Genomic DNA, 56,848 nt, shown 5'->3' on the forward strand with positions numbered 1-56,848 from the left:
CGGCGCATTTGCCAGAAACTCGCTTGTAGCTCCCATACAGAAACTCCCCTCAAACCAAAGAAGCCCCTGAACCGCAGATCAGGCGTCATGTCGTAAGTGTGGGGGCGGCGCACCGCTTACACTGTTTGCCTGCTTCACACTGCAAAACTCGCGCAACTGGTTTTGGATACCATGGATGAGTTCCCGTTTGATACCTGCCCAGCACGTGCCTGTTGTCTGGAGGGAGCGACATACTTGAATCTAAGTTTGGGCGACTTTCTCAAAATGGCTGGCCTCCCTAGAGAATGGGTTGTTGGAGGCAGTACACTATCGAAGGAAGAAGCCTTCTACGTTGTTTCGACTCAATTCGATGCGATTGACCGCCAATCAATAGAAAGAATTGCGGAATACTCAAATAGTCTAGCCGCTCTCGAAGGTCGCTCTCCGTGAGACTGTACTACATCCCACCTTACCGCAATACGACATTCCCCGCAATCAAGGCGCGCATGCGCGCCGCCGGGGATCGCCCGACCGACCCGGTCGCACCAAAGGTGCGCCCCCTATAGTTGGCACGCCTCTGGCGTGACGGACGGGCGATTTTGCAACCTAACCCTCCGCAAAACCGTCAGATGCATGTGGCACCATAAACTAACCAGCCCCGGCCGCTGCGATGCCCACCCTCGGTCGGGCGTCCCCGGCCACTCCACCAACAAAAAAGCCCCGCCAAACCGGCGGGGCCTTTTTCACGACAACCTGTCAGTGTCTCAGAACGCATTCCCGGGTTTGAACCCAATCGCCTTGAAGATCATCGCGGCGGGGCAAAAGCCGGTAAAGGCCGATTGCAGCATGTTAGCACCGATGAACACGGTGAACCACATCCACATCGGGTGCACGAACACGGTCAGCACCACGCTCAGCAGAACCATCACGCCGGCAAAGGCCAGTACGGCACGGTCAAGGGTCATCTCATTTCTCCTCATGGTCGGGCCACGCGGCCCGGGTCTGCAGGAGATATAGCATTGCCAATCATAACATTCAATATGTGGAATATAAAATCCACCGCACCGGATCACCCGTACCCGGCCCACCCCGCGATCACTTCCCGTCGCGGGCGGCTTTTTCTTCCTTGGTCAGCTTGGCGTTCCAGGCGTTTTTGCTCAGGCCCAGCTCGGGCTTGGGTGGTTTGGTTTCGCCTTTGGTGATTTCGCCGCCCTTGTCCAGATAGGCCTGGATCAGCGCGTCGTCGGTGGTTTCTTTGGGAACTTGTTTCATACCCTCCTGCCTAGCGGTCGGGGCGTCACTTGTCACGCGCCATTCCCCGGCGCATCGCTGCCTTTGCGTTTGGCCAACTTGGCCCGGTGCTTTTCCAGTTTTCGCTGGGCCTTGTCTTGTGCTGCTTTCTGATCCTCGGCCTCGCGTTCCGCCATCAGCCGCTCAAAGTCCTCCATGTTCAGCCGCCGCCGTTCGTTCAGCGCCTCGTCCAGTTCGACCTCTTGTGCGATCTTCATCTGCATCCACGTTCTGAGCAGATGATTGATCCGCGCCTGGTATCCCTGCCCCATGCCCTTGAACAACCGCGCCACCGAACGATCGAGGTATAGCGTGACCTTTTCCTTTTTCTCCCAGACCGGGTGATCGATCTCCAACAGGTGCCACTCCAGCGGCAGGTCCTCGCGCAGAAAGGTGCCGATCTGGCTGTGACGGTGCGAATACATCATGTCGTGATGCATGCGCTCATAGGCCTGTTCCTGCGTCTTGGGCACCTTCACGCGGCAGAACTTGCGGCGGCGGATCTCGGGTTCGGACATGCGTGGTCTCCTTTGGTGCCACCCTGCCTGAGCGCCGTTAACAGGGGCTGAGCCCACCGTACGGGCGCACCGACGTGATACCGACGTCCTACCGACGTGATGCAGATCGGGGTTTTGGACGGTTGCCGCCCCCCTTTGGACACGACTCGCCGACGGCGTTTTTCACCCGTTCCAACCGCATTTGAGGCGCGGTTTTCGCAAAACACCACCGCCTTGATCCAGAGCAATGCCCGCCCGTACGCAGCGCTATATGTCCGCAATACGACAATCCGTCAAAAAAACGCGACAAAATCCCTCTGGCGCCACTTCTCGCTTTACACCGGCACCGTTCCGGTGAAGCTGTGGGTATACCGTCGTACACGCAGGAATTTTCGCCGTTAAAAAGGAGGCGACATGAAACCCACGAATACGGCAGACCCCGAGTATTTCCATCGGGTCGTCGATTGCCAGTATGCCTGCCCCGCGCACACCCCCGTGCCGGAGTATATCCGCCTGATCGCCCAGGAGCGCTATACGGATGCTTATATGGTCAACTGGGAAAGCAACGTCTTTCCCGGCGTTCTGGGCCGCACCTGTGACCGCCCCTGCGAACCCGCCTGCCGTCGTGGCCGGGTCGAGGAAGAGCCGGTCGCGATCTGCCGCCTGAAGCGGGTGGCTGCGGATTTCAAGGATGACGTCAAACACCTGATCCCCACCGCCGGGCCGAGGAATGGCAAAAAGATCGCCCTGATCGGCGGCGGCCCCGCCTCGCTGACCGTGGCACGCGACCTCGCGCCTTTGGGCTACGAGCTGCATCTATACGATGAACACGCCAAGGCTGGCGGCTTCATGCGCAGCCAGATCCCCGCCTTCCGCCTGCCTGACGAAGTGCTGGATGAAGAGGTGGACTACGTGCTGAACATGGGCATCCACACCACCTTCAACACCTATGTGGACAGCCTGCAAAGCATCCTCGACAAGAGTTACGACGCCGTGTTCATCGGCTGTGGCGCACCGCGCGGACGTGACCTGCCCAACCTGCCGGGTCGCAAAGAAGCGGATGCCAATATCCATCTGGGGATCGACTGGCTCTCGAGCGTGGCTTTCGAACACACCAAAAAAATCGGCAAGCGCGTCATCGTATTGGGTGGCGGCAACACCGCCATGGACTGCTGCCGCACCTCGCGCCGTCTTGGCGGTGAGGACGTAAAAGTGATCGTGCGGTCGCCCTTCGAAGACATGAAAGCCTCGCCTTGGGAGAAAGAAGACACCATCCACGAAGGCATTCCGATCCTCGACAATCACGTGCCCAAGGAATTCGTGGTGAAAAAGGGCAAACTGGTCGGCATGACCTTCGAAAAGGTCGAGGCCGTCTATGACGACGAAGGCAAGCGCAGGCTGGTGCCAACCGGCGAAGATCTGGTTCATGTCGACTGCGACGACGTCCTGATCGCCATCGGCCAGGAAAACGCTTTCCCCTGGATTGAAAAGTCCACCGGCGTACGTTTCACCAGCTGGGGCACCCCGATCATCAACGATGACGAAACCTTCCAATCAACCCGCAAGGATGTGTTCTTTGGCGGCGACTCCGCCTTTGGCCCCGCCAACATCATCACGGCGGTGGCCCATGGACACAAGGCCGCCGTGTCCATCGACATGTACTGCAACGGCCTCAACCCCGAGGTCAACCGCCCCGATCCGCATCACACTCTGGTCAGTCAGAAAATGGGCATCCACGAGTGGAGCTATGACAGCATCCCGGTGACCGACAAACGCGAGGCCGTGCCACTGGTCGACCTCAAGGAAGCGCTTGCCAGCAAGACGCTCGAGGTTGAACTGGGCTTTGACGTCGAAACCGCCTTTGTTCAGGCTGAACGCTGCCTCAACTGTGACGCGCAGACAGTCTTTACTGAAAGCAACTGCATCGAATGTGACGCCTGTACCGACATCTGTCCCACGGCCTGCATCAGCTTTGTCGAGAACGGTGACGAACCCGACCTGCGCACCCGTCTGATGGTGCCTGCCGAGAACTTGGAACAGGATCTCTACGTCTCCGATACCCTTCCCACGGGCAAAGTCATGGTCAAAGACGAAGACGTTTGCCTGCACTGCGGTCTCTGTGCAGAACGCTGCCCGACAGCGGCCTGGGACATGCAGAAATTCTTTTATACGATGGCCAAGGCCACGCCTGACCTGCTGGTGGAGGCCGCAGAATGAAACAGATCAAAGGCATCAACGACTTTGTCGTGAAATTCGCCAACGTGAACGGCACCGGGTCGGCCTCGGCCAACCACCTCTTTGCCAAGGCGATCTTCCGCATGGGCATCCCGGTCTCTCCGCGCAATATCTTTCCGTCGAACATTCAGGGCCTGCCCACGTGGTACGAGGTGCGGGTCAGCAAGAACGGTTATCTGGGTCGTCGCGGTGGCGTGGACCTGATGGTCTGCGTCAACCCGCAGAGCATGGAAAAGGACATCGCCAGCGTCGAACCCGGCGGCTACTTCCTCTATGACTCGACCAAACCTTTGGCCAACCACATGAAGCGGGACGACATCACGATCATCGGCATTCCGCTGACCGAAATGTGCATGAAAGAGTTCCCCGTTCCACGTCTTCAACAGTTGTTAAAGAACGTGGTTTATGTTGGCGCCCTGGCCGCTTTGCTGGACATCGACTTTGGCGTTCTGAAAGGTCTCTTGAACGACCAGTTCAAAGGTAAAGAAAAACTTATCTCATCGAACGTTCACGCGCTCGAGATGGGATATCAATACGCAACCGAGAATTACCAATGTCCCCTGCCAATCCGGCTTGAGAAGGGCGGCAATGTTGCGCCGCATATTCTTGAAACACCGCATATCCTGATGAACGGCAACACCGCAGCGGCCCTTGGCGCGATCTACGGTGGCGCAACCGTGGCCGCGTGGTACCCGATCACGCCGTCCACAAGCGTCGTGGATGCCTTTGCCAAATACGCCAAGCGCCTGCGCATCGACGCGGGCAGCGGCAAGAAGAACTATGCCATAGTCCAGGCCGAGGATGAACTGGCCGCAATGGGCATGGTTGTAGGTGCCGGCTGGAACGGCGCGCGGGCCTTTACCGCCACCTCAGGTCCCGGTGTTTCGCTGATGAGCGAATTCCTGGGTCTTGCCTATTTTGCCGAAATTCCGGTTGTTCTGATTAACGTGCAGCGCTCGGGGCCCTCGACCGGCATGCCCACGCGCAGCCAGCAATCCGACGTTCTGGCCTGTGCCTATGCCAGCCACGGAGACACCAAGCAGGTGCTTCTGTTCCCGGCCACACCTCAGGAATGCTTTGAGATGACCGTGCAGGCCTTTGATCTGTCAGAACGCCTGCAAACCCCGGTCATCATGATGTCCGACCTTGATCTGGGCATGAACGACTGGATGTCGCCACCGCTGGAGTGGGACGACACCTACGAGATGGACCGCGGCAAGGTTCTGGACGCCGAAGGTTTGGACAATGCCGAGAAATGGGGCCGTTACCTCGACGTGGACGGCGACGGCATCTGCTATCGCACGCTGCCCGGCACACACCCCGACAAAGGCGCTTTCTTCACCCGTGGCTCATCCAAGAACGAGATGGCCGTCTATTCCGAAAGCGGCGACGACTACGTCCAGAACGTTGATCGCCTGTTGCGCAAGTTCGAGACGGCCAAGTCCTACGTGCCCGAACCCAAGACCCACCCACCGATCGAGGTCAAGAAGCCAAAGACCAAGCTCAGGCTTGGCGCGCTGTTCTTCGGCACCTCGGCCTCGCCCTCCTATGAGGCGGTCGAGATTCTTGCGGACGAAGGCTATCCCATCGACACGATGCGCATCCGCGCCTTCCCTTTCCACGAGAACATCGACCAGTTCATCCACGAACATGACATGGTCTTTGTGATCGAACAGAACCGCGATGGGCAGATGCGTCAGCTGATCATGAACGAATGCCAGATTGCCCCGACCAAGATGACCTCGGTCCTGAACTATTCCGGCACGCCGATCACCGCGCGTGACATTGCCAACCAGATCCGCCAGTCGCTCGACACCAAGAGCGCCAAGGTCGTGCCGCTGCACAAGGAGACCGCCTGATGTCTTATGTAAAGCCCAAGTTCCGCCACCCGCGCCTGCCCTCAAACCGGCTGGGGTTCACGGTTGCGGATTATGACGGCGCGATCTCGACCCTCTGTGCAGGCTGTGGTCACGACTCGATCTCGGCGGCCATCCGCACGGCGTGCTTTGAATCTTCCCTGCCACCGCATCGCATCGCCAAGGTTTCGGGCATCGGCTGCTCGTCGAAAATGCCGACCTATTTCCTTGGCAAAAGCCACGGGTTCAACTCGGTCCATGGCCGGATGCCCTCGGTCGCCACTGGCGCCAGCCTCGCCAACCGCGACCTGACCTATGTTGGTGTGTCCGGTGATGGCGATACGGCGTCCATCGGCATGGGCCAGTTCGTGCACCTCGTGCGCCGCAATGTGAACATGACCTACATCGTCGCCAACAATGGCTGTTACGGCCTGACCAAAGGCCAGGACAGCGCCACGGCTGACCTCGGGTCGGTCAGCAAATATGGCGACGTGAACGGCTTTGAGGGCATCGACCTCGCCAGCCTTGCGATCCTGCAGGGCGCAAGCTTTGTCGCCCGCAGCTTCTCGGGTGACAAGGAACAGCTGGTGCCCCTGATCCGGGCTGCCATGGCGCACAACGGATTTGCCTTTATAGATGTTGTGTCCCCCTGTGTGACCTTCAACAACCACAACGGGTCGACCAAAAGCTACGAGGAAACCCGCGCGCACCTGGATGCCATGCCACTGGATTTTGTGCCCATGCGCGAAGAGATCAAGGCGCAGTATGACGAGGGAACGTCCAAGTCCGTGACCCTGCATGATGGCTCGGTCATTCACCTGAAAAAGGCCGTGTCTGGGCACGAGACCGACGACCGCCAGGCCGCGCTCAACACCATTCAGGACGCCAACAAGCAAAACCGCGTTCTGACCGGCCTGTTGTTCCTCGATCCCAATTCGCAGAACCTGAACACGAACCTCGAGCTGGCGACACGGCCGCTGAACGAACTTGGCAAAGACGAGCTCTGTCCGGGGTCGAAAGTGCTGAAAAGCATCAACGAAGGTCTGCGATAAGCATCTGATCAATTGAAAAGGGCCGGTCCCGCCTTGGGCTGGCCCTTTCCTTAGGCCTCCGCAGGCACCGGCCGTGGTTTGCCGTCTTCGTCAATGGCGACATAGGTAAACACCGCTTCGGTCACTTTTTCTTTGTGACGACCCTGCTGGCGAATGGCCCAGGCTTCGATACGAATGCCCATCGAAGACCGCCCCACACGATCAACCCATGCCCAGACACCCAGTATGTCACCCACCGCCACGGGACGTATGAATTTCATTGCGTCCACGGCAACGGTGGTGACCCGACCCTGCGCCCTTTGGGCGGCAATGATGCCGCTGGCAATATCCATCTGGGCCAGCACCCAGCCGCCAAAAATGTCGCCGTTGACGTTCACATCCGATGGCATCGCGACTGTGCGCAGCGTGGCTTCGCCGGTTGGGGGCACTTCGGTGTTGGGTTTTTCGGCCATGGGTTTTCCTTTTCTCGTCCTATCCCACACTAGCCCTCTGGATCGTCAGACGAAAGTTGGTAGAAGCACGTGAACGGACAGGAAGCACAATGCCCTCATTCGACCTCATCGTGATTGGCGCCGGACCTGCAGGCAGCGCTGCGGCCTGTTGGGCTGCACGGCATGGGCTGTCCGTGGCCGTGGTCGACAAGGCGCGCTTTCCCCGCAGCAAACTGTGCGGCGGTTTGTTCACGGAACGCAGCCGGGCCTACTACCAAGAGATTTTTGAACGCGACTTTGACCTGTCCAGGGCCGTGACCCGGGATGCGATCGAGTTTTGGCACGACGGTGGCCAGCTGGCGCGGCTGGAAGATATTCCGCCGCTCCACCTGACCATGCGGCTGGACCTTGACTCGCAACTGTTCAGCCATGCGCTTGACGCGGGTGCGGTTGATTTCTCTGGTCACATGATTTCCGAAATCACCGGCGCAACAGTCTCTCTAAAGGATGGTACGCAGATCACCGGGCGTGTGCTGATTGGCGCGGATGGGGTGAAATCCATTGTCGCCCGCCACCTCTTTGGCGCGCCATTTGACACGGCCACCATCGGCTTTGGGCTGGAAATCGAAGCCACGCCCCAAGAGCAGGCCCCAGCGGAACATCCCTTGCGGATCGATTTTGCCGCGGCGACCTGGGGCTATGGCTGGTCCTTCCCCAAACAGGGCTCCACCACGGTTGGTGTCGGCGGCCTTCTGGCGCCGAACCCGAACCTGAAAGGGCACTTCGCGTCCTATCTCACGTCCCTGGGTCTTGATGCCGAGTCCAAACGGTTCAAGGGCCACCACCTGCCTTTTGGCGATTTCCGAAAAGTGCCGGGACGCGCACAAGTGCTGCTTGCCGGGGACGCCGCAGGCCTCGTGGATCCGATCACCGGAGAGGGTATTGCCTTTGCCATGAAGAGTGGCCAACTGGCCGCGCAGGCCACACTCGATGCGCTGGCCACGGATGACCCGGCGCGGGCGCTTCCGCTCTATCAGGCCAATCTGAAAGACATGCACCGCAACCTTCGGATCGCGCGCAACCTGCGTCGCATCATCTTTGCGCCGCGGTGGCAAAAGGCCTTTGTCAGCACATTCAGACGCTCAGGCACAGTCCGGATGCAGTACATGCGTCTGCTGGCAGGAGAGGTTGAATACCCCGAACTGGCCCGCAGTGTTCTGCGCCGCCTGCCCCGGTACCTGTTGAATGCGGTCCGTCGTTGACCCGTAGGTCGGACAAATTTGTCCGACCTACCTGACGTTGGTGTTCTGACGCACCCAGTCCGAAATCATTTTCGCGGGCATGGCCCCGGACTGGCGTGCCTTTTCACGACCTCCAACAAAAGCGGCCATGGTCGGAATGCCCCGAATGCGATACTTGGCCCCTGCTTGCGGGTGCGCCTCTGTGTTCAGCTTGACCAGCCGGACCTGCCCACTCAAGTCCCCCGCAGCCTGAGCATACTGCGGCGCCATCTGGCGGCACGGCCCGCACCAGGGCGCCCAGAAGTCCACGACCAGCGGTACATCGTCATTGCGGGCAGCTTTTTGCAATGTGGCGAGATCCACCTCAGCCACTTTTCCCGACATCAATCGCGCGCCGCAGGTGCCGCATTTGGCCCCGGCGCCCAGCTTGTCGGCTGGCACCCGGTTCACCTGTGCGCACTCCAGACATGTCAGTTTCTTGCCACTCATAGCCTTGCCTCCGCATCACATTCGAAGCGCGTGATATGTATTGCCGGGGAGAATGTGAAGCCCCAATCGAAAAGGGTCGGAGCATGCTCCGACCCTTCCCCTCTTAACCGGTACAAGCGTTGAGTGCTTAGTTCAGCGCCTTGTCCGTGATCGCATGGGTCCATGCGCCCTCGGGCTTGGCAGTAATAACCGGATCCGAGCCACCCGACATCAGGCTGTCCACGGTCCGCTCATAGTCAGCCGGGTCCAACGCGCCGTTCGAACCAGCTGTCAGCTTGGCAATCTCACGCATCATGCGGGTTTGGTGCTCTTCGGTCTGCGCACCCGACGCATCGTTGTCGAGAACAATCATTGCCGCGTCATCCGGGTTTTCTTCGGCCCATTTCCAGCCCTTCATTGATGCACGTACGAAACGCACCATCTTATCCTCAAAGGCCGGATCGCTCAGGTTGTCTTCCAGCACATACATGCCATCCTCGAGCGTGGCGACGCCCTGATCTTCATACTTGAACACCACCAGGTCATCCGGGGTCAGGCCCGCGTCAATGATCTGCCAGTATTCGTTATAGGTCATGGTCGACACACAGGCCGCCTGCCCTTGCAGGATCGGATCGACGTTAAAGCCCTGCTTCAGCACGGTCACACCACTGTCACCTCCGTCGGTCGACAGGCCCAGTTTGCTCATCCAGCTGAGGAACGGATACTCGTTGCCAAAGAACCAGACGCCCAGGGTCTTGCCAGCAAAGTCATCCGGCGAGGAAACACCGGCATCCTTGCGGCAGGTCAGCATCATGCCCGAAGATTTGAAAGGCTGCGCGATATTCACCAGCGCGAGGCCCTTTTCACGGCTGGCAAGTGCCGAAGGCATCCAGTCCAGAACCACATCCGCGCCACCACCGGCAATCACCTGTGCAGGGGCAATATCCGGGCCGCCCGGCTTGATGGTCACATTCAGACCCTCATCCGCATAGAACCCTTTGTCCAGCGCAACGTAATAGCCCGCGAACTGGGCTTGGGTGACCCATTTCAATTGCAGTGTCACATCGTCTGCCGCATTGGCAACCGAGGCCGCCAGCCCCAACGCCGCTGCGCCCAATGTCTTGATAAACGTCTTCATGTTTTTACTCTCCTTGTTGAACTTTTGTTTGTTGTACTCGTTATACTCAGCCTCTTTGTGACGGGTGCCAGAACGTCACTGCTTTTTCCAACAGCGCGACCCCGCCATAAAATGCAGAGCCGACAATCGCCGCCACGACGATCTCGGCCCAGACCATATCAAGCGCCAGGCGCCCGACCTCGGTCGAAATGCGGAACCCCATGCCCTTGATCGGAGATCCAAAGAACTCTGCAACGATAGCACCGATCAGCGCCAGCGTTGTTGAAATTTTCAGCCCGTTGAAAATGAACGGCATGGCAGCCGGCAGGCGCAGCTTGAGCAGCGTCTGCGGATAACTCGCCGCGTAGGTGCGCATCAGATCACGCTGCATGTGGTCCGTGGCCTGCAGGCCCTGCACCGTGTTGACCAGCATCGGAAAGAACACCATGACCACCACGACAGCCGCCTTGGATTGCCAGTCAAAACCGAACCACATCACCAGGATCGGCGCCATGCCGATGATCGGCAGAGCCGCCACGAAGTTACCGACCGGCAAAAGACCCCGTTGCAGGAACGGAAAACGGTCGATCACAACCGCGGTCAAAAAGGCTGCACCGCAGCCGATGATGTACCCGCTCAGCGCGCCCTTGATCACGGTCTGGACAAAGTCCTCCCACAGGATCGCGGTCGAACTGGCAAAGCGCGCACCGATCATCGAGGGCGGCGGCAAAAGCACGGGATTGATGTTGAACCCTTGCACCACACATTCCCAAATGGCGATCAGGGTAAGACCGAATAGGATCGGCACCGCAAGGCGCGTGAACCGCGTTTTGGGCTGATTGGACAACCAGACATTCAGCCCCCAACCCAGCAGCCACACGGTAATTCCTGCAATCAACCACATCATCGCACCATCCCCATCCGTTTCAGCACGATCTTTTGGGTGATCCCGATGATCCCCACCAGCGTTGCGGCCAGCGCTGCAGCCGTAATCAGCGCGCTCCAGATCTGGATCGTCTGACCGTAATAGCTTCCGCCCAAGAGGCGCGCGCCCAGACCGGCAACCGCCCCGGTTGGCAATTCACCCACGATGGCCCCCACCAGCGAGGCCGCCATGGCGATCTTCAGCGAGGTAAAGAAATACGGCATCGACGACGGCAGGCGCAGCTTCCAGAACTGTTGATTGCCGGTGGCGTTCCAGGTCTTCATCTGGTCGAGCTGCATGTGATCGGGACTGCGCAGCCCCTTCACCATACCGACCACGACCGGGAAGAACGACAGGTACATCGAGATCACCGCCTTGGGCAGTAGCCCGGAAATCCCGATGGCATTCAGCACAACGATAATCATCGGCGCAATCGCAAGGATCGGGATGGTCTGGCTGGCAATCACCCATGGCATGATGCTCATGTCCATGGTGCGGTTGTAGACAATGCCCACCGCCAGCGCGACACCCAGCGCAGTGCCGAGCACAAAGCCCAGCAAGGTCGAACTCAGCGTGATCCAACTGTGATAAATCAGCGAGCGTTTGGAAAACGCCTTGCCTTTTGCCACCATATCACCGGTGGTTTTCCAGATCTCAGCCACCACCTGATGCGGCGCGGGCAGCTTGGGTTTCTTCTGGCTCATGGTGTCGGCGATCAGCTCTGACGTGGTCAGCTCGACCCCGGCGCGCTTGGCCTTGTCATAGGCCCACGGCGTATTCAGCGCCACCGCGCCCGCATACCAGAGCACGAAAATGGCAATCACCACCGTGATGATGGGGCCTATGCGATACCAGACGACGCCCATTATGCGTCATCCTCGTGACCGGCCCGCAAGCCATCCCGCACCCGGTGCGCGATCTTGATGAACTCTTCACTGTCCCGGATGTCCAGCGGGCGTTCCTTGGGCAGCGTGCTCTCAATCACATCCGTGATGCGGCCTGGGCGGGGCGACATCACAACAATCTTGGTGGACAGATACACCGCCTCGGGAATCGAGTGTGTCACAAACCCGATGGTCTTGTTGGTCCGTGCCCAAAGCTCCAGCAGCTGTTCGTTGAGGTGATCCCGCACGATCTCATCCAACGCGCCGAAGGGTTCGTCCATCAACAGAATATCCGCATGGAACGCCAGCGCCCGCGCGATCGAGGCACGCTGCTGCATGCCGCCCGACAACTGCCAGGGGAACTTCTTTTCAAACCCATCAAGGTGCACCAGCTCCAGCACTTCCTGCACGGCAGCGTCCTGTTCCGCCTTACTGGCCCCCATGATCTCAAGCGGCAGGCGGATGTTGCCGCCAATCGTGCGCCACGGGTACAGACCAGCATGTTGGAACACATAGCCATAAGCGCGCGCCTTGCGCGCCTCTTCGGGGCTGACGCCGTTGACGGTGATCTCACCCGCTGTCGGCTTTTCCAAATCCGCCATCACCCGCAGGAACGTCGTCTTGCCGCAGCCCGAAGGACCAATGAAGCTGACGAAATCGCCCTTGTTGATGTCAAGCGTCACGTCGCGCAGCGCATGCACCGGGCCGTCGTTTGTCTGGAAAGTCAGCGACAGATTCTTAGCCGAGATGACTGTATTATTGTCCACGAGCCTTACTTTCTTTGTTATCTTTGACACTCTCTCGAGAAGCAACCCAAACCCATGATGCAACGAACACACAAAGAGACGCCGCAATGCCCCCCAATTCGACGGCTCGCACACGACCCGCAACCCAATGAACCGAAACGGGATCAATGCTGAATTCGGTATGCACCGCCACATAGCAACTGGCAAAAGCCGAAACCGAACATGAAACTACAAAGGCAAGCCACCCAAACCAATCCGGCGTCACATAGTCGATTGCTGATGAAACCGCCGCAAACACAGGGATTGCGACGAGTAGGGACTCAATCAGCATGGTTACCCCCGCGAAAACGGAAAAGCCATAAGCGATAACCACAAACAAGCCACTCCCAGACTCACCGACCACATCACGTATTACTAGCAGCGGGTATAGGAACATCGTTGCGGCATAAGTCGGCACGAAGACCCACACGAAATGTTTACCGTAACGTCGGTCCCACTGCCGATAATAAGACGCAAGTCTTCGCATCAGACCCCCGTCGCCGGAATACCGGTGCGTTTCACAGGCTGCGGCGAGGTCAATTCCTTCCACGTGCTCAGCGCCTTGTTCACCGTCGTGTTGGCCTCGCGGCTCACGAACTTGCCGTGACCCTCCTGCGTCTGGATTGCACCATCGTTTACAGCCACCTGCCCACGGGTCAGCGTATAGCGGGGCAGACCTTTGACGTGATGCCCCTCGAAGACATTGTAGTCGATGGCCGATTGCTGCGACGCCGCCGAGATGGTCTTTTCCTTCTCCGGGTCCCACACCACCAGGTCGGCATCCGCCCCCACCAGAACCGCGCCCTTCTTGGGGTAACAGTTCAGGATCTTGGCGATATTGGTCGAGGTCACGGCTACAAACTCGTTCGGCGTCAGGCGACCTGTGGCCACCCCTTGGGTCCAGAGCATCGGCATGCGGTCTTCCAACCCACCGGTCCCGTTGGGGATCTTCGAGAAGTCACCGACACCGTAACGCTTTTGGTCCGTGGTAAAGGCGCAGTGGTCCGTCGCCACAACCGATAGCGTGCCCCCTTGCAGACCGGACCACAGGCTCTCCTGATGGCGTGCATCGCGGAACGGCGGGCTCATCACCCGGCGTGCGGCGTGATCCCAGTCGTCCACGAAATACTCGCGCTCATCCAGCGTCAGATGCTGGATCAACGGCTCACCCCAGACGCGTTTTCCCTGCATGCGCGCCCGGCGAATGGCCTCATGCGCCTCTTCGCAAGAGGTGTGCACGACATAAAGCGGCACACCCGCCATATCGGCAATCATGATCGCACGGTTGGTGGCTTCGCCCTCAACCTGTGAGGGGCGCGAATAGGCGTGCGCCTCGGGGCCGGTATTGCCCTCGGCCAACAGTTTCGCAGTCATCTCTGCTACCACATCACCGTTTTCGGCATGCACCATGGCGATGCCGCCCAGTTCCGCCAGTCGGTTGAACGAGGCGAACAACTCGTCATCATTCACCATCAGAGCGCCCTTGTAAGCCAGGAAATGCTTGAACGTGTTGATCCCGCGCTCTTCGATCACGGTTTTCATGTCGTTAAAGACCTGCTCGCCCCACCATGTCACCGCCATGTGGAAGGAATAGTCACAGTTCGCCCGGGTCGATTTGTTGTCCCAACGCTTGATGGCATCCAGAAGGCTCTCGCCCTGGTTGGGCAGGCAGAAGTCCACCACCATCGTTGTGCCCCCGGCGAGCCCTGCGCGGGTGCCGCTTTCAAAGTCATCTGTGGAGTAAGTGCCCATAAACGGCATTTCGAGGTGCACGTGCGGATCAATCCCGCCCGGCATCACGTAACAACCGGTCGCGTCCAGCACTTCGTCACCCTTAAGGTCCTTGCCGATCTCAATGATCACACCGCCTTCAACCAGCACATCCGCTTCATACGTCAGGTCTGCCGTAACAACGGTCCCGCCCTTGATAACCTTGCTTCCCATCACTTTTCTCCCTATCGGCAAGGGAACATCGCCCCTGCTTCTTTTGGCCAAAAATATCCCGGGGTCCGGGGCAGCGCCCCGGTCCGACCCCTCCAGTTACTCCACGATCTCGGCGGTCTCCAAAACCGCATGCATCAGCACGTCAGCGCCCGCTGCGGCCCATTCACGCGAAATCTCTTCGGCTTCATTGTGGCTCAGCCCGTCGACACAAGGACACATCACCATGGCCGTTGGCGCAACCTGGTTGATCCAGCAAGCATCGTGTCCCGCGCCCGAGATCAGGTCACGGTGGGAATAGCCCAGCCGTTCAGCCGCATTGCGCACAGCAGTCACGCAGCCTTCGTCAAAGGCCACCGGATCAAACCCGCCCACCTTTTCAAAGGCAATCATCAGCCCCATGTCGTCGGCAATCTTCTGACCCTCGGTGCGCAGGCGCGCCTCCATGTCTTCGATCACGCTCAAATCCGGCGAGCGGAAATCGACGGTGAACACCACCTTGCCGGGGATCACATTGCGCGAGTTGGGGTAGACATCGATATGCCCCGCCGCGCCCACCGCATGTGGCGCATGGCTCCAGGCGATCTCATCCACCTTGTCCAGAATGCGCGCCATGCCCAGACCGGCGTTTTTGCGCATCGGCATGGGGGTTGATCCGGTGTGCGAGTCCTTGCCTTCGATGGTGACTTGCGTCCAGCTCAGCCCCTGCCCATGCGTGACAACGCCGATATCCTTGCCCTCGGCTTCGAGGATGGGGCCCTGCTCAATGTGCAACTCGAACATCGCGTGCATCTTGCGCTGACCAACCGGTTCGTCACCGCGCCAGCCAATCCGCTTTAGTTCATCGCCAAACTTCAGCCCCTCTGCGTCTTCGCGATCATAGGCCCACTCCTCGGTGTGAATGCCCGCAAATACACCAGACGACAGCATGGCAGGCGCATACCGCGTGCCCTCTTCGTTGGTCCAGTTGGTCACCACAATCGGATGTTTGGTCTTGATCCCTAAGTCCTTCATTGTGCGAAGAATTTCGAGACCACCCAGCACACCCAACACGCCATCGTACTTGCCGCCTGTCGGTTGCGTATCAAGGTGCGAGCCGACGTAGACCGGCAGGGCGTCAGGATCGGTGCCGGGGTACTCGGCGAACATGTTGCCCATGGTGTCGAGACCCATGGTGCAGCCAACCGCCTCGCACCAGGATTGGAACAATGCGCGGCCTTCGCCGTCTTCATCCGTTACGGTCTGGCGGTTGTTGCCGCCCGCCACGCCGGGGCCGATCTTGGCCATTTCCATGAGGCTGTCCCACAGACGATCACTGTTGATCTTGAGGTTTTCACCCGGTGCCGCCATGGCATGTCTCCCTTGCTATTTGCGTCTCGGACCTTGTTGGCCTCTTGCTTTGGCGTGGTTCCTGACCGTATGGTCAAGTTCAGGGCACCACAGTCTGACCATCTGGTCAAGAAAATTCTGGGATCACAGCGAACATGGCGCAATCGTCAAAACCCAACAGCAAGAAAGAACGCCGTCAGGAGAGCGAAAAGCTTATTTTGTCAGCAGCGGAAAAAGTCTTTGCAGAAGCGGGGTTTGGCGGCGCGACGATGCAGCTGATCGCGGATGTGGCGGGGCTGCCGAAAGCCAACCTGCACTACTATTTCCCCACAAAGGAATCGCTCTATCGTCAGGTGGTTCAGAATATCTTTCAGATTTGGTTACAGGCGGCGGACGTGTTTGATGCCGCAGATGGGCCAGAAGAGGGAATCGGTGCCTATATCGATGCCAAGATGGAAATCTCGCGCCGTCACCCCGCCGGATCCAAGGTCTGGGCCAGCGAAGTCATGCATCGCGCGCCGGTCATTCAGGACTATCTGGAAACCACCCTGGCAGAATGGACCGAAGGACGTATTGCCGTGATCGAACGCTGGATCGAAGAGGGGCGCATGGATCCGATTGACCCGCGCCACCTGCTCTACATGTTGTGGGCGACCACCCAGCACTATGCGGATTTTGGGCATCAGATCGATACTCTGAATGGCGGCGCACCCTTGAATGATGCCCAATGGAACGCCGCCAAAGCCAGCGTCAAGCGGATCATCCTGCGCGGTATTGGCGCCCAGACCTGACTGGTAGGTCGGACAAATTTGTCCGACCTACGGTGCTGGACGTGCGGCTTTGGCTCGCCTAATCTCGGGGTTCAAAATGAGGCGATGAATGGCCAGTACAGCCCAGGGTGCGCGCAAGGCGAGCCGGATACAGACAAAAAATCGTAAACGTATTCTTGAGGCAGCGTTGGAGGTGTTTTCGCGGCATGGGTATCGCGGGGCCACGCTGGATCAGATCGCCGATGAGGCGGGGCTGTCGAAACCCAACATTCTCTACTATTTCGGCGGCAAGGAAGACATCCACGTCACCCTGTTGAACCAGCTGATGGAGAGCTGGCTGGAACCGCTGGAGCAGCTTGACGCGCGGGGTGATGCGATGGAAGAGATCCTTGCCTACGTGCGCCGCAAGGTCGAGATGACGCGCGAGTTCCCGCGGGAATCTCGGTTGTTTGCCAATGAGATACTGCAAGGAGCCCCGCGGATGGGGCCGCATCTGGAGAGCGGGTTGAAGCCGCTATTCGATGAGAAATGCGCGGTGATCGAGGGCTGGGCGGAGGCCGGAAAAATTGGCGCGGTGGACGCGCGACATCTGATCTTTTCGATCTGGGCGACGACGCAGCATTACGCCGATTTCGACGCCCAGGTGCGGGTGCTGATGGCAGGAGACTCCGACGTTCTGGACGGCGCCGCAGCCCATCTTGAGTGGATGTTCAGAAAGTTACTGACTCCTTAAGTTTTCGTGAAATGCACAAAAGTGACCAAGTTGTACAACTTTTTTCCGGCCGTTTCTCCAATTTGTACAACATGGAGAGGTCGCGTTTGTTAACCAGATGGCAAGGGTTTGGCCGGGAAACCCCCGAGTTCAGGGCATGTGCACCGGCGTGCGGCGACGGGTGCCCGAGAGCGCGTTCCCGATGATCGCGCCCAACAGGATGCCTCCGCCCAGAAGCGTGGTGGCACCGACGGTTTCGCCCAGCACCAGCCAGACCCAGACCGGACCCAGCACCACCTCGGCCAGCGAGAGCAGCGTGAGCTCGACCGCAGGCACGGTTTTTGACCCGATGGTGTAGCACATCAGCCCCATGCCGACCTGAAACACCCCCATGGTCAGGGCCACGCCGCCGTCCCATGCGGTCAAAACAAGTGAAGCTCCGGTAAACACACAGACCGCCCCGGTGAGCAGAACCGCGAGAAGACCAGAGAGAAACACCGCAGGCAGCATCTCGGTCGATCTGCCCCGGCGCAGGGCGACGGTGAAGACCGCAAACCCAAGCGCCGAACCGAGCGCCGCGATGTTGCCCGAAAACGTGCCCTGCCCGCCCTGATCCGACACCATGACGGCGACCCCTATCATGGCCACGGCGATGCCGAACCACGTGGCCCTGCGCACCCGCTCGCCCAGCACGATCCGCCCCAGAACGGCGGCGAGAAACGGCGCGACCGCAAACAGCAGCATGGCATTGGCAACCGAGGTGGTCTGGATCGCGAAGATCGCGCCGCTGTAGGCCGCAATCAGACCCAGCGCGCCAACCAGTCCCGGCAGGCCGGTGGCACGTGCCATGGCAAAGGGGTTTCGGCCCGAACGCAGGGCAATCACGGTGCCAAGAAAAAGCGACAGGCTGATCGAGCGATAGAACATGATCTGCCAGACGCCAGCCTCGTCTATCAGGCGAATGCCGAGGCCCATGGTCGACCAGAGCACACCCGCCAGAAACACCAGCGCCATGCCCCGGCGGCGGGTGGCGTCAAAAGTGTCGATATGCAGAGGCGCGTCAGTCATGAGCGCGAGGATGCGGGGGTGTGGCGGGGCGGTCTGTTCTGAAAACGACAGGGGGGTTGGGGAGCGACAGGGGGTGGAAGGTTTCAGAGAAACGGCGCGTTCCGCGATGTGATGCCGCCCCCTACCAAGGTGATTAGTGTGGCAAAACCCATGGCGGGTATGCGGGACAAAGTTGTCGTTCGCCTCGTTCGCTCCAAGTTTCACTAACTTGCGCATTGCGGTCGTTTGTCCGCGCTCAGGTAACTTCCGAAACCTCAGTAGGTAACATTTTCATTTTACTTTGCACCCAAGTGCTCATCCAAGAATGAAGTAATTCGATCCCCGAGGGACATTCGGGTGCCATCGTCGCTCAGAGAAACCGCATTGTGGGGATAGAAATGGGCAAAGCCGGGAACCCAGGTCAGTGAGTAATCTGCTTTGGCATCTCTCAACAGCGAGATGATGCCGGGCAAGTCACCCAACTGCGTGTGTTCATCGAATTGGGAGTAAGCAAGGAGAATTGGAGGGAGCTTGGCGTAGCCCTTCACGGCATCGTGCTCGTAGAGGATACCCGGCCCCGAAAGTGGGAAAATCGCGGCAAGCGGAGCTTCCATCCCAAGACCGACATTGAGTGTGATACCGCCACCTGCCGAGTGTCCGCCCATCGCAATCCGATCAGGATCGATGTTGAAGCGCTCCGCGTTATCTATGATGAATTCGAGGGCCATATAGGCATCTTCCGCTCCTGCCATTCCTGCCTTCCAGAGAAAAAGCCTGTCTTCGGGGCTGTTCTCAAGTCGGGGCAGCCCCATGGCGCTCCTCGCCCGAACCGTTGCTTCGAAGACTTGCGGGGTGATGTAAGCATCAACATCCGAAATCAGATTTGCCTCACCCGGTGACAATTCGGGTTCAGGGTTCTCAGTTGCGAGCCGATACTCGATAACAAAGACGACGTAGCCAAGGGGCGCTAGAAGGCGCGCATAATCCTCTGGTCGCGAATGTACAGCGGCTTCCAGCCGAAATGGCTCAACCCTACGCCCGCCGCGATGATGGGCGCCACCGTGCACATAAATCACCGCTGGATGTGGACCGTCGGACGCGGATGCAGAGCTTGAATAGTCTGCGTTCGATGCAGAAGGTGAATAGACATCCATCCGCAATTCTCGCTCTGTCTTCGTTCCATCAGGCGCAACGTGTCCGGTGCCATAAACAACATCAAGTTCAGTTTCGTATCCGAATACCTGATCCGCCCTCGCAGCGTTCGAAACGAACAAGGATAGCAGAGCAGAGATAGCAATCCCAAGGAACCTATGAGTCATCGAATTCTCCAACTAAACACATGTCTTGCGGCCAAAAAATGCTAGCCAAATCTAATATACGCAAGCCGGATTGAATAGGCCAACAGGACTTTTCATCGCTGGCCGGAACGCGCCTTGAAACTACACGGACCGGATACTCGATCAACACCCTCGGATGCCTGCATAACCGGCATTGCTGCCATAAGTGGTCGTCGCAGCAATCGTCAATTGGGGCTCCTAGCCGCCATTGGCAAAAATCACCTCCACAAGGGGAACGGCGCTTAAGGCACCGAAAACCCCGCCACGGGGAAGATGCCGTGGCGGGGTATGGGGCCGGGAGGTCGGCCCGACATCGGACGGTCAACAGAGAAAACCCCGTCCGCGGTATGGTGCCCCCTATTCGGCGGCTTGCACCGAGGGGTTGTTGGGGTGCACGGTCCAGTTGCCATACTCAGCCGCAACGGGCTGGCCGGTGCGTTCGTCCATCTCGCCCGGCTCCAGCGTGCGCATGGTGATGCAGCCTTCGACCGGGCAGACGTTGACGCACAAGTTGCAGGCAACGCATTCGTCATCCTTGACGGTGAACACGCGGTCCTCGGACATCTCGATGGCCTGGTGCGAGGTGTCCTCGCAAGCGGCGTAGCAGCGGCCACATTTGATGCAGTCGTCCTGATTGATCTCGGCCTTGGTGATGTGGTTGAGGTTCAGGTACTGCCAGTCGGTGACGTTGGGCGTGGCCATGCCGACAAAATCCGAGGTGCTGGTGTAGCCCTTTTCGTCCATCCACTGGCTGAGGCCGGAAATCATTTCCTGCACGATCTTGAAGCCATAGGTCATGGCGGCGGTACAGACCTGCACGTTGCCCGCGCCCAGTGCCATGAATTCAGCCGCATCACGCCAGGTGGTGATGCCGCCGATGCCGGAGATGGGCAGGTTGGCGGTTTCCGGGTTGCGGGCGATCTCGGCCACCATGTTCATGGCGATGGGTTTCACGGCGGGGCCGCAATAGCCGCCGTGGGTGCCTTTGCCGTCGATCATGGGTTCCGGCGACATGACGTCGAGGTTCACGGAGGTGATCGAGTTGATGGTGTTGATCAGGCTGACCGCATCGGCACCGCCGCGCAGGGCGGCCTCGGCCGGGTAGAGGATGTTGGTGATGTTGGGGGTGAGTTTGACGATCACCGGCAGATCGGTGGCCTCTTTGCACCAGCGGGCGACCATCTCGATATAGTCGGGCACCTGCCCCACCGCCGAGCCCATGCCGCGTTCGGCCATGCCATGCGGGCAGCCAAAGTTCAGCTCGAACCCGTCACAGCCCGTCTCGGCGATCATCGGCAGGATCTTTTTCCAGGCGTCTTCCTCGCAAGGCACCATAACGCTCGCAATGAGCGCGTGGTCAGGATAGTCGCGCTTTACGCGGGTCATCTCTTCGAGGTTCACTTCGAGCGGGCGGTCAGTGATCAGCTCGATGTTGTTGAGCCCCAGAAGGCGGCGGTCAGCGCCGTGGATCGCGCCATACCGCGGACCGTTGACGTTGACGACGGGGGGACCCTCTTCGCCCAGGGTTTTCCAGACGACACCGCCCCAGCCGGCCTCAAAGGCGCGGCGGACGTTGTATTCCTTGTCCGTGGGCGGCGCGGAGGCCAGCCAGAAGGGGTTGGGGGATTTGATCCCGATGAAGTCACTTGTGAGATCAGCCATGGTGCGTTTCTCCTTTCAGTTTACTTCGCAGCGCGTGAGCGTGTGGTTGAAACGGCCATCGGTATAGGCCACCCGCAGGTGGTCGGCGTTGGCCAGCTCTGCCATGAAGTCATAGGTTACCTCGTGGATCGGCACCCATTGGCCGTCCACGAATTTAAGGGTCTTGCAATGCAGGCCCGCGCGGATCTGGGCCGCGTCGGTGACCGGTGTTGTCCAGTCACAAGACACGTGCTCGCCCCCGCGCATGCCTTGCGCGTCGATCAGAAGTTCGTCGCCATGGTCATTGCACCACTGGCCAAAGACCTGTCCCGCTGTCAGAGCGGAGGGCAGGCAGGTGGCCAGGGCTATGGCGACGATGGGCTTCATGCGAGCGACTGGTGCATGTCTTCGGCGGCGTCGCGGCCTTCGGCGACGGCGGTGACGGTGAGGTCATCGCCCCCGGTGGCACAGTCGCCCCCGGCCCAGATGCCCAAAACGCTGGTGCGCCCGGTGCCATCCACGGCGATCTTGCCACCATCAAGATCCGGCAGGCCGTCCCCGACAAGGGTCTGGCCAATGGCCTTGAACACCTGATCCGCTGCCAGACGCACGGTCTGGCCGGTCGCGTTGAGATCATCGTCGGTATATTCGAACTCGATCTCGCGCACCGACCCGTTGCCGTGGATCGCCACGGGCGAGGCATTGGTGATGATGCGCACGCCTTTGGAGGCCGCAAGATCCTGTTCAAAGACGCTGGCGTTCATGCGGTCGCGGCCCCGACGGTAGACAAGGCTGACGTTGAGTGCGCCGAGCAGTTTGGCCTGTACGGCGGCGTCCACGGCGGTCATGCCGCCACCGATGACAACCACGTCGCGGCCAATCTCGACACCCGCAAGGTCCGAGGCCTGACGCAGGTCCGAGATGAAATCGACCGCATCGTCGACGCCGGACTTGTCTTCGCCCTCGACGCCCAGCGCATTCACACCACCAAGGCCGAGGCCGAGGAACACGGCGTCATAGTCAGCTTGCAGCGATGCCAGCGAGAGGCCGTCGCCGAGGCGTTTGCCGGTCTCGACGGTGATGCCGCCAATTTTCAGCAGCCAGTCAACTTCGCGCGCGGCAAAGTTGTCGACGGATTTGTACGAGGCGATGCCGAACTCATTCAGCCCGCCCGGCTTGGCGCGGCCATCAAAGACGGTGACGTCGTGGCCATAGGTGGCCAGACGGTGCGCACAGGACAGACCGGCGGGGCCTGCGCCAACCACGGCCACCTTTTTGCCGGTCGCGGGCGCGCGTTCAAAGGGATGCTCGCCCGAGGCCATCAGCGTGTCGGTGGCATAGCGCTGCAACTCGCCGATCTTGACCGGCTTGCCCTCGGCCACTTCGCGCACACAGACCTCTTCGCAGAGCGTCTCGGTCGGGCAGACGCGGGCGCACATGCCGCCAAGGATGTTCTGGCTGAGGATGGTGCGCGCGGCGGCCTCGGGCGTGCCGGTGGCGATCTGACGGATGAACAGAGGGATGTCGATATCGGTCGGACAGGCCTCCATGCAGGGTGCGTCATGGCAGAAGTAGCACCGGTCGGCGGCCACGAGGGCCTCGTGGGTGTCCAGTGCCGGGTGAAGGTCGGCGAAGTTCTCGGTCAGCTCGGCGCCTGACAGACGCCCCGCAACAACACCTTCGCTCAACGGTGAATTGGTCATGTCTCTCCCCATGTCATCGTTTTGGCTATTGGAGTCAGGCTCTCACAGGTTAATTTTTTTATCAACTGGTAAAATATTTTTTGTGCGCTGACGAGGAAACCACCCTGGGGTCAGCCTGATTTTTGTGCATTTACGCAGAGTTATGGTGATTTCTCTTGCCCGATTGCGGTCAGTGCCCCATATAAATCGCGCGACGTTACCACTATCGACCATCTGTTCCCTACGGCTCAGTCTTTCGATCTTGCACTGACTACGCCGACCTGCCGCACTTCCGCGGGCAGCTGAAAACAGGAGAAACGACGATGGCAACTGGCACCGTCAAATGGTTCAACACCACCAAAGGTTATGGCTTTATCGCGCCCGAAGACGGCGGCAATGACGTGTTTGTACACATCTCGGCCGTGGAACGTTCGGGCCTGACCGGCCTGGCCGACAACCAGAAAGTGACCTACGAGCTGCAAGCTGGCCGTGATGGCCGCGAGAGCGCCGTGGATATCGCGCTGGCCTAAGCCGACAGCGATCAGGGTTTCGAGAGGGGCGTCCGGTTGGGCGCCCTTTTTTTCATGGTCCGGACCAATCCACGTGCTTGGCCTCTTCGATGGTGAGGCGGCCCTTGGGCCAGGGTGTCATCAGCGGTTTCACGGACTCTTCGTCGCCGGTGAGCCAGAGGGGGATGTCTGCCGGTTCCAGCAGCACGCCCATGCGGTGGTGGATCGGTTCCACGTCGGCGTTGGGGGCGCAGGTGACGGTGGCGAGTTGCGGCAGGGTGAGGCCGCCGGGCGCGGTCCAGGTGTCGGTGATGGCGGCAAAGATCAGCGGATCGGGGCCAAAGATGCGCCAGGGGGTCTTGCGGCGTTTCGCGCCGGTCCATTCGTACCAGCCGTCGACGATCACCACGGCGCGACCCACCCCATCAAAGGCGGATTTGTCGAACAGGGTTTCGCAGCGGGCGTTGAGGATGGTCTCCATCACCGGGCGGCCCCGGGCGTTGACGCGGCCCACGGGGATGATGCCCCAGCGCATGCGTGTGAAGCCCGAAGTGGTTAGGCAGACCACCTCCTGACCCGGTTGGATGTTGTGGCGGGGCGGCTCATCCGCCGTGGGCCCGGCGTCTTCGCCGATGAAGGCGGCGATCTGCGGCATGGCGGTGGTGAGAAAGAGGCGACCGGGCATGGGCAAAGGGTAGCGGGGTTGGGGCAGTGAGGGAAGGCAGCAAGTGAGCGCGCCCCCACGGGGCGACGCCTGCGCGGCTTAGTCTGCGGAGGTTGCGGCGATCAGCTCCAGCACCCTGGGGCCGAGGTCCCCGACGATCAGCGCCACGCCGTCGGCATTGGGGTGCAACCCGTCGGGCTGCATGAGGGCGGCAACCGTGGAGGGGTCGTCGGTTTGCAGGCCGGCAAAGAAGCTGGGCGCATAGAGCGTGTCATACCGGGCGGCGAGGTCGGGGTACATGCCGTCAAAGGCGGCCTTGTAGTCGGGACCAAAATTGTTGCTGGCCTGAAAGCCGATCAGCAGCACCGGCAGGTCACGGGCCTGTGCGGCCTCGATGATCCTGGCGAGGTTGTCGCGCGACGACGCCGGATCGATACCGCGCAGCATGTCGTTGGCACCAAGGGCCAGCATCACACCGTCGATGTCCGGGGTCAGGGACCAGTCGATGCGCGCGGCCCCGCCTGCGGTGGTGTCACCCGAAACGCCGCCGTTCACCAGCCGCAGGGTCACCCCCTGCCCCGCCAGCCAATCGCGCATTTGCGGCACAAAGCCGTGCTGTTCGATCAGCCCGTAGCCGTGGGTCAGGCTGTCTCCGAAGGCGAGGATGGCGAGGTCCTGCGCTTTTGCAGGCACAACACTTGCCAAAACAAGCGCCAGCGCCTTGCCGAAGCTTCGCAGCCCCCCATATTGGCCCAATACAATCATAAACAGGGTTCCCATATGTCTTCCGTTCTCTCCCTCAAAGATGCCCGTCTTGCGCTGGAAGGCAATGCCGGGCGCGTCGAAATCCTGCATGGGATCACGCTGGAGGTGCAAAAAGGCGAGACTTTGGGGCTGGTGGGGCCGTCCGGCTCGGGCAAATCGTCGTTGTTGATGCTGATGGGCGGGCTGGAGCGCGCGACCGGCGGGACAATTTCGGCGCTGGGGCAGGACCTGAGCGCCATGGACGAGGACGCGCTGGCACGGTTTCGCCGCGACCACATGGGGGTGGTGTTCCAGAGCTTTCATCTGATCCCGACCATGACCGCGCTGGAAAATGTTGCGACCCCCCTGGAGCTGGCCGGGCACAAGGATGCGTTTGCGCGGGCCGAGGCCGAGTTGGAGGCCGTGGGGCTGGCGGATCGTGCCGATCACTTTCCCCGGCAGATGTCGGGGGGCGAGCAGCAGCGGGTCGCGCTGGCACGGGCGGTGGCGCCCCGGCCACATATCCTGTTGGCGGATGAACCCACGGGCAATCTGGATGAGGCCAACGGGCAGGCGATCATGGACCTGTTGTTCCGCCTGCGCGACCGGCATGACGCGACATTGGTGCTGGTGACACACTCGAACCGGCTGGCCGAGCGCTGTGACCGGGTGATCCGTCTGCGCGACGGTCAGGTGGATGTGCAGGAGGCGGCAGCGTGAGTCTGTCGCTGGCGTGGCGCTTTGCGCGCCGGGAATTGCGCGGGGGCCTGCGGGGGTTTCGGATTTTCCTTGGGTGTCTGTTGCTGGGGGTGGCGACGATTGCCGCCATTGGCACCGTGCGGGCCAGTATCGAAGCGGGTCTGGCGGCAGAGGGGGCCGCGCTGTTGGGCGGCGACGCCGAGATGGATTTCACCTATCGCTTTGCCAGTGACGCTGAGCGCGCATGGATGGACGCCAATGCCAAACGTCTGTCCGAGGTCGTGGATTTTCGCTCGATGGCGGTTGTCGGAGACGAACGCGGGCTGACGCAGATGAAAGCGGTGGATGCGGCCTATCCGCTGATCGGCGCGGTGGTGCTGGACCCGCCGATGGCGCTGGATGCGGCGTTGGCCGAGCAGGATGGCCTGCCCGGCGCTGTGATGCAGCGCATTCTGATCGATCGGCTGGGGCTGAAGATTGGCGACACGTTCAAGTTCGGCGCACAGGAGTTTCGTCTCAGCGCGGAACTTGTGAAAGAGCCGGACAATGCGGGCGGCTTTGGACTGGCCCCGCGCAGCATCGTGGCCACCGAGGCCCTGGCGCACAGCGGCTTGCTTGCGCCCGGAACGCTGTTTTCCACAAAATACCGGTTGGATTTTGCCGAAGGCGCGGCGCTGGAGCCGTTGAAGGCCGAGGCGCTGGCGCAGTTCGAGGACAAGGGGTTGCGCTGGCGCGACAGCCGCAATGGCGCGCCGGGTGTGGCGGAGTTTGTCGAGCGGCTGGGGGCGTTTCTGGTGCTTGTGGGCCTGTGTGGCTTGGCTGTGGGCGGCATTGGCGTGTCCTCGGCAATCCGGGCCTATCTTGCGGGCAAGACACAGGTGATTGCCATTCTGCGCAGCCTGGGGGCGGATCGGCGGACAGTGTTCCTGACCTATTTCATTCAGATCGGGATATTGTCGGTGGTGGGGATTGTGCTGGGCTTGGCGCTGGGGGCGTCATTGCCGCTGGCGTTGGCCCCGATCCTGCAATCGTCGCTGCCTTTGCCAACGGTGTTCACGGTCTATCCGGCCCCGTTGCTGGAGGCCGCAGCCTATGGCGTGCTGACCGCGTTGATCTTTACGCTGTGGCCGCTGAGCCGGGTTGGCGATGTGCGGGCAGCGGCGCTGTTTCGCGATGCCATGGGGGCGGCGAAGCTGTTGCCACCTGCCGGGTTCCTTGTGGTGGTCGTGGGGTTGCTGGCGGTGTTGCTGGCGCTGGCCGGGTGGTTGTCGGGGTCCTGGCGGCTGACGCTTTGGGCGGCGGCAGGGATTCTGGGCGCGCTGGTGTTGCTGGCGCTGGCGGCTTTGGCGACAAGCGAGCTGGCGCGGCGCGCGGCGAAACGGGCGCGGCGGGTGCCGGTGCTGCGCTGGGCGCTCAATGCGATCTCGTCACAGTCGGAACCGGCGCTGCCGGTGATCCTGTCCTTGGGTCTGGGCCTGTCGGTGTTGTCGGCGGTGGGGCAGATTGACGGCAACCTGCGCAACGCCATCGCACGGGATTTGCCGGAGATCGCGCCGAGTTACTTTTTTGTCGATATCCAGAAGGACCAGATCGACGGTTTCCTGCAACGGCTGGACGCGGATACAGCGGTCAGCAAGGTCGAGACCGCGCCGATGCTGCGCGGGGTGATCACGCGGATCAATGGCCGACCGGCCTCGGAGGTGGCGGGCGATCACTGGGTACTCGAGGGCGACCGGGGGGTGACCTATGCCGCCACCGTGCCCGAGACCACCACGGTGACCGCAGGGGAATGGTGGCCCGAAGATTATGCGGGCGACATGCAGATCAGCTTTGCCGCGGAAGAGGCGGAAGAGATGGGGCTGCAATTGGGGGACACGCTGACGGTGAACATCCTGGGGCGCGACATGACCGGCACGGTCACCAGTTTCCGCGCGGTGGATTTTTCGACCGCGGGCATGGGGTTTATCATGGTGATGAACCCCGCGGCCGTAGAGGCAGCTCCGCATAGTTTCATCGCCACGGTCTATGCCGAAGATGCCGCCGAGGCGCAGATTTTGCGCGATCTGTCGAATGCCTATCCCAATATCACGGCGATCCGGGTCAAGGACGCGATAAGCCGGGTCTCGGACCTGTTGTCGTCGCTGGCGGATGCGACCTCATACGGGGCGAGCGTGATGCTGCTGACCGGGTTCCTGGTGCTGATTGGCGCGGCGGCGGCAAACCAGACCAGCCGCACCTATGAGGCGGCGATCCTGAAGACGCTGGGGGCGACACGGCGAGATATCCTGACGAGTTTCACCCTGCGCGCTGGGCTGACCGGCTTTGCCGCCGGATCGGTGGCGCTGGTGGCGGGGATTGCCGGGGCCTGGGCGGTGACGTTCTTTGTGCTTGAGACCGACTTTGCGGTGATCTGGCCCAATGCGCTGGCGATTGTCACGGGCGGTGTGCTGGCGACGCTGCTGGCGAGCCTGTTGTTTGCCGCAACGCCGCTGGCCTCGCGGCCAGCGCAGATCCTGCGGGCGCGGGAATAGCGGCGACAGGCCGGGGTTTGGGGCACCAAGCGCCTTGCAAGGCGCTTGCCAAGGCGTTTCGAAACGCCTTGTGCCTGCCGATGGGACACCTTTGGTGGGACCGGCTTTGACCTGCATCATGGCGCGGGCCTGGTGAGACACGAAAACTGCGGGTGTGACACTCGCCGATCCAGCACTTGGGGACGCGCCGGATCGGAACAAGGAGCACCCAAAGGCATGGAAAAACCGCAGGCCACGTCCTCAGGCCACATGCCCCTGTCCGCGAACCCTGCGGTCATGCGGGCGGTTGCACGCAAAGAGCTGAACCTGGCGCAGCGCATCATGGCGTCCTGGGTGGGCGAGGTTCTGGCGCGGCCATGGTTGGACTGGTTGATCCTGCAGAGCCTCAAGCGGTTCTTCTTTCCCTTTTCGCGGCTTTGGGCCGCCGCACGCGCCGCCAACGGCAAGGTCGAGGATTTTGCCACGGCAGCGCCGCTGACACGCCCGATCCGCAACCGCGCGCGATTGCGCCGGGCGCTGCGGATATTCGAGCGGGAACGCGCCAATATCAACAGTGTCGAGTTTTTCTGGCACGAGAATTTCTTTGGTCCGAACGAGGTTCCCGAGCGGCATCTGTCATCGCTGGAAGAGGCACGCCTGCATGCGCGCAGCCGGTTCAATGCGACGCGGCGGTATTTCACCCATCTGCGGCTGTGGCTGGCCACAACTGTCTACCCCGAGTTCGCCACGCCCCAGGAGTTCGAAGCGCGTTACAGTGCCGAGGGCGACGCCTTTGAGCGGCTGTTCGAACCGCCGGTGGCCATGCCCGCGATCCAGCAGTCGCGCGATGTGCCGACCCCGGCGGGACGGGATTACTGGATCCGTTTTACCTCGCCCGCGGCGCATCTGGGGGATGATGTCTATGCGCGGGTGCATGAGCCGGTCGGCGTCAAGAACCCCCCGACGCTGATTTTTGGCCACGGCATCTGTGTGGAGTTCGACCATTGGCGCAACCTGGTGGACCCGATTGCCATGCTGCCCCGCCGTGGCATTCGCGTCATTCGCCCCGAGGGACCATGGCACGGACGCCGGGTGCCGGACGGGCATTACGGCGGCGAGATGTTCCTGTCGCGCGCGCCGATGGGCGAGTTCGACTATTTCACCGCGCAGCACAAGGAATGGGCGGTGTTGATGGATTGGGCCCGCCGCACCAGCGACGGGCCGGTGGCCTTTGGCGGCAGCAGCCTTGGGGCGCAGGCGGCGCAGATGGCGTCGATCCGGGCGCGCGACTGGCCAGAGCATCTGCACCCCGACGCCCTGTTCCTGATGACCCATTGCGAGCACGTGGGCGACGTGGCCACGGACAGTGACCTGTCGGATATCTGGGGCCTGCACGAGCCGCTAAGCAAGCTGGGCTGGACCCGCGACATGCAAAAGACCTGGCTTGCCAAGCTTGACCCTCCGGGGGTGCCGGTGATGGCGCCCGAGCGTATCGTCAGCATTCTGGGCCGCAAGGATCGGGTGACCAAGTTCGCCTCGGGGCAACGGTTGCAGGACGCCTGGCAATTGCCGCAGGAGAACCGGTTTATCTGGCCCTGTGGCCACTTTACCGTGCCATTGCGGCTGGGTCGGGACGCCCGCCCGCTGGACCGGCTCCGCACCATTTTCGATGACATCGCAAACGGGACCGGCGCCTAGTGCTGGGGTATGAGATCGTCCTGCCGCTGTGGCTGGCCCTGCCGGGGCTGGTTCTGGCGCTGATGGGGGCGCGGGCCTATATCGTCGAGCCGCTGGTGCGCCGCGCGCTCAAGCGGCGCGAACGGGACGCCAAGGCACGGCTGAATACCACGCTGACGCGGCCCCTGCCCAAGGTGCTGCAGGTGCCCCGCCGGGTGCTGACCGAGCGCCTGTTCAATGACCCGGTGGTGCAAGCTGCGATCGAGACCGCCGCCGGAACCGACGGGCCCGAGGCCGCCGAGGCCGAGGCGAGGGCCTATATCGACGAGCTGATGCCGTCTTTCTTTGCGCTGTTCTATTTCCACATCGGCTATTGGCTGGCGCGGCGCTGGTTGCGGTCGATGTATGACGTGCGCATCGTCAAGCAGCTGCCCCCAGACGCCTATGCGGACATCCCGGAAAACTCGAGCATCGTTCTGGTGGGCAACCATCGCTCGAACCTGGATGTGGCGGTGCTGAGTTATCTGGCGGCGCGCACCAGCATGATATCCTTCGCCGCCGGAGAGTGGGCCGCGGTCTGGCCGATGAACCGCATCATGCAGATGAGCGGCTGCTACATCATCCGGCGCGACTCGCAAGGGCGGCTTTATAAGACCGTGCTGGCGCGCTACATCCACATGATGATCGGCGCGCATATGCCCCAGGGGATTTTCCTGGAGGGTGGCCTGAGCCGGGATGGCGCGTTGCAACCCATCAAGCTGGGGCTGATGCGCTATATTCTTGCGGGGCTGGGCAAGGAAAACACGCAGGACATCGTGTTTATCCCGGTGGCGTTCAACTATGACCGGGTGCCCGAGGACATGACGTTGCTGGCGCATCAGGAGGACGGGTTCAAGAAGAAATCCCGCCTGTATACGATCCGCAGCACCGGCTGGCATTCGCTGGGCGTCATTGCGCGGTTGCTGAAAATCCGGCGGCAACAGTTCGGGCAGGCCGCCGTCAGCTTTGGCCCGGCCTTTTCGGTGCGCGCATGGCTGGCGCAACAGGGCGAGACGGTTGAGGCGCTGGATGACGACCGGCGCAAGGCGGTTGTCGCCCCGGTGGCCGAACACATCATCGATCAGATCGCGGGCATGATCCCGGTGCTTCCGGTGTCCTTGGTGTCAACCGTGATCCGCGAGGCTGCGGACACTGCGCTGGCGCGGCCAGAGCTGCGCAGGCAGGTGTTGCGGCTGACCGAAGAGTTGCGCAGCAGAGGGGTGCCGCTGGCCATTGACGAGATCGACGATGCAAACGCCTGCGACATCGGGCTTGGGGTGCTGATGTCCCGCGGCGTGGTGAGCGAAGCGGCAGGGGGGTTCATCGTCAGCCCGGAAAAGGCGCAGTTGCTGGAGTATTACGCACGCACCATCTCGCACTATTTGGTGGACAAGGACACCGGTGCACATCTGCGCAGCATCCTGACGGTGCATGAGCCAACAGGCGGCTAAGGCTGGTCCAAGGGTGCGCCGCGCCCAACCAGGCGGCGTGCGCCGTGGATCAACGCCCCCACCATACGGCGTGAGAGGCGTTTGCGTGGCGTGTAGATCCCCTTGAAGGAATGCGGGAAGTCACGCTCGGGGATATCATGGCCGAGGAAGCCACAGAGCTCATCCCACCCTGCCCCGGCACAGAAATCCACCACCAGCAGATCGTCGGGGCGGTCCTTGAAGTACTCCAGAACCTCGCGGTTGTGGCGGCGGTACCTTTCCAGAAAGACATCCTCGAAGCCCACCGGAAAGCCCACGCCATAGACCAGTTTCTGCATCGGGTCGGGCAGAAACCCGAGGTGGTTGACCACGCTCTGCAACCAGTCTTGTTCGTCGCGGATGGTGAGGATGAATTTGCTGCCCGGATAGCGGTCATCCAGCTCGCGATAGAACAGCGGCCAGGGGTTGTCCTCGAAGGCGTTGTTGCGGTCGGCAGCCTCGAAGATCGGGGTCAGGTCCCCGTTGCGCAGCGCCGGGACAAACCTCTTGCCGCCGCCTTCCATCTTGTAGCCCAGGATGCGGAACGCGGTGCAGAGCGTGGTGGTCGCGGTTTTCTGAAAGCCGATCCCAAAAACCTTGGGGGAAGCGAGTGTGTTGGACATCAATGCCTCGTAGGTCGCGTCGCGGGACCCTAGAAAGGCGTCGGGGTGGTGTCAATGCGGGCCGAGGGACGGTGCGGGGTGGCAAGCCCCCCACACCGGTTCTGCGCATGGTCAGTCGCGGGCCAGCCAGGCGGTAAGCCGATCAAAGAACGCGTCCTGTTCTTCGATAAAGGGATAGTGGGCCGACCCCTCGAAAATCACCAGCGTGGCGTTGGGCAGATGCGCCGCGATGCGTTCAGCGCCGGGGTCCGGCGGTGTGATCCCGTCGTGACGACCGGCCATCACCAGCGCGGGGGTGTCGATCTCGGGCAGTTTTTCGAGCGTGTTGAAGGTGGCGAGCAAGCCGCCCGCCGCGTTCCAGGCGCGATGCTCGTAAACCGTGCGGGCATCCAGATCGGCCCCAACCTCGGCATCCCAGGTGTGGAAATACATCTGCACCACCGGGTTCCATGTGGCTTGCCAGTCGGCATCGTCCGCCATGGGTTGCGAGAACAGCTTGCCAAAGGCGGCCATCTGGTCGTCGCTGCCCGAAACGGTCGGGTGGTAGTCAAAGGCGGGCACGGTGTCGATCAGGACCAGCCCCTCGAGCCGGTCGCCATAGGTGGCCGCGAACTCTTGCGCGATGAAGCCGCCATAGGAATGGCCGATCAGGGTAAAGCTGTCGTGCCCGAGCGATGTCATCAGCGCGGCGGCGTCCGAGGTCAGGCGGTCAAAGCTCATCTCGCCGTAGTCATCGGGTTTGGCCGAGCGGCCATTGCCGAAGTGGTCATAGTAGACGACCGTATGGGTCTCGGACAGCTGGTCGAAATAGGGGCGCAGGTAGTCGTGGCTGAGCCCCAGCCCCCCGTGCATCATCAAAATGGCCGGGCCGCTGCCGAGGCTTTCATAGTAAAGATCGGCGCCGTTGACTGTGGCCGTGTCCGCAAGCGATGTGACGGCGGGCAGGGCCGCGAGGGCCGCGGCGGCAAAAAGTGAAGCGTGGTGTGTCATCTGTGATGATCTCCCTGTGATCTTTGGGGAAACCGCGAGGGTTCCCTGTGCCACATCAGAATAGACCGGGCGGCGAGATCGGTGTTATCGTCACAGCGCAACGACGCGAGGCAGCGAGGAGATGAAAAACACTGTCGAACCAAGGGCTTGGTTTCCCGATCACCAATGGAGCGCAAACAGCGCGAACCTTGTGGATCAGGCGTTTTTCGATTTTGACCAGCAGGCCGAGCGTCTGGTGGGCCACGATCAGGAGTATATGCAGCTGAGTGACGGGCGCTTTCACGGGCGGTTTGTTTCGTGTTTCCTGGGGCCGGAAACCGCGCTGCATTTCGAGTTTGCAAACCAGGCCCTGGCGCAATCCATCGCCGCGTCCCGCGACAGTTATTCCTTTGGTGTGGTGCTCTCGGCGCCCGAGCCTTTCCGGGCCAACGGGGTCGACATCGACATGGGTGCGATCTTTGCCATTCCGCCAAATGCCGCGTTTGAACTTTATAGCCCGCAGAATGCCGCGGTCCTGGCGATTGTCATCGACAAGGAGAGGCTGGCGCGGCGGCTGGCCCCGGCCCCGCATCTGCGTGACTGGATCGGCGGGCTGGACCAAGAGATCGGGTTTCTGCGCGCGCCGGCCATCGCCGAGCGGCTCCGGCGGGATGCGCTGAGCGCCGTGGTGAATTCCTGTACCGTCGGCGACCACGGGCCTGAGCCAACGTGGCTGGCCGATGCGCTGATCGACAGCCTTGTGGCGGGGTTGATCCTGGAATGGGGGGGTATCGAGGCGATCATGACCGGGTCATCGCGCAACTTTACCCGGTTTCTGGAGTTCCGCCACGGGCTGGATCTGTCCCAGGAGACCGAGGCGTCGGTGCAATCGCTGGCAACGCGGCTGAGGGTCAGCAAGCGCAGTATTCAGTACGCCTTTTCCCGCGAGCTGTCCTTGGGCGTGTCATCCTATGTGCTGCGCTCGCGGCTGCACAGGGTTCGCCGGAGCCTGCTAAGACCCGAGGATCAGGCAGGAAGTATCGGTGATATGGCGGCGGAACACGGGTTCTGGAACTGGAGCCATTTCAGCAAGCAATACCGGCAGCTGTTTGGCGAACGGCCCTCGGACACGCGGCGAAGGTCGGTGAATTAGCGCGTCGCCCACGTCATCACGGGGCAGAAGGTAGGTCGGACAAATTTGTCCGACCTACGGGGGGTTTTAGTCGTCGACGTAGTCGTCCATCGGGGGGCAGATGCAGACGAGGTTGCGGTCGCCCCAGGCATTGTCGACGCGATTGACCGGTGGCCAGTACTTGTCGACGCGGAAGGCACCGGGCGGGAAGCAGCCCTGTTCGCGGCTATAGGGACGATCCCAGTCACGCACGAGGTCTTCCATGGTGTGGGGCGCATTGCGCAGCGGGTTGTTTTCGCTGTCCATACGTCCCTCTTCGATCTCGCGGATCTCCTCGCGGATGGCGAGCATGGCGTCGCAGAAGCGGTCCAGCTCGGCCTTGGTTTCCGACTCGGTTGGCTCGATCATCAGGGTGCCTGCCACCGGCCAGCTCATGGTGGGTGCGTGGAACCCGGCATCCATCAGGCGCTTGGCGATGTCATCGACGCTGACGCCTGCGCTGTCGGCGAAGGGGCGGGTGTCGAGGATACATTCATGCGCCACGCGGCCTGTCGGCCCCTTGTAGAGCACGTCATAGGCCCCTTCGAGGCGCTGCGCGATGTAGTTGGCGTTGAGGATCGCCACGCGCGTGGCCTGAGTCAGACCCTCGCCGCCCATCATCAGGCAATAGGCCCAGCTGATCGTCAGGATCGAGGCCGACCCGTAGGGGGCTGCCGAAACAGGCCCCTCTGCCCCGCCGGTTTCGGGGTGGCCCGGCAGATGCGGCACCAGATGCGCCTTGACCCCGATCGGTCCCATGCCGGGACCGCCGCCCCCATGGGGGATGGCAAAGGTCTTGTGCAGGTTCAGGTGGCTCACGTCGCCGCCGAGATCGCCGGGACGGCTGAGGCCGACCATGGCGTTCATGTTGGCGCCGTCGATATAGACCTGACCGCCAAATTCATGGGTGATCGCGGTCACATCGGTGACGGTTTCCTCGAACACGCCGTGGGTCGAGGGATAGGTGATCATGCATCCGGCAAGGTTTTCGGCGTGTTTGGCTGCCTTTTCCCGGAAATCATCAAGATCGATATCGCCGTTCTCGGCCGATTTCACCGGCACCACCTTCCAGCCGACCATCATGGCGCTGGCGGGGTTGGTGCCATGGGCGCTCATCGGGATCAGGCAGATGTTGCGGTGCCCTTCGCCGTTGGCGCGGTGGTAGGCGGCAATGGTCAGGAGGCCTGCGTATTCGCCCTGTGCGCCCGAGTTGGGCTGCATCGAGATGGCGTCATAGCCGGTGATCTTGCACAGCATGTCCGACAGGTCGTCGATCAGGTGGCGATAGCCCTGTGCCTGATCCACGGGCGCAAACGGGTGCACATAGGAAAACTCGGGCCAGCTGAGCGGCATCATTTCCGCGGCTGAGTTGAGCTTCATGGTGCAGGAGCCCAGCGGGATCATCGCCCGGTCCAGCGCCAGATCGCGGTCCGCGAGGCGACGCATATAGCGCATCATCTCGGTTTCGGCGCGGTTCATGTGGAAGATCGGGTGGGTCAGATAATCGCTCTTGCGATGCATGTTCGCAGGCACGCGGTATTCCGGCTCGAACTCATCATCCGTACGGGTGATGCCAAAGGCACGCCAGACCCGTTCGATGGACTCGGGCCGCGTGGTTTCATCAACGGTGATGCCGACGCGGGTTTCGCCCACGGGGCGCAGGTTGATGCGTTCGTCGCGCGCGGATTTCAGCACGGCAGCCTGAAGCGGGCCCACATCCACGGTGATGGTGTCAAAGAACGCCTTGGGGTCCACCTTGAACCCGGCCTCTTCCAACCCACGGGCCAGACGCACGGTTTTGCGGTGGATGCGCTGCGAGATCGCCTTGAGCCCCTTGGGTCCATGGAACACGCCGTACATCGAGGCCATCACCGCCAGCAGCGCCTGTGCGGTGCAGACGTTGGAGTTGGCCTTTTCGCGGCGAATGTGCTGCTCGCGGGTCTGCAGGGACAGACGATAGGCGCGGTTGCCCTGGGCGTCGATCGAGACCCCGATAATCCGGCCCGGCATGGCGCGTTTATAGGCGTCCTTGGTCGCCATATAGGCGGCGTGCGGACCGCCGTAGCCGACCGGAACGCCAAAGCGCTGGGTCGAACCGATGGCGATATCGGCGCCCATGGCGCCCGGCTCTTTCAAGAGGGTCAGCGACAGGGGATCGGCCGAGACAATGCCAATGGCCTTATGTTCATGCAGGGCTGCCATGTGATCGGTAAAGTCGCGCACGTGGCCATAGGTGCCGGGGTACTGGAACAGCGCACCGAAGATCGCAGAGGCGTCCATCTTGTCGGGGTTGCCGACGATCACCTCGATGCCCAGCGGTTCAGCACGGGTTTTCACCACGGCGATGTTCTGGGGGTGGCAATCGCGATCGACAAAGAAGGCCTTTTGCTTGGACTTGCTGACGCGCTGCGCCATGGTCATCGCCTCGGCGCAGGCGGTGGATTCATCCAACAGCGAGGCGTTGGCGATCTCGAGCCCGGTCAGGTCGGAGATCATGGTCTGGAAGTTCAGGAGCGCTTCGAGCCGGCCTTGGGAAATCTCCGGCTGGTAGGGCGTATAGGCCGTGTACCAGGCGGGGTTCTCAAGAATGTTACGCTGGATCGCGGGCGGCGTGACGGTGCCGTGATAGCCCTGCCCGATCATCGAGGTGAAGACCTTGTTCTGCTTGGCCGTCTCGCGCATGTGGTGCAGGAGCTGGCGTTCGGACATGGGCCGACCGAAATCCAGCGCCTCTTTCTGGCGAATGCTCGCGGGCACGGTATCGTCAATCAGCGCATCCAGATCGGCGGCATTCACCACTGCGAGCATCTCGGCCATTTCCTCGGGCGAGGGGCCGATATGGCGCCGGTTGGCGAAATCATAAGGGAGATAGTCTGTCGGCTCAAAAGGCATGGCATCCTCCAACACATGTCCTGCGGCGCGGCCAGTCGCACGCGCCATCCGGGCTTTTCGTTGCCCAAATACTCAAAGTGCGGGGCACATCCGGCCCCGCAAGGCGTCAGCCGATGAAGTCGTTATAGGCGGCTTCGTCCATGTAATCGTCCATCTGGGACGCATCGGCGGCTTTGATCTTGAAGAACCAGGCATCGCCCATGGGGTCTTCGTTGACCTTGCCGGGATCGTCGGCCAGCGGCTCGTTGACCTCGACGATTTCACCGTCGATGGGCGCGAGGATGTCCGACGCGGCCTTGACCGATTCAATCACACAGACTTCTTCGTCCTTGGTGACTTCGGTGCCGGTCTCGGGCAGCTCGATAAACACCACATCGCCCAGTTGCTCAGAGGCGTGTGCGGTGATGCCCACGACAACGACGTCACCTTCGACGCGCAGCCATTCGTGTTCTTCGGTAAATTTCATTGTTGGATCTCTCCCTTGATTGTTCAGCGTTTAAAGTTGGCGGGGACCAGCGGCATTTTCGCCACCGTGACCGGCAGACGTTTGCCCCGGACCTCGCCGTAAACCGTGGTGCCGACAGCGGCCTGTGCACTGCCAACGTAGCCCATTGCCACCGGTGCCCCAAGGGTCGGACCGAAGCCGCCCGAGGTCACGGTGCCAATGGGATCGCCGCCGGTTTCGGCGGCAAAGAGTTCGGTGCCGGCGCGCATCGGGGCACGGCCCTCGGGGGCGAGGCCAACGCGTTTGCGCGCAACGCCTTCGGCAAAATCTCCCGCAATGCGCGAGGCACCGGGATAGCCGCCAGCGCGGTCACCACCGGGGCGGCGCACCTTTTGGATGGCCCAGGTCAGAGCGGCCTCGATCGGCGAGGTGCCTGTGTCGATGTCATTGCCATAAAGGCACAAGCCACCTTCCAAACGCAGGCTGTCACGGGCACCAAGGCCGATGGCTTCGACCTCGCCCATGGCCAAAAGCGCGCGGGACAGGCCCTCGGCCTCGTTCGCGGGCACCGAGATTTCGTAGCCGTCTTCGCCGGTGTAGCCCGAGCGCGAGACCCAGCATTCCGAGCCGTTCAGGTCCACGGTGGCGACATCCATAAAGGACATTTCGGCCACGGCGGGGTTAAGACGCGCAAGCGCGGCCTCGGCGGCGGGGCCTTGCAGGGCGATCAGGGCGCGGTCGGCGATCACCTCGACGGTGACGCCGGGTTCCAGCGCGGCCTTCATGCGGGCGATGTCGGCGTCTTTGCAGGCGGCGTTCACAACCACGAACAGGTGGTCGCCGCGATTGGCGAACATCAGGTCATCGTCGATGCCACCGGCCTCGTTGGTGAAAAGCCCATAGCGCTGCCGCCTCTGGCCCAGTCCCAGCACATCCATCGGCACGAGGGTTTCAAAGGCAGTGGCAACGGCATCATAGCTGTCGCCGCGCAGGATCACCTGCCCCATGTGGCTGACGTCGAACAGCCCGGCGGCGGCACGGGTATGGAGATGTTCCTTCATCACGCCGAGGGGGTATTGCACGGGCATCTCGTAGCCCGCAAACGGCACCATCTTGGCGCCAAGTTCGACATGCAGGTCGAACAGGGGCGTGCGGTGTAAATCACCCATCGTCTTCGCTCCTCCGGTATCCGGGGCGCTTCGATTGAAAGAAGGCGTCCGGCATCACTCAATTCGCGCGGAATAGCCCCGCGCGGGCGATGCCCCCTCTGTCCTTTCGCCTGAGATCGTTATCCCTTCGGCGGGTGCGCGAGCACCTCTCTCCAGAGTTCATTTTCTAGTCAAGTCGGTCCCTGAGGCCTGAGAGTTTCCGGGGCGGTTGCTCCTTCGGCACCGGATCATTCCGGTTCTCCCGACTCAACTGGCGTATACCGTAGTGTGCCGTTTTGAACCTTGCAACCCCCTAAGCGGGGTTGCAGGGCTGCGGGTTCAGAATGCTCATCAACGCGGGGTTGTCACAGGTCAGTGCATCCAGCGTAACCCCATCAAGTCGTTGATAAAATGCCTCGACCGCGTCGTGCAGCGCATCGCGCAGACGGCAGGCCCCGACCAGCGGGCAGGTCTGGTCTGCATCGGCAAAACACTCGGCCACGGGCACCGGCGCTTCCATCACGCGAAAGATCGAACCGATCTCGATCCTGGTGGGATCGTCGGCCAGTTCCAGGCCACCATTGCGGCCACGCTGGGTGTTGATCACACCCATCTGCCCGAGCTGGTTGATGACCTGCGCAAGATGATTTTCCGACGCCTGACAGACCTCGGCAATCTCGGATTTGGTGACCAGACGACCCCGATGGGCGGCACAGAACATGAGCACCCGAATCGCGATGTTGGTTCTTTTGGTGATACGCACGGGCACTCCGGGAGATGGTTAGAACATCGCGGTATTATGAACCTGAAAGTCATCTTTCCAATTGACATGGATCAAAAGCAGGCCAAGGTCAGGGCATGAAAAGACCTTATTTCTTTGGCTATGGTAGCCTTGTTAACCGAAATACGCATGATTTCGAGGATACGCACCCGGCGCGGCTGCGGGGGTGGCGGCGAATCTGGCGGCATACGGATCTGCGTCCGGTGGCCTATCTGACGGTGGTTCCGGATGCGGGTGCCGAGATCGACGGGCTGATCGCCCATGTCCCGAACGATGATTGGGCGGCGCTGGATTACCGCGAGCGCGCCTATGACCGGGCCGCCGTTTGCGACCATGTGAGCCATCCCAAGGCGGAAGAGATCAGCGTCGCGGTCTATACGGTACCGCATGGCAAGCACGGGGCGCCGACGGTCGAGCATCCGCTGCTGCTGAGTTACATCGACGTGGTGGCACAGGGCTATCTGAACGTGTTCGGTGAGGCCGGTGTCGCGCATTTCTTTCAGACCACCGCAGGCTGGTCGGCGCCGGTTCTGGATGATCGCGCGCGGCCGATTTATCCCCGACATCAGACCCTGAGCGGCGATGAACGGCGGATGGTGGACGACAACCTGCGCGGGTTGGGCGTGGTGCCAATGGACTGGCCGGAGGGTGATCTGGGATCGTGGCGCGGGGACCCGGCCTAAAGGCGGGGCGAGGTTTTCCTTGGGGAAAGCGCGGCCCCGGCGTAGCCTGCGAGGCACGGCTGATGCGCGAAAGGACGACCCATGACAGACACTGAGTTCACCCCGGATATGGTTCTGGCGTTCTGGTTTCCCGACACGGGTCATCAGCATAGCCCGGAAACCCACGGTGCATTCTGGGACGAGCGCATGCAGGGCGGCATGGACGCGCGCATTGTCGAGGAGTTTGCCGGATTGACGCTGGCGGCAGCCCGAGGGCAGCTGGATCACTGGGCCGAGACCCCGCGCGGGCGGCTGGCCTTGTTGATCGCGCTGGACCAGTTTCCACGCTCGTTGTGGCGCGACACGCCGGGTGCCTTTGCCCAGGACATCAAGGCCGCGCGGCTGGCGCTGGAAGGCATCGAGACCGGCGATATCGACGCGCTGGAGCCTTGGGAAATGGCGTTTTTTGTCATTGCCATCGGCCACTGCGAGGGCCCCGATCATCTGGAGCGGATGCACAGGCTGCCGCCGGTGATCGAGCGCATCGTGGCCAAGATGCCAGAATGCCTCGCGCCGATGAGGGATGGGTTTCGCGGCCAGCATGACAGGGTATGTGCCGTATTGGAGCGCTTTGGCCGGCACCCCCATCGCAACGCGGTTCTGGGCAGGGTCAGCACGCCCGAGGAAGAGGCCTATGTCGCCACCGGCGATTTTCCGCATGTGCGCAAGGTCGAGGATGTGGTGGCGGCAGCTGCCAAGGGCGGGTGACCCCGAAACGCAATTGACCCGCCGGGGAAGCGGGCCAGATGCACGTTCAGCAATTTGAAATAATTGATGGCTTCCCAAGAATTTCGGCAACCACGGGTGATATCTACGCCTGGAATGTAACACCCGAATGACGAGATTGACCCAATTGGCGGCGTATCGCTTGTACGAAAGTTCCGTAGCGTAACAACCGATCGTTGCGATCCAGATCAAAGTTCGCCCTAATGAGACCTGATACTATTTCACGGTTATATGGGCGCTTTGCCTGTGAATCACCCGGTATCATTTTAGGGAGAGAATTATGAAATTGGGACGTACGACAACATTGGGATTGGCCCTGGCTGCGACGGTCGGCACGGGCACAATGGCGGCTGAAAATGCGGGTAACAACCTGAGCATGTTCTTTGACCGCCACGAAGTTCCAATCACCGTGGACAATTTTGTGCGCGCCGCCACAGAGATCGAGTTTGCCAAGTACCTGTCTTTGTCGGGTGGTGTGAACAAGATGTTTCACGTGCACGAGCCGACCGCGATCGACCAGCAGCCAACCATTCGCATGAACCGCGACACGCTGTACAGCATGGCGGTGATTGACGTGAGCGAAGGCGCGGTGCTGACCATGCCCGAGACCGGCGACCGCTATATCTCGGCGCATATCATCAACCAGGACCACTATACCAACGCGGTCTTCCTGGGTGGTGGCGCCTATGAGATGGACATGGAGACCTTTGACACGCCCTATCTGGTCGCGATCATTCGGGTGCTGGTGGATGCCAGCGATCCCGAGGATATCGCCGCCGTCAAGGAGATCCAGAACCAGATCACGCTCGAGGCCAAGTCGAACAAGCCCTTCATCCTGCCGAACTATGATGAAGAGAGCTTTGAAGGGGTGCTTCAGGCCGCGCTGGGTCTGGGTCGGTTTACCCCGGACAGCAGCCATACCTTTGGCCCCAAGGACGAGGTGGAACCCATCCGCCACTTTCTGGGAACAGCCTTTGGCTGGGGCGGATTGCCCGAGGAAGACGCGTTTTACCTGACGGTGGAACCAAACCTGCCGATTGGTGAATACAAGATTGATGTGCCTGCCGACGTGCCGGTCGATGCCTTCTGGTCGGTCAGCGTTTACAACGCCGGTGGTTTCTTTGAGAAGAACGCAAAAGGCGTTTACAACATCAACTCGGTGTCCGGCGCACGCAATGACGATGGCAGCATGACCGTGCATCTGGGCGGCTGTGGCGATGGCCGCGTCAACTGTGTGCCGCTGCCCGAGGGCTGGAACTATGCCGTGCGGCTGTATCGCCCGCACCCCGAGGTGATCGACGGCAGCTGGACTTTCCCAGCGGCTGAACCGGTGAACTAACCCGGCATCCAGAATGCAAGAAGGCCCCGGTCCTCGCGGATCGGGGCATTTTGATTTTTGGTGCTTTGCGTGGCTCAGCCGCGCGCCTTGATGACCTGAAGCAGCGGCAGCACGGCGGACATGTCCGGCCCGTGGCTTTGGCCTGTCAGCGCCTTGCGCAGCGGCATGAACAGGCCACGGCCCTTGCGCCCTGTTGCCTCTTTCACGGCCTTGGTCCATGCGCCCCAGCTGTCACCGTCGAACGGGCCTTCGGGCAAGAGCGCCATGGCCTCGGTCACGAAATCCGCATCCTCATCGTCGATCACCGGATCGGCGCCGTTGGCAAAGAGATCCCACCATGTCGCAATATCCTTGCGGGTGGTGATGTTCTCGCGCACGACATTCCAGAAACCCTCGGCCTGATCGGCGGGCACGCCCGCAGCGGCAAGATCGTCTGCAACTTCCGCCAGCGACAAAGCGTGCAGAAAGCGCGCGGTCAGGGGATAGAGGTCCTGGGCGTCGAACTTGGTCGGGGCCGAGCCGAAATGACCGACCTCAAAGGTGTTCGCGACATCCTCCATCGTTGCTTGCAGTTCAACCGCATCAGAGGACCCCAGCCGCGCCATCAGGCTGACCAGCGCCATCGGTTCAACACCTGCTTCGCGCAGGTCACGCAGTGACAGCGTGCCCAGACGCTTGGACAGCGCCTCGCCTTGCGGACCGGTCAGCAATGAGTGGTGGGCGAATGTCGGCACGGCGCCGCCCAGCGCCCGGATGATCTGAATCTGGGTCGCGGTGTTGGTCACATGGTCCGAGCCGCGCACCACATGGGTCACGCCAAAGTCGATGTCATCACAGACTGACGCCGGGGTGTAGAGAAACTGCCCGCTGGCCTTGATCAGTACCGGGTCCGACACGCTGGCAGCATCAATCGACAGATCGCCAAGGATGCCATCGGTCCACTCAATCCGTTCCTGATCCAGCTTAAAGCGCCAGTGGCCGCTGCCACGCTCGGCGCGCAAGCGGTCCTTATCTGCGTCCGACAGCGCCAGCGCGGCGCGGTCATAGACCGGCGGCTTGCCCATGTTGAGCTGTTTCTTGCGCTTGAGGTCCAGTTCGGTCGGCGTCTCAAAGCACTCGTAAAGCCGCCCGTCGTCCCGCAGCTGCTGGGCGGCTTCCTCGTAACGCTCCAGCCGGTCGGACTGGCGTTCGAAACGATCCCAGGTGATGCCGAGCCATTCCAGGTCCTGCTGGATGGCGTCGACATATTCCTGTTTCGAACGCTCGGGATCGGTATCGTCGATACGCAGGATAAAAGTGCCGCCGGCCTTGCGCGCGATGAGATAGTTCATCAGCGCGGTGCGCAGGTTGCCAACATGGATATAGCCCGTGGGAGAGGGTGCAAAACGAGTCGTGGTCATCGGAGTCTCCTGTTGGCGCACCCCATTCCATGAATTCGAGGCTTTGTCCAGAAAAGCCCTGCCGAATGCGGGACAGCTGACGGGATCACAAACCGGTGACTTGTGCAGACAGCTTGTATTTTCGCGCTATCCTTCGAGATCAGATCAACAGCCGGAGCCGCATCATGCCCATTCACGCCCCCTACATCACACGCCGTTCTCTCCTGATCGGTGCTGCCTCGACACCACTCGCCATGGCCGCGTCTTCCCCTGCCAATGCCGCCGCCGAGATGATGGGCATTGGCGCCACCCGGTTCAACCGCATGAAACTGGGTGGGTTCGAGGTCACCACCCTGTTGGTCGGCACCCGCACGGTGGAAAACCCGCAAGCCATCTTTGGCAAGAACGTCGGCCCGGCAGAATTTGCCGAAGCCTCGCAAAAGGCCAATATTCCAACGGACAAGGCGCAGTTTTTCTTTACCCCCACGGTGGTCAACACCGGCAGCGAGCTGGTGCTGTTTGACACCGGCCTGAACCCCGAGGCCATGACCGGCGCGCTGCAGGCGGCAGGCTACAGCCCGGATCAGATCGACACCGTGGTCATCACCCACATGCACGGCGACCATATCGGCGGCGTTGCTAGTGAGGGCGGCGTGACCTTTGCGAACGCCCGCCACGTCACCGGTGCGGCCGAAATGAACTTCTGGTCCGGAACCGACGGCAATAAGGCGTTCGAGGCCAAGGTGCGCCCCAATATGGAGCGGATCGAGATGCTGGAGGACGGTGCCAGCGTCGCCTCGGGCATCACCGCCATGGCCGCCTTTGGCCATACCCCCGGCCACATGGGCTACATGCTGGAAAGCGACGGCAAGCAGCTGATGATCGCCGCCGACTTTGCCAATCACTACGTCTGGTCGCTGGCCCATCCCGACTGGGAGGTCAAATTCGACATGGACAAGGAAGCCGCCGCCATGACCCGCAAGAAAATGCTCGACATGATGGCCGCCGACCGCGTGCCCTTTATCGGCTACCACATGCCCTGGCCCGCCGTGGGCTATGTCGCCAAACATGGCGAGGGCTACCACTATGTGCCCGCGAGCTATCAATTGATGCTCTGAGCCTGCGCTTCATCTTGCCAGAAATACTCCGGGGTGAATTGGCCCATCGGGCCAAGAGGGGCAGCGCCCCTACCCCCCGGACCACCCTTCGCGCGCCACCCAATCAAGAAGCCATTCGCGAAACCGGCGCGCGGGGGGACGCAAGGACGCGCGCGAGTCATAGACGAGGTGATAGGCCTCGGACCCTGCCACGCTGATGCCCGGCAGACAGGGCACCAACCCGGCTCCGGCCATGGTGGCATCCGAGGCCGGCGCGCGCGCCAGGGCAATCCCCCGCCCCTCGCGCGCCATGGCCATCGACATGATGGTGCTGTCGGCATGGATCATGCGGCGTTTGCCCGGACGCACCCGGGTTTCTTCCAGAAATTGCACCCACCCGGACCGATGCGTCGACACTTCGATCAGCGGATGCTCCAGGAGGTCAGAGGCCTGCGTGATCTCTGCCGCAAGGGCGGGCGGGGCCACGGGATAAAGCCGTTCTTCCAACAGCTTGTCGCTTTCGGCGCCAAAGGAATGCGGGTTGCCAAAGATGATCTTGAGATCGCTGAACCCCTGATCAAAATCCTGCGCCGAATTGCCGGTCGACAGGAAAACCGACACACCGGGACAGAGCGCTTCGAACTCGGCCATGCCGCGGGTCAGGATGCCGTGGGCAAAGATCAGCACCGATTGCACATACAGCCCCTGCGCCCGGCTCTGGCCAAACAGCGCCTCGGTCGCGCCCTCGAGCGTCATCAGCGCCTGCTGCACCGGGGGCAGATAGGCGCGGCCTGCTTCGGTCAGCACCACCGCTTGGGCGCGGCGGTCAAACAGCGGCGCGCCCAGACGATCCTCGAGCGCCTTGACCTGCTGGCTGACGGCGGCGGCGGACATGTTGAGCTGTGCCGCGGCGCGGGCAAAGCTTTCGGTGCGGGCGGCGGCCTCGAAAACGCGAAGCCAGTTCAGCGAGGGGATGCGGGTACTCATGGCGCAAGGCTAAGCAAAACTTAGCCTGCCCTGCAAGAGTCATCATGCTGGCTCTGGCGGCAGTCAGGCTAACGTCGCATCGCAACGCGAACGGCAAGGACACTGTCATGATACCTTCGATTTCTCTTGAGTCGGGCCGCCCCACGACGGCCCAGGTGGACCAATACTGGCAGGACGGGTTCCTGTTCCCGATCCCCGTGGTCGCGCCAGACACGGCGGCAGGGTGGCGCGCCACCTATGAGCAGATGGAGCGCGACTGGCTGGCTGCGGACCTGCCGCTACCGCTCAACAGTTACAAGCGGCTCAATGCGCAATGCGTGATGCCCCTGGCAACCGAGATCGCCACGCACCCCGCGATCCTTGATGTGGTGGAGGCTGTGCTGGGGCCGGATGTGCTGCTTTATGCGGTCGAGTTTTTTGTCAAGGAACCCAACACTGCTGCCATGGTCGCCATGCATCAGGACCTGACGTATTGGGGCATGGGCGCGATTGACGGCTTGCTGACCGCATGGGTGCCCCTGTCACCCGCCACACCCGCATCGGGCTGTATGGATTTTGTCGCAGGCAGCCACAAGCACGCGATCCTGCCGCATGACGACAAGGATGACGCCAACAACCTGTTGTCACGCGGTCAGGAGGTCGCGGTCGAGATTGCACCTGGGGACAAGGTGGCGATCGAACTGCACCCCGGTCAGATGTCGCTGCACCATGGGCTGACGATCCACGGGTCCGGCCCGAACACCTCAGACGACCGGCGCATTGCGGCGGTGATCCGCTATCTGAGACCGGACGTGGCGCAAGAGCATGGACAGGGCGACTATGCGATCCCGGTGCGGGGTCAGGATACCTTGGGCAATTTCACCCACTACGCGCCCGCGACCGCGTGGTTCACCCCCGAAGACCTCGCGCGCCACGCAAAAATCCGCGATCACCAGAACAAGACCATGCTGGCGGGCGCCACGAAACAAGCCGTCTATGACCGCGCCTGAAACCGGGATCACGACAATGACCAACTCACCAAACCCACCGCGCCCCAAGCGGCAATTATGGAACTTCACCCCCTCCCTGCCCCTGCAGGTCGCCCCCTACTGGGACTGGCCGATGCGGCCGCTGGCCTCGGCGCTGTATCTGTTGAAAAGCTGGAACCCGCTGGCGCAGCGCTTCTTTATCCTGCTGATGGCCACGGTGGTCTGGATGTGGTTCACCCCTGACCTGGATGAGGCCAAAACGCTGGCCTTTGGCTGGATCTTTGACATCTGGCTGCGTGATCTGGTGATCCTGCTGGTCATCGCCGGGGGCCTGCATCTTGCCTTGTGGAAATACAGGGTGCAGGAGGATGACTATCGCTATGACATGCGCCCCATGATGACAGATGCACGGGCCTTTACCTTTAAAACCCAGGTTTGGGACAACATGTTCTGGACCCTTGGACCGGCGCTGTTGTTCATCACCTTCTGGGAAGCACTGATGTGGTACGCCTATGCCAACGGTTGGGCGCGGATGATCACCTTTGACAGCAATCCGTTGTGGTTCGTGGTGCTGATCCTGCTGATCCCGATCTGCGCGGGGTTTCATTTTTACTGGCTGCACCGGCTGATCCACGTGGGCAAGCTCTATGCTTGGGTCCACAGCTGGCATCACCGCAACATCAACACCGGGCCCTGGTCGGGGCTGGCGATGCATCCGGTCGAGAGCTTTTTCCTGTTGTTCGATACGATGATCTTTTTCCTGATCCCGGCCAATCCGTTGCATGTGCTGTTCCTGATCTTTCACCACCTGATTGGTGCGCCAACCAGTCACGCGGGGTTTGAAAACGTGAAGATTGGCAAGGCGAAACTGCCGATGGGGGATTTCTTTCACCAGCTGCACCACCGGTTTTTCGACTGCAACTATGGCACCTGGGAAACGCCCTGGGACCAATGGTTCAACACCTTTCATGACGGCACCGACGCAGGCAACGATCTGATCAAGGACCGCCGTCGCAAGATCTGGTCAAATGACTAGACCCGAACAGTCGACGCTTACGACTGGAGGGACGCGCTGGCGTCGGAGTTCGGAGCGGCGCGCCACGTGCATAGGGCGCGGCCACAAAAGGAGCCGGATGCCAGCCCGGCAATCGCGATGAAGGCCCGTGTGAATGTGGCAGAGGCATAGACCTCTGGCGCAATGGCCTGTGCGACGCCACTGGCGAAGTTCATCCAGAACACCACCATCAGAACAGTAAAGGTCAGCCATTCACCGGCCAAATGCACCGTTCCCCCCTGTTTTTGCAGGATTTTCGGGCGCTGATAGCGATACCCCAGCATGGCACCCAGAAGATAGACAAGGACGAAGAGGGGCCATTGGCCGGACGTGGATGGCAATCCGGCGACGGCATTCACCGACAGAAACCCCACGGCTGGCATGACGTAGATTGGCCATGTGGGAACCGTACGTGCCCGCGTTGCGCGCAGGCCGGCCCAGACCAGAAAGGCCAGAACCGGCCAGACCCAGATCGGGGCACCGTCTATGATGGAAAACACCATGTTTTGTCCTTTGCTCAAAGCGCTGCCATCGGCGAACGAGATTTGTGCGCGCCATTTTTGAACCTCTGGCACCCGACATCGCCATGATCTTGCCATGACCCAGGGCTTCTCCCTGGCGATCAGGGTGACTTGGCCCTTGCCTTTGCAGCCACGTCGGGACAGAACAAGAGCACTGACGTGAAACGCAGGCTGCATTTCGTGAACGACAAGCCGAAGCGATCGACGAAAGCTGAACCACCTGTCTGGCACTTGCCTGAACAGGCTGCCGCCTATGTGCTGGCCACCGGGATTTTCACGACGCTGGGACCGTTTGGCACCTTTGAAATGGTGTTCTGGCTGCGGGTGATTTACTGGGCGCTGGCAATTGGCGCCGGGTGGATCTTTGTTTCGTCCTCGATCATGGCAATGCGGCACAAGGGGTGGCTGGACCACGAGTCACCCGTCACACGGATCGCATTGGCGATTATCGTCGCCGCGCCGCCCACTGCCCTTGTCGTGATGGGGCTTGAATACCTGTTGCATCCTGAAGATGGGCCGTTTCTGAAACCGAGGATATTTCTGTACGTCGCCGTCGTGTGTCTGATCATTGGCGGCAGCGTTGTGGCCTATGTCCGGCCCCGGCTGGTCAAACCCGTCAAACTGCCCGATTACATGATCTTCATGCGCCGCCTGCCGCCACATCTGGGCACCGAGTTGATCTCGCTCTCGTCGCAGGATCACTATGTCGAAGTCACCACCGACAAGGGGCGCGAGTTGATCCACATGCGGCTGGGCGACGCGCTGGAGGAACTCAGCGATTATCCCGGCCAGCAGGTGCATCGCTCGCATTGGATCGCGGCGCGGGCCTTTCGGGGTGTAGCTCGTGAAAACAACCGTCTGGTCGTGCGCTTGAGCGATGGGCGCAGCCTGCCGGTCTCGCGGTCCTTTGCGCCCGCTGTCCGCGAGATGACCCCGACATTGGACGTGTCAGGGCAATAAACCCTGCAAAACCTACGCTGCCGCCTTCCCCTTTCTGCCCCCATTGGGTAGAGGGATCGTCAAACACGTTGATGAACGCAGGATCGAACGCATGGCGATGGAAAAAACCTTTGACGCAGCCGAGGCCGAGGGCCGTCTTTATGCCGCTTGGGAAAAGGCTGGCTGTTTTACTGCGGGCGCGAATGCGAAACCGGGTGCCAGCACCTATTGCATCATGATCCCTCCGCCGAACGTCACCGGCGTTCTGCACATGGGGCATGCGTTCAACAACACGCTGCAGGATATCCTGATGCGCTGGAAGCGGATGCAGGGGTTCGACACGCTGTGGCAGCCCGGTACCGACCACGCAGGCATCGCGACGCAGATGGTGGTGGAACGTAAGCTGGCCGAAACCCAGCAACCCTCGCGCCGCGAGCTGGGCCGCGAGAAGTTCCTTGAGAAGGTCTGGGAGTGGAAGGCTGAATCCGGCGGCACCATCGTCAATCAGCTGAAACGCCTCGGCGCCTCCTGTGACTGGTCGCGCGAAGCCTTTACCATGTCCGGCGCGCCCGGAGCGCCCGAAGACGTCGCAGGCGGCAATTTCCATGATGCCGTGCTCAAGGTCTTTGTCGACATGTACAACAAGGGCTTTATCTATCGCGGCAAGCGGCTGGTGAACTGGGACCCGCATTTTGAAACCGCGATTTCAGATCTCGAGGTTGAGAACATCGAAGTCGCAGGCCACATGTGGCACTTTAAGTACCCGCTTGCGGGCGGGGCGACATATACGTACGTCGAGAAAGACGAAGACGGCAACGTCACGCTGGAAGAAGAGCGGGATTACATCTCGATCGCCACGACACGGCCTGAGACCATGCTGGGCGACGGTGCGGTGGCTGTGCACCCCTCGGACGAGCGTTACGCGCCCATCGTTGGCAAGTTGTGCGAGATCCCGGTGGGTCCGAAAGAACATCGCCGCCTGATCCCGATCATCACGGATGAGTACCCGGACAAAGACTTTGGCTCGGGTGCCGTGAAGATCACCGGCGCGCATGACTTTAACGACTATCAGGTCGCCAAACGCGGTGGCATCCCGATGTACCGGCTGATGGACACCAAGGGCGCCATGCGCGCGGACGGCAAGTCCTATGCCGAGGACGCCACCACTGCCATGGCCGTGGCCAAGGGCGAGCGCACACTGACTGAGAACGAAGCCGATGCCGTGAACCTTGTCCCTGACGAATTGCGCGGGTTGGACCGGTTCGAGGCGCGGACCGCCGTCATCACACAGATCACCGAAGAAGGTCTGGCCGTGATGATCCCGAACCCAGCCGCCGGGGCCGAAGGTGAGCCGCTGACCATTCCTTTCGTCGAAAACAAACCCGTGATGCAGCCCTTTGGCGACCGCTCCAAGGTGGTGATCGAACCGATGCTCACCGACCAATGGTTTGTTGACGCCGACAAGATCGTCGGCCCGGCGCTGGATGCCGTGCGTGATGGCACCGTGAAAATCCTGCCCGAGAGCGGTGAGAAGGTTTACTACCACTGGCTGGAAAACATCGAACCCTGGTGCATCTCGCGCCAGCTCTGGTGGGGGCACCAGATCCCGGTTTGGTATGGAACCGATCGCCGGTTAGTTGAAACCGAGAGCGGCCTTGAAATGCGTCATGACCTTGATCAACCAATAGTCGTTTGCGCAGCAACTTTTGAAGAAGCACAATCCGAATTCCGGCGCGTCTACGAGGAAAGAGGCGTATTACAGCCTGAGATTATCGCCGAATGCAATGGTCCCGAAGAAGCAAAGAATAGCATTGCACGCTCCGAGTTCGTCTGGCGCGACCCCGACGTGCTCGACACTTGGTTTTCGTCCGGTCTCTGGCCCATCGGCACGCTGGGCTGGCCGGACAACACGCCGGAACTGCAGAAATACTTCCCGACCTCGGACCTCGTGACCGGGCAGGACATTCTGTTCTTCTGGGTGGCCCGCATGATGATGATGCAGCTGGCTGTGGTGGATCAGATCCCCTTTGACACCGTCTACCTGCACGGCCTCGTGCGCGACGCCAAGGGCAAGAAGATGTCGAAATCCACCGGCAACGTCATGGACCCGCTGGATATCATCGACGAATACGGCGCCGATGCGCTGCGCTTTTCCTCGGCGGCGATGGCCGCGCTAGGTGGCGTGCTGAAACTCGATATGGAGCGCATCAAGGGCTACCGCAATTTCGGCACCAAGATCTGGAACGCGGTGCGCTTTGCCGAGATGAACGGCGTTTACGACACCGACGTAATACCGACGCAATACCGACGTGATACCGACGTGGATCAAACCGTGAACAAATGGATCATCGGCGAGACCGCGAAAGTGCGTGAAGAGGTGGATGCCGCGCTAGAAGCCTACCGGTTCAACGACGCTGCAAACGCGCTTTATGCCTTTGTCTGGGGCAAGGTTTGCGACTGGTATGTCGAGTTTTCCAAACCTCTGCTGAACAGCGATGACGAGGCCATTCTGGCCGAAACCCGCAGCACCATGGGTTGGGTTCTGGACCAGTGTCTGATCATGCTGCACCCCATCATGCCCTTCATCACCGAAGAGCTTTGGGGCGTGACTTACAAGCGTGACGGCATGTTGGTTCATCAGGACTGGCCGACCTATCAGGCTTCTGATTTTGTTGATGAAAATGCCGACCGCGAGATGAATTGGGTGATCTCTGTTATCGAGAACGTCCGCTCGGCCCGCGCCCAGATGCACGTGCCCGCGGGCCTCAAAGTGCCGATGCTGGTCACTGAACTCGACGAGGTAGGCAAAGGCGCATGGGCGCGTAACGAAGCGCTCATCAAAAAGCTCGCGCGCATCGACAGCCTGACGGACGTTGACGCCTTCCCCAAAGGCTGCGCCACCGTCGCGGTCGACGGCGGAACCTTTGGTTTACCTCTTGCTGACATTATCGACGTCGACGAAGAGAAAGCCCGCCTTGAAAAGGCCCTCGGCAAACTCGCCAAAGAACTCGGCGGTCTGCGCGGTCGCCTGAACAATCCGAAATTCGTGGCCTCGGCCCCGGAAGAGGTGGTTGAAGAGGCACGCGGCAATCTGGCAGCCCGCGAAGAGGAAGAGGCCAAGCTGACAGCGGCGCTCGCGCGGTTGGCAGAACTCGGGTGAGCAAACACGGGCTCAGCCGTACCGACACGCTGATCTTCATGGGCGGGATCACCGCCCTGACCGCGGTGTCGGTGGACATCATTCTGCCCACGACAGGTGTGGTGGCGCGGTACTTCGGGGTTGATGCGCGCTACGGCGCGATGTTGGTGGGTATCTACTTTATCGCCTATGCCATCGGGCAGTTGTTCTGGGGGCTCTTTTCGGACGCCTTTGGGCGGCGCTTTGCGCTGATCCTGTCCCTAAGCGGGTTCACCATTGCCAGCCTCGCCTGTGCTATAGCGCCGACGTTCCAGATCCTGATTGCGGCGCGCTTCCTGCAAGGTCTGATGGGGGGCGCCCCGATCATTGCCCGCGCCATGGTGCGTGACGTGGCCGAGGGCACCGAGGCCGCCCGCATGATGACCCTCTTGGGCGCGATCCTGACCATCGCCACCATGTTTGCCCCGGTGCTGGGCTCGGGGTTGCTGGTGCTGTTTTCATGGCGCGCCATCTTCGTGGCCCTGACCCTGCTGGGGCTGATCTTTATCGCCTATACGCTTTGGGGTCTGCCCGAGACAGGCGGACGTCGGCGCCCGGAACGCTTTACCTTTGGCTTTCTTGCGACGTCGGGCAGGTACCTTTTCACCAACAGCCGTTTCCTGATCCCCATGATCGCGGGCAGCCTGACGTTTGGCGGGTATGCCGGGTTGATGGCAGTTGCTGCCCTAACGGCCGAGGCCCGATATGGCGTGTCCCCTCAGGCCTTTGGCGCGCTCTTTGCGCTTGTGGCGCTGGTGAATACCGGTGGCGCGCTGACAGCCGGGCAGCTTTTGAAACGCATCACTCTGCGCCAAGTCGGGACGCTGGCAATGGGTTTGCTGGGCCTTGCCGCAGGGACCAACCTCATGTTGGTGGTGCTGTCGCCGTCGTTGCAGATCTTCTGGGGTAGTATTTGTCTTTATGTTCTGGGATTCGGGATCATCCTGCCCACATCCTATGCCTCGGCCATGGAACCCGCCGGAGAGATGCCGGGCTTTGCCGCCTCGGTCATGGGCGCCAGCACCATGGTCACGGGATCATTGGCGGCGATGGTCAGCTCATCTCTGTATGACGGCACCCATATGGCCGCGAACCTGACCATGGGCCTGTTCGGCGCAGGCGCCGTGCTGGTCGTGGTGATTGGTCGGGCGTTGCAAAGACGCTGATCCCGTAGGTCGGACAAATTTGTCCGACCTACCCCCGGCGTTACGAGAACTTCGCGGGGCGTTTTTGAAGGTTGGCGGCAATGACTTCCATCTGGTGTGGTTTGCCAATCAGGTCTGCCTGAACGCGGCTTTCTTCCAACAGCACCGCCCCGACGTCTGCCAAATTCGTCTCAGCGTAACCTATCAGCGCCTTGGCCGCGCGGATGGCCGAGGGGCTTTTGCCTGCGATCTGTTCCGCCAGCACAAGGGCTGCGGCCTCTGGATCGTCGGCCAGTTCCGTCACCAGACCCCAGGCCTCGGCCTGCGCGGCGTCAATCATGTCGTTGGTGTAGATCAGCTTGCGCAACACGTCCGACCGCACCAGGCGTGGCAGGATCACCATGCCGCCCATGTCCGGCACAAGGCCCCATTTCATTTCAAGCACCGAGAGCCGTGTACCCGGCGCGGCGATGCGAATGTCGGCCCCCAGAGCGATCTGCAAACCGCCGCCAATGGCCACCCCTTTGAGCGCGGCAATCACCGGCACGGGGATCTTCTGCCAGACCATGCAGACCTGTTGAAACTTGTTGCTGTCCCCATTGGTGCGCGGCATCAGCGCCTTGGACGGGTCCTGTGCAGCCAGGGCGCCAAAGCTCATGATATCGAGCCCGGCGCAAAAGCTTTCGCCCTCGCCCGCCAGCACCACGGCCCGGATGTCGTCATTGTCGACAAGGCTTTCGCCCGCGTCGATGATCGCATCGAACATTGCCGGGTCCAGCGCATTCATCTTGTCGCCGCGGGTCAGGGTGACACGGGCAATGTGGTTTTCAATCTCGACGGATACGCGGGACATGGGGCAGGCTCCTCTGGCTCAGATCGCCTGTAGTCTCGCCAATGGGCGCGTGCCCGTAAACCCTGACGTCAGGGCACAAGCCGTTCCACCGCGCGCATCATGCCGAGCGATTTGTCATAGACCAGCGTCAGCACGCGGCGCCCGGCAACGCGACCACCGAGGGTCGGAACCGAGCGCACAAGCCCGGTGGCAAGGGATGCGGCGATAAAACCGCGGCGTGAGAGGTTGGGCATGGGCTTACCCTCCTTGTTTCTTGCGAATGATTCTCAAGTAATCATGAAACACCGCAATTCAACCCTTGCCCAAGGGCGCGCCATCGGCCAATTTCGCGTCATGACCGGACCACGCTATACCGCCCTCGCCCAGACCCTGCCCGCCACCGTGCCCTTTGTCGGCCCCGAAGCGCAGGAGCGCGCCATGGGTCGCCCCTTTGCCGCGCGGCTGGGGGCAAACGAGAACATCTTTGGCCCTTCTCCGCAGGCCATTTCCGCCATGCAGGACGCGACCGGTGGCATCTGGATGTATGGCGACCCCGAGAGCCTCGACCTGCGACATGCGCTCAGCGCCTTTCACGGCATCGCGCCGCAGAACATCGTGGTGGGCGAAGGTATCGACGGGCTGCTGGGATACCTGGCGCGGCTGCTGGTCGAACAGGGAGATGCGGTGGTCACCTCGGAAGGGGCCTATCCAACCTTCAACTACCACGTCGCGGGTTATGGCGGCGTGCTGCACAAGGTGCCTTACACAGGCGACCACGAGGATCTGGGCGCACTGGTGGCAAAGGCCGCCGAGGTGGACGCCAAGATGGTTTATTTCGCCAACCCCGACAACCCGATGGGCACATGGGTTACAGGCGCAGATGTGATCGCGGCACTGGACAGGCTGCCCGACGGCACATTGTTGGTGCTGGACGAAGCCTATGTCGAGTTCGCGCCGGAGGGCACGGCGGTCGAAGTCGATATCGAAGACCCCCGCCTGATCCGGATGCGGACCTTTTCCAAGGCCTACGGCATGGCCGGGGCACGCGTGGGCTATGCGCTTGGCGCCACCAACCTGATCCGCAATTTCGAAAAAATCCGCAATCACTTTGGCATGAATCGCGCGGCGCAGGCCGGAGCCTTGGCCGCTTTGGCGGATCAGGCGTGGCTGGCCGAAACCTGCCGCAAGGTCGCAGAGGCGCGTGCCACCATTGGCCAGATTGCCCGCGAGAACGGGTTGACCACCCTGCCCTCGGCCACCAACTTTGTTGCGATCGACTGTGGCCGCGACGGGCTGTTTGCCAAGTCGGTACTGGACGGGTTGGTCGCCCGAGGGGTCTTTGTGCGTATGCCTTTTGTGGCACCGCAAAACCGCTGCATCCGCGTCAGCTGTGGTCCGGCGGAAGATCTGAACAAACTGGCCAAGGCCCTGCCCGAGGTTCTGGCAGAACTCGGCTGACGCCAGACGTTCACGAAGCTTTCAGTGGCTGTTTACCCGGTCTGCGGTATCCTTTGTTGAGAAAGGAACGCCCATGGCCCGTCAAATCCGCCCGGTTGAGAATTACACCAATATGGTGCTCGTGATGGGGCTGGTGAATCTGTTGTGGGTGCTGATCGTGATCTGGGCGGTCTGGGGATTGGCGGCCGCGCTGTTGACGGCCCTGATCGTGAACCACGCCATCACCCTGTTGGATCGCCGGTTTCAGGCGCACGACCACGGCGGGGATTAACTGCGAAGCAGCACTTCGCCCTCGATCTCCATCGCGAACCCCATAGGCAGGGCAGACACGCCAATGGCCGAGCGCGCGTGGCGTCCGACATCGGGTCCGAAGACGTCAACGATCAGATCGCTGAAACCGTTCACCACAAGATGCTGCTCTTTATAGTCGGGGGCCGACGTCACCATGCCAAAGACCCGCGTCCAGCCGGCGATGCGCGACAGGTCGCCAATCTCGGCTTTGAGATTTGCCAGCACACACAGGCCGATCTGGCGGGCCTCATCATAGGCCGCATCTGTGGTGTAGTCGGCACCTACCACGCCAAAGGGTCCGGCAATCTTGCCGTCAGCGTCGTGTTTGGGGTGGCCCGAAAACAGGGCGCGGTCACCCCGGACATTGATCAGCGAAAAAGGCAGGTGCAAACCAGGTGGGATCACCGTGGGAGAGGGCAGGGTCAGGCCAAGCTCGGTCAGACGGGCTTCGGGCGTTGTCATGGTACGTGTCCTTTTGAATTTTGCTACCCTGCGATCACGGCGGCGGCAGCGTCAAGTGCGCCCGGCCCAAAAGGAATGCCGCTGGCCTGCATTCCCGCCTGAACCGTGGTCAGCATGCCAAGGATCATCTGCGCATTGACGTGGCCCATGTGACCAAATCGGAAAAACCCATCGGCCCTTGGGTCATCATC

At 61.3% G+C, this 56,848-nt stretch carries 55 protein-coding genes and 2 riboswitches (1 of these 57 cut by a window edge); of the genes, 23 read left to right on the forward strand and 32 right to left on the reverse strand.

Going from position 1 to position 56,848, the window contains the following annotated elements; translation table 11 throughout:
* Positions 1-743: 743 nt before the first annotated feature.
* The 3 genes from EK369_RS17150 to EK369_RS17155 form a co-directional block, all read right to left on the reverse strand.
* Positions 744-959: a YgaP family membrane protein gene (locus EK369_RS17150; RefSeq protein ID WP_268920619.1), complete on the reverse strand. Its 216-nt coding sequence runs from the start codon at positions 957-959 to the stop codon at positions 744-746.
* A gap of 115 nt (positions 960-1,074) precedes the next feature.
* Complete coding sequence (locus EK369_RS21850; RefSeq protein ID WP_164727032.1) at positions 1,075-1,251, reverse strand: hypothetical protein; 177 nt, start codon at positions 1,249-1,251, stop codon at positions 1,075-1,077.
* A 32-nt stretch (positions 1,252-1,283) separates the two neighbouring features.
* Positions 1,284-1,787 (reverse strand): BrnA antitoxin family protein, encoded by a 504-nt coding sequence (locus tag EK369_RS17155; protein WP_127115504.1) that lies wholly within the window; start codon positions 1,785-1,787, stop codon positions 1,284-1,286.
* A 393-nt stretch (positions 1,788-2,180) separates the two neighbouring features.
* Here EK369_RS17155 and EK369_RS17160 point away from each other — a divergent pair, with 393 nt between their 5' ends.
* Genes EK369_RS17160 through EK369_RS17170 form a run of 3 tightly spaced genes read left to right on the forward strand, consistent with a single transcriptional unit; the run spans position 2,181 to position 6,909 of the window.
* Complete coding sequence (locus EK369_RS17160) at positions 2,181-3,983, forward strand: FAD-dependent oxidoreductase (protein WP_127115505.1); 1,803 nt, start codon at positions 2,181-2,183, stop codon at positions 3,981-3,983.
* Positions 3,980-5,860: a 2-oxoacid:acceptor oxidoreductase subunit alpha gene (locus EK369_RS17165; RefSeq protein WP_127115506.1), complete on the forward strand. Its 1,881-nt coding sequence runs from the start codon at positions 3,980-3,982 to the stop codon at positions 5,858-5,860. Before EK369_RS17160 ends, EK369_RS17165 begins: the two co-directional genes overlap by 4 nt.
* A complete protein-coding gene (locus tag EK369_RS17170; RefSeq protein WP_127115507.1) occupies positions 5,860-6,909 on the forward strand; it encodes a 2-oxoacid:ferredoxin oxidoreductase subunit beta in 1,050 nt (349 codons plus the stop codon). Before EK369_RS17165 ends, EK369_RS17170 begins: the two co-directional genes overlap by 1 nt.
* A gap of 50 nt (positions 6,910-6,959) precedes the next feature.
* On the opposite strand, the gene EK369_RS17175 is transcribed toward EK369_RS17170, so the two are convergent.
* Entirely contained in the window at positions 6,960-7,361 is a 402-nt protein-coding gene (locus EK369_RS17175) for an acyl-CoA thioesterase (RefSeq protein WP_127115508.1), read from the reverse strand.
* An 89-nt stretch (positions 7,362-7,450) separates the two neighbouring features.
* On the opposite strand from EK369_RS17175, the gene EK369_RS17180 reads away from it, so the two are divergent.
* A complete protein-coding gene (locus EK369_RS17180) occupies positions 7,451-8,602 on the forward strand; it encodes an NAD(P)/FAD-dependent oxidoreductase (protein ID WP_127115509.1) in 1,152 nt (383 codons plus the stop codon).
* 27 nt (positions 8,603-8,629) lie between these two features.
* Here the strand turns inward: EK369_RS17180 and trxC are convergent, their stop codons facing one another.
* From trxC to EK369_RS17220, 8 genes are all read right to left on the reverse strand, one after another.
* Positions 8,630-9,070: a thioredoxin TrxC gene (gene trxC / locus EK369_RS17185; protein WP_127115510.1), complete on the reverse strand. Its 441-nt coding sequence runs from the start codon at positions 9,068-9,070 to the stop codon at positions 8,630-8,632.
* A 127-nt stretch (positions 9,071-9,197) separates the two neighbouring features.
* Positions 9,198-10,187, reverse strand: a complete 990-nt coding sequence (locus EK369_RS17190) for an ABC transporter substrate-binding protein (RefSeq protein WP_127115511.1) — start codon at positions 10,185-10,187, stop codon at positions 9,198-9,200.
* A gap of 46 nt (positions 10,188-10,233) precedes the next feature.
* Positions 10,234-11,073: an ABC transporter permease gene (locus EK369_RS17195; protein WP_127115512.1), complete on the reverse strand. Its 840-nt coding sequence runs from the start codon at positions 11,071-11,073 to the stop codon at positions 10,234-10,236.
* Complete coding sequence (locus EK369_RS17200) at positions 11,070-11,957, reverse strand: ABC transporter permease (protein ID WP_127115513.1); 888 nt, start codon at positions 11,955-11,957, stop codon at positions 11,070-11,072. Before EK369_RS17200 ends, EK369_RS17195 begins: the two co-directional genes overlap by 4 nt.
* Complete coding sequence (locus EK369_RS17205) at positions 11,957-12,742, reverse strand: ABC transporter ATP-binding protein (protein ID WP_127115514.1); 786 nt, start codon at positions 12,740-12,742, stop codon at positions 11,957-11,959. Before EK369_RS17205 ends, EK369_RS17200 begins: the two co-directional genes overlap by 1 nt.
* Positions 12,732-13,310, reverse strand: a complete 579-nt coding sequence (locus tag EK369_RS22005) for a hypothetical protein (protein WP_127115515.1) — start codon at positions 13,308-13,310, stop codon at positions 12,732-12,734. Before EK369_RS22005 ends, EK369_RS17205 begins: the two co-directional genes overlap by 11 nt.
* Positions 13,247-14,704 (reverse strand): dihydropyrimidinase, encoded by a 1,458-nt coding sequence (gene hydA / locus EK369_RS17215; RefSeq protein WP_127115516.1) that lies wholly within the window; start codon positions 14,702-14,704, stop codon positions 13,247-13,249. Before hydA ends, EK369_RS22005 begins: the two co-directional genes overlap by 64 nt.
* A 96-nt stretch (positions 14,705-14,800) precedes the next feature.
* The gene (locus EK369_RS17220) at positions 14,801-16,051 is read right to left on the reverse strand and encodes a Zn-dependent hydrolase (protein ID WP_127115517.1); all 1,251 of its coding nucleotides are present in this window, start codon (positions 16,049-16,051) and stop codon (positions 14,801-14,803) included.
* Positions 16,052-16,185: 134 nt separating this feature from the next.
* On the opposite strand from EK369_RS17220, the gene EK369_RS17225 reads away from it, so the two are divergent.
* Positions 16,186-16,821 (forward strand): TetR/AcrR family transcriptional regulator, encoded by a 636-nt coding sequence (locus tag EK369_RS17225; RefSeq protein ID WP_127115518.1) that lies wholly within the window; start codon positions 16,186-16,188, stop codon positions 16,819-16,821.
* A gap of 88 nt (positions 16,822-16,909) precedes the next feature.
* Positions 16,910-17,533, forward strand: coding sequence for a TetR family transcriptional regulator C-terminal domain-containing protein (locus EK369_RS17230; protein WP_127115519.1), 624 nt, complete (start codon positions 16,910-16,912; stop codon positions 17,531-17,533).
* Between the two features lie 129 nt (positions 17,534-17,662).
* On the opposite strand, the gene EK369_RS17235 is transcribed toward EK369_RS17230, so the two are convergent.
* The 5 genes from EK369_RS17235 to EK369_RS17255 all read right to left on the reverse strand — a co-directional run bounded on the left by EK369_RS17235 (position 17,663) and on the right by EK369_RS17255 (position 23,240).
* Complete coding sequence (locus EK369_RS17235; RefSeq protein WP_127115520.1) at positions 17,663-18,580, reverse strand: DMT family transporter; 918 nt, start codon at positions 18,578-18,580, stop codon at positions 17,663-17,665.
* A 275-nt stretch (positions 18,581-18,855) separates the two neighbouring features.
* Positions 18,856-19,890: an alpha/beta hydrolase gene (locus tag EK369_RS22010; RefSeq protein WP_206198108.1), complete on the reverse strand. Its 1,035-nt coding sequence runs from the start codon at positions 19,888-19,890 to the stop codon at positions 18,856-18,858.
* 363 nt (positions 19,891-20,253) lie between these two features.
* Positions 20,254-21,558, reverse strand: a complete 1,305-nt coding sequence (gene preA / locus EK369_RS17245; RefSeq protein WP_127115521.1) for an NAD-dependent dihydropyrimidine dehydrogenase subunit PreA — start codon at positions 21,556-21,558, stop codon at positions 20,254-20,256.
* 15 nt (positions 21,559-21,573) lie between these two features.
* Positions 21,574-21,924: a hypothetical protein gene (locus EK369_RS17250; protein ID WP_127115522.1), complete on the reverse strand. Its 351-nt coding sequence runs from the start codon at positions 21,922-21,924 to the stop codon at positions 21,574-21,576.
* Positions 21,921-23,240, reverse strand: a complete 1,320-nt coding sequence (locus tag EK369_RS17255; RefSeq protein ID WP_127115523.1) for an NAD(P)-dependent oxidoreductase — start codon at positions 23,238-23,240, stop codon at positions 21,921-21,923. The genes EK369_RS17250 and EK369_RS17255 overlap by 4 nt, the downstream gene beginning before the upstream one ends.
* Before the next feature lie 302 nt (positions 23,241-23,542).
* Here EK369_RS17255 and EK369_RS17260 point away from each other — a divergent pair, with 302 nt between their 5' ends.
* A complete protein-coding gene (locus EK369_RS17260) occupies positions 23,543-23,749 on the forward strand; it encodes a cold-shock protein (RefSeq protein ID WP_127115524.1) in 207 nt (68 codons plus the stop codon).
* A 52-nt stretch (positions 23,750-23,801) separates the two neighbouring features.
* Here EK369_RS17260 and EK369_RS17265 read toward each other — a convergent pair whose 3' ends face one another.
* Entirely contained in the window at positions 23,802-24,413 is a 612-nt protein-coding gene (locus EK369_RS17265; RefSeq protein ID WP_127115525.1) for an SOS response-associated peptidase, read from the reverse strand.
* A gap of 78 nt (positions 24,414-24,491) precedes the next feature.
* Entirely contained in the window at positions 24,492-25,172 is a 681-nt protein-coding gene (locus EK369_RS17270; RefSeq protein ID WP_127115526.1) for an arylesterase, read from the reverse strand.
* Here EK369_RS17270 and EK369_RS17275 point away from each other — a divergent pair, their 5' ends adjacent.
* The 4 genes from EK369_RS17275 (at position 25,173) to EK369_RS17290 (ending at position 31,512) form a co-directional block, all read left to right on the forward strand.
* Entirely contained in the window at positions 25,173-25,856 is a 684-nt protein-coding gene (locus tag EK369_RS17275) for an ABC transporter ATP-binding protein (protein ID WP_127115527.1), read from the forward strand.
* A complete protein-coding gene (locus EK369_RS17280) occupies positions 25,853-28,366 on the forward strand; it encodes an ABC transporter permease (protein ID WP_127115528.1) in 2,514 nt (837 codons plus the stop codon). The genes EK369_RS17275 and EK369_RS17280 overlap by 4 nt, the downstream gene beginning before the upstream one ends.
* Before the next feature lie 216 nt (positions 28,367-28,582).
* Positions 28,583-30,043 carry an alpha/beta fold hydrolase gene (locus EK369_RS17285; protein ID WP_127115529.1) on the forward strand — a complete coding sequence of 487 codons (1,461 nt, stop codon included), beginning with the start codon at positions 28,583-28,585 and terminating at the stop codon, positions 30,041-30,043.
* Positions 30,043-31,512: a 1-acyl-sn-glycerol-3-phosphate acyltransferase gene (locus tag EK369_RS17290; RefSeq protein ID WP_127115530.1), complete on the forward strand. Its 1,470-nt coding sequence runs from the start codon at positions 30,043-30,045 to the stop codon at positions 31,510-31,512. Before EK369_RS17285 ends, EK369_RS17290 begins: the two co-directional genes overlap by 1 nt.
* Here EK369_RS17290 and EK369_RS17295 read toward each other — a convergent pair.
* Both EK369_RS17295 and EK369_RS17300 read right to left on the reverse strand, forming a co-directional pair.
* On the reverse strand, positions 31,509-32,153 hold the full coding sequence (locus tag EK369_RS17295; RefSeq protein WP_127115531.1) for a sulfotransferase family protein: 645 nt from the start codon (positions 32,151-32,153) through the stop codon (positions 31,509-31,511). The genes EK369_RS17290 and EK369_RS17295 overlap by 4 nt on opposite strands.
* Positions 32,154-32,264: 111 nt before the next feature.
* Positions 32,265-33,143, reverse strand: coding sequence for an alpha/beta fold hydrolase (locus EK369_RS17300; RefSeq protein WP_127115532.1), 879 nt, complete (start codon positions 33,141-33,143; stop codon positions 32,265-32,267).
* A gap of 121 nt (positions 33,144-33,264) precedes the next feature.
* On the opposite strand from EK369_RS17300, the gene EK369_RS17305 reads away from it, so the two are divergent.
* Positions 33,265-34,275 carry a helix-turn-helix domain-containing protein gene (locus tag EK369_RS17305; RefSeq protein ID WP_127115533.1) on the forward strand — a complete coding sequence of 337 codons (1,011 nt, stop codon included), beginning with the start codon at positions 33,265-33,267 and terminating at the stop codon, positions 34,273-34,275.
* A gap of 66 nt (positions 34,276-34,341) precedes the next feature.
* Here EK369_RS17305 and gcvP read toward each other — a convergent pair whose 3' ends face one another.
* The 4 genes from gcvP to EK369_RS17325 form a co-directional block, all read right to left on the reverse strand.
* A complete protein-coding gene (gcvP, locus tag EK369_RS17310; protein ID WP_127115656.1) occupies positions 34,342-37,185 on the reverse strand; it encodes an aminomethyl-transferring glycine dehydrogenase in 2,844 nt (947 codons plus the stop codon).
* A 106-nt stretch (positions 37,186-37,291) separates the two neighbouring features.
* Positions 37,292-37,651 carry a glycine cleavage system protein GcvH gene (gcvH, locus tag EK369_RS17315; protein WP_127115534.1) on the reverse strand — a complete coding sequence of 120 codons (360 nt, stop codon included), beginning with the start codon at positions 37,649-37,651 and terminating at the stop codon, positions 37,292-37,294.
* Positions 37,652-37,674: 23 nt separating this feature from the next.
* A complete protein-coding gene (gene gcvT, locus EK369_RS17320) occupies positions 37,675-38,799 on the reverse strand; it encodes a glycine cleavage system aminomethyltransferase GcvT (RefSeq protein WP_127115535.1) in 1,125 nt (374 codons plus the stop codon).
* A gap of 88 nt (positions 38,800-38,887) precedes the next feature.
* A riboswitch (glycine riboswitch) is annotated at positions 38,888-38,965 on the reverse strand.
* Positions 38,966-39,053: riboswitch (glycine riboswitch) on the reverse strand.
* A 38-nt stretch (positions 39,054-39,091) separates the two neighbouring features.
* Positions 39,092-39,541, reverse strand: a complete 450-nt coding sequence (locus EK369_RS17325; protein ID WP_127115536.1) for an RrF2 family transcriptional regulator — start codon at positions 39,539-39,541, stop codon at positions 39,092-39,094.
* 95 nt (positions 39,542-39,636) lie between these two features.
* On the opposite strand from EK369_RS17325, the gene EK369_RS17330 reads away from it, so the two are divergent.
* The 3 genes from EK369_RS17330 (at position 39,637) to EK369_RS17340 (ending at position 42,346) form a co-directional block, all read left to right on the forward strand.
* The gene (locus tag EK369_RS17330) at positions 39,637-40,242 is read left to right on the forward strand and encodes a gamma-glutamylcyclotransferase family protein (RefSeq protein ID WP_127115537.1); all 606 of its coding nucleotides are present in this window, start codon (positions 39,637-39,639) and stop codon (positions 40,240-40,242) included.
* An 81-nt stretch (positions 40,243-40,323) separates the two neighbouring features.
* Positions 40,324-40,989 (forward strand): DUF924 family protein, encoded by a 666-nt coding sequence (locus EK369_RS17335; RefSeq protein ID WP_127115538.1) that lies wholly within the window; start codon positions 40,324-40,326, stop codon positions 40,987-40,989.
* 298 nt (positions 40,990-41,287) lie between these two features.
* Positions 41,288-42,346, forward strand: coding sequence for a DUF1254 domain-containing protein (locus tag EK369_RS17340; protein WP_206198109.1), 1,059 nt, complete (start codon positions 41,288-41,290; stop codon positions 42,344-42,346).
* A gap of 74 nt (positions 42,347-42,420) precedes the next feature.
* On the opposite strand, the gene gltX is transcribed toward EK369_RS17340, so the two are convergent.
* Positions 42,421-43,746, reverse strand: a complete 1,326-nt coding sequence (gene gltX, locus EK369_RS17345; RefSeq protein ID WP_127115539.1) for a glutamate--tRNA ligase — start codon at positions 43,744-43,746, stop codon at positions 42,421-42,423.
* Between the two features lie 164 nt (positions 43,747-43,910).
* Between gltX and EK369_RS17350 the strand changes: the two genes are divergently transcribed.
* The gene (locus EK369_RS17350; protein WP_127115540.1) at positions 43,911-44,843 is read left to right on the forward strand and encodes an MBL fold metallo-hydrolase; all 933 of its coding nucleotides are present in this window, start codon (positions 43,911-43,913) and stop codon (positions 44,841-44,843) included.
* Between the two features lie 69 nt (positions 44,844-44,912).
* Here the strand turns inward: EK369_RS17350 and EK369_RS17355 are convergent, their stop codons facing one another.
* Positions 44,913-45,809, reverse strand: a complete 897-nt coding sequence (locus EK369_RS17355) for a LysR substrate-binding domain-containing protein (RefSeq protein ID WP_127115541.1) — start codon at positions 45,807-45,809, stop codon at positions 44,913-44,915.
* 107 nt (positions 45,810-45,916) lie between these two features.
* On the opposite strand from EK369_RS17355, the gene EK369_RS17360 reads away from it, so the two are divergent.
* On the forward strand, positions 45,917-46,798 hold the full coding sequence (locus EK369_RS17360; RefSeq protein ID WP_127115542.1) for a phytanoyl-CoA dioxygenase family protein: 882 nt from the start codon (positions 45,917-45,919) through the stop codon (positions 46,796-46,798).
* Between the two features lie 16 nt (positions 46,799-46,814).
* Complete coding sequence (locus EK369_RS17365) at positions 46,815-47,813, forward strand: sterol desaturase family protein (protein WP_127115543.1); 999 nt, start codon at positions 46,815-46,817, stop codon at positions 47,811-47,813.
* Positions 47,814-47,830: 17 nt separating this feature from the next.
* Here EK369_RS17365 and EK369_RS17370 read toward each other — a convergent pair whose 3' ends face one another.
* Entirely contained in the window at positions 47,831-48,352 is a 522-nt protein-coding gene (locus EK369_RS17370; RefSeq protein WP_164727034.1) for a hypothetical protein, read from the reverse strand.
* Between the two features lie 159 nt (positions 48,353-48,511).
* Here EK369_RS17370 and EK369_RS17375 point away from each other — a divergent pair, with 159 nt between their 5' ends.
* The 3 genes from EK369_RS17375 (at position 48,512) to EK369_RS17385 (ending at position 53,635) form a co-directional block, all read left to right on the forward strand.
* Positions 48,512-49,312, forward strand: coding sequence for a LytTR family DNA-binding domain-containing protein (locus EK369_RS17375; RefSeq protein WP_127115545.1), 801 nt, complete (start codon positions 48,512-48,514; stop codon positions 49,310-49,312).
* Positions 49,313-49,403: 91 nt separating this feature from the next.
* Complete coding sequence (locus EK369_RS17380) at positions 49,404-52,451, forward strand: valine--tRNA ligase (RefSeq protein WP_127115546.1); 3,048 nt, start codon at positions 49,404-49,406, stop codon at positions 52,449-52,451.
* Positions 52,448-53,635 (forward strand): MFS transporter, encoded by a 1,188-nt coding sequence (locus tag EK369_RS17385; RefSeq protein WP_127115547.1) that lies wholly within the window; start codon positions 52,448-52,450, stop codon positions 53,633-53,635. Before EK369_RS17380 ends, EK369_RS17385 begins: the two co-directional genes overlap by 4 nt.
* Before the next feature lie 40 nt (positions 53,636-53,675).
* On the opposite strand, the gene EK369_RS17390 is transcribed toward EK369_RS17385, so the two are convergent.
* Both EK369_RS17390 and EK369_RS17395 read right to left on the reverse strand, forming a co-directional pair.
* The gene (locus tag EK369_RS17390) at positions 53,676-54,467 is read right to left on the reverse strand and encodes a crotonase/enoyl-CoA hydratase family protein (RefSeq protein WP_127115548.1); all 792 of its coding nucleotides are present in this window, start codon (positions 54,465-54,467) and stop codon (positions 53,676-53,678) included.
* Between the two features lie 68 nt (positions 54,468-54,535).
* Positions 54,536-54,700 carry a Tat pathway signal protein gene (locus EK369_RS17395; protein ID WP_127115549.1) on the reverse strand — a complete coding sequence of 55 codons (165 nt, stop codon included), beginning with the start codon at positions 54,698-54,700 and terminating at the stop codon, positions 54,536-54,538.
* 100 nt (positions 54,701-54,800) lie between these two features.
* On the opposite strand from EK369_RS17395, the gene EK369_RS17400 reads away from it, so the two are divergent.
* Complete coding sequence (locus tag EK369_RS17400; protein ID WP_127115550.1) at positions 54,801-55,904, forward strand: pyridoxal phosphate-dependent aminotransferase; 1,104 nt, start codon at positions 54,801-54,803, stop codon at positions 55,902-55,904.
* Between the two features lie 73 nt (positions 55,905-55,977).
* On the forward strand, positions 55,978-56,175 hold the full coding sequence (locus EK369_RS17405; RefSeq protein WP_127115551.1) for a histidinol phosphate aminotransferase: 198 nt from the start codon (positions 55,978-55,980) through the stop codon (positions 56,173-56,175).
* On the opposite strand, the gene EK369_RS17410 is transcribed toward EK369_RS17405, so the two are convergent.
* Positions 56,172-56,657, reverse strand: a complete 486-nt coding sequence (locus EK369_RS17410; protein ID WP_127115552.1) for a RidA family protein — start codon at positions 56,655-56,657, stop codon at positions 56,172-56,174. The genes EK369_RS17405 and EK369_RS17410 overlap by 4 nt on opposite strands.
* 23 nt (positions 56,658-56,680) lie before the next feature.
* Positions 56,681-56,848 carry the end of a pyridoxal-phosphate-dependent aminotransferase family protein gene (locus EK369_RS17415; RefSeq protein ID WP_127115553.1) on the reverse strand. The gene runs 1,026 nt beyond the window's last position, so 168 of the gene's 1,194 nt are visible here — the last part of the coding sequence; its start codon lies beyond the right edge, outside the window; its stop codon occupies positions 56,681-56,683.

The organism is Shimia sediminis, assembly GCF_003990645.1.
Taxonomy (GTDB): domain Bacteria; phylum Pseudomonadota; class Alphaproteobacteria; order Rhodobacterales; family Rhodobacteraceae; genus Shimia; species Shimia sediminis.

Coding starts and splice junctions, on each gene's coding strand:
- EK369_RS17150 (WP_268920619.1), bottom strand. CDS start 959: ATGAGGAGAAATGAGATGACCCTTGACCGTGCCGTACTGGCCTTTGCC.
- EK369_RS21850 (WP_164727032.1), bottom strand. CDS start 1,251: ATGAAACAAGTTCCCAAAGAAACCACCGACGACGCGCTGATCCAGGCC.
- EK369_RS17155 (WP_127115504.1), bottom strand. CDS start 1,787: ATGTCCGAACCCGAGATCCGCCGCCGCAAGTTCTGCCGCGTGAAGGTG.
- EK369_RS17160 (WP_127115505.1), top strand. CDS start 2,181: ATGAAACCCACGAATACGGCAGACCCCGAGTATTTCCATCGGGTCGTC.
- EK369_RS17165 (WP_127115506.1), top strand. CDS start 3,980: ATGAAACAGATCAAAGGCATCAACGACTTTGTCGTGAAATTCGCCAAC.
- EK369_RS17170 (WP_127115507.1), top strand. CDS start 5,860: ATGTCTTATGTAAAGCCCAAGTTCCGCCACCCGCGCCTGCCCTCAAAC.
- EK369_RS17175 (WP_127115508.1), bottom strand. CDS start 7,361: ATGGCCGAAAAACCCAACACCGAAGTGCCCCCAACCGGCGAAGCCACG.
- EK369_RS17180 (WP_127115509.1), top strand. CDS start 7,451: ATGCCCTCATTCGACCTCATCGTGATTGGCGCCGGACCTGCAGGCAGC.
- trxC (WP_127115510.1), bottom strand. CDS start 9,070: ATGAGTGGCAAGAAACTGACATGTCTGGAGTGCGCACAGGTGAACCGG.
- EK369_RS17190 (WP_127115511.1), bottom strand. CDS start 10,187: ATGAAGACGTTTATCAAGACATTGGGCGCAGCGGCGTTGGGGCTGGCG.
- EK369_RS17195 (WP_127115512.1), bottom strand. CDS start 11,073: ATGATGTGGTTGATTGCAGGAATTACCGTGTGGCTGCTGGGTTGGGGG.
- EK369_RS17200 (WP_127115513.1), bottom strand. CDS start 11,957: ATGGGCGTCGTCTGGTATCGCATAGGCCCCATCATCACGGTGGTGATT.
- hydA (WP_127115516.1), bottom strand. CDS start 14,704: ATGGGAAGCAAGGTTATCAAGGGCGGGACCGTTGTTACGGCAGACCTG.
- EK369_RS17220 (WP_127115517.1), bottom strand. CDS start 16,051: ATGGCGGCACCGGGTGAAAACCTCAAGATCAACAGTGATCGTCTGTGG.
- EK369_RS17225 (WP_127115518.1), top strand. CDS start 16,186: ATGGCGCAATCGTCAAAACCCAACAGCAAGAAAGAACGCCGTCAGGAG.
- EK369_RS17230 (WP_127115519.1), top strand. CDS start 16,910: ATGGCCAGTACAGCCCAGGGTGCGCGCAAGGCGAGCCGGATACAGACA.
- EK369_RS17235 (WP_127115520.1), bottom strand. CDS start 18,580: ATGACTGACGCGCCTCTGCATATCGACACTTTTGACGCCACCCGCCGC.
- preA (WP_127115521.1), bottom strand. CDS start 21,558: ATGGCTGATCTCACAAGTGACTTCATCGGGATCAAATCCCCCAACCCC.
- EK369_RS17250 (WP_127115522.1), bottom strand. CDS start 21,924: ATGAAGCCCATCGTCGCCATAGCCCTGGCCACCTGCCTGCCCTCCGCT.
- EK369_RS17255 (WP_127115523.1), bottom strand. CDS start 23,240: ATGACCAATTCACCGTTGAGCGAAGGTGTTGTTGCGGGGCGTCTGTCA.
- EK369_RS17260 (WP_127115524.1), top strand. CDS start 23,543: ATGGCAACTGGCACCGTCAAATGGTTCAACACCACCAAAGGTTATGGC.
- EK369_RS17265 (WP_127115525.1), bottom strand. CDS start 24,413: ATGCCCGGTCGCCTCTTTCTCACCACCGCCATGCCGCAGATCGCCGCC.
- EK369_RS17270 (WP_127115526.1), bottom strand. CDS start 25,172: ATGGGAACCCTGTTTATGATTGTATTGGGCCAATATGGGGGGCTGCGA.
- EK369_RS17275 (WP_127115527.1), top strand. CDS start 25,173: ATGTCTTCCGTTCTCTCCCTCAAAGATGCCCGTCTTGCGCTGGAAGGC.
- EK369_RS17285 (WP_127115529.1), top strand. CDS start 28,583: ATGGAAAAACCGCAGGCCACGTCCTCAGGCCACATGCCCCTGTCCGCG.
- EK369_RS17295 (WP_127115531.1), bottom strand. CDS start 32,153: ATGTCCAACACACTCGCTTCCCCCAAGGTTTTTGGGATCGGCTTTCAG.
- EK369_RS17300 (WP_127115532.1), bottom strand. CDS start 33,143: ATGACACACCACGCTTCACTTTTTGCCGCCGCGGCCCTCGCGGCCCTG.
- EK369_RS17305 (WP_127115533.1), top strand. CDS start 33,265: ATGAAAAACACTGTCGAACCAAGGGCTTGGTTTCCCGATCACCAATGG.
- gcvP (WP_127115656.1), bottom strand. CDS start 37,185: ATGCCTTTTGAGCCGACAGACTATCTCCCTTATGATTTCGCCAACCGG.
- gcvH (WP_127115534.1), bottom strand. CDS start 37,651: ATGAAATTTACCGAAGAACACGAATGGCTGCGCGTCGAAGGTGACGTC.
- gcvT (WP_127115535.1), bottom strand. CDS start 38,799: ATGGGTGATTTACACCGCACGCCCCTGTTCGACCTGCATGTCGAACTT.
- EK369_RS17330 (WP_127115537.1), top strand. CDS start 39,637: ATGAAAAGACCTTATTTCTTTGGCTATGGTAGCCTTGTTAACCGAAAT.
- EK369_RS17335 (WP_127115538.1), top strand. CDS start 40,324: ATGACAGACACTGAGTTCACCCCGGATATGGTTCTGGCGTTCTGGTTT.
- EK369_RS17340 (WP_206198109.1), top strand. CDS start 41,288: ATGAAATTGGGACGTACGACAACATTGGGATTGGCCCTGGCTGCGACG.
- gltX (WP_127115539.1), bottom strand. CDS start 43,746: ATGACCACGACTCGTTTTGCACCCTCTCCCACGGGCTATATCCATGTT.
- EK369_RS17350 (WP_127115540.1), top strand. CDS start 43,911: ATGCCCATTCACGCCCCCTACATCACACGCCGTTCTCTCCTGATCGGT.
- EK369_RS17355 (WP_127115541.1), bottom strand. CDS start 45,809: ATGAGTACCCGCATCCCCTCGCTGAACTGGCTTCGCGTTTTCGAGGCC.
- EK369_RS17360 (WP_127115542.1), top strand. CDS start 45,917: ATGATACCTTCGATTTCTCTTGAGTCGGGCCGCCCCACGACGGCCCAG.
- EK369_RS17365 (WP_127115543.1), top strand. CDS start 46,815: ATGACCAACTCACCAAACCCACCGCGCCCCAAGCGGCAATTATGGAAC.
- EK369_RS17380 (WP_127115546.1), top strand. CDS start 49,404: ATGGCGATGGAAAAAACCTTTGACGCAGCCGAGGCCGAGGGCCGTCTT.
- EK369_RS17390 (WP_127115548.1), bottom strand. CDS start 54,467: ATGTCCCGCGTATCCGTCGAGATTGAAAACCACATTGCCCGTGTCACC.
- EK369_RS17395 (WP_127115549.1), bottom strand. CDS start 54,700: ATGCCCAACCTCTCACGCCGCGGTTTTATCGCCGCATCCCTTGCCACC.
- EK369_RS17400 (WP_127115550.1), top strand. CDS start 54,801: ATGACCGGACCACGCTATACCGCCCTCGCCCAGACCCTGCCCGCCACC.
- EK369_RS17405 (WP_127115551.1), top strand. CDS start 55,978: ATGGCCCGTCAAATCCGCCCGGTTGAGAATTACACCAATATGGTGCTC.
- EK369_RS17410 (WP_127115552.1), bottom strand. CDS start 56,657: ATGACAACGCCCGAAGCCCGTCTGACCGAGCTTGGCCTGACCCTGCCC.